53 protein-coding genes and 1 tRNA gene (2 of these 54 cut by a window edge) are annotated in these 57,509 nt (G+C 58.7%); 33 read left to right on the plus strand and 21 right to left on the minus strand.

Going from position 1 to position 57,509, the window contains the following annotated elements; translation table 11 throughout:
* Positions 1-228: the start of an aspartate/glutamate racemase family protein gene (locus EV561_RS21200; RefSeq protein WP_132524300.1), read on the minus strand. 492 nt of this gene lie to the left of the window's left edge; the window shows 228 of its 720 coding nt (coding positions 1-228); it begins with the start codon at positions 226-228; the stop codon falls past the left edge of the window.
* Positions 229-379: 151 nt separating this feature from the next.
* On the opposite strand from EV561_RS21200, the gene EV561_RS21205 reads away from it, so the two are divergent.
* The 5 genes from EV561_RS21205 (at position 380) to EV561_RS21225 (ending at position 3,696) form a co-directional block, all read left to right on the plus strand.
* Positions 380-844 (plus strand): Lrp/AsnC family transcriptional regulator, encoded by a 465-nt coding sequence (locus tag EV561_RS21205; protein WP_132524301.1) that lies wholly within the window; start codon positions 380-382, stop codon positions 842-844.
* Positions 845-1,163: 319 nt separating this feature from the next.
* Complete coding sequence (locus tag EV561_RS21210; protein ID WP_132524302.1) at positions 1,164-1,373, plus strand: cold-shock protein; 210 nt, start codon at positions 1,164-1,166, stop codon at positions 1,371-1,373.
* Between the two features lie 129 nt (positions 1,374-1,502).
* Positions 1,503-1,733, plus strand: coding sequence for a hypothetical protein (locus tag EV561_RS21215; protein ID WP_132524303.1), 231 nt, complete (start codon positions 1,503-1,505; stop codon positions 1,731-1,733).
* A gap of 32 nt (positions 1,734-1,765) precedes the next feature.
* On the plus strand, positions 1,766-2,146 hold the full coding sequence (locus EV561_RS21220) for a DUF6481 family protein (RefSeq protein ID WP_132524304.1): 381 nt from the start codon (positions 1,766-1,768) through the stop codon (positions 2,144-2,146).
* Between the two features lie 287 nt (positions 2,147-2,433).
* Positions 2,434-3,696: an NAD(P)/FAD-dependent oxidoreductase gene (locus EV561_RS21225; RefSeq protein ID WP_132524305.1), complete on the plus strand. Its 1,263-nt coding sequence runs from the start codon at positions 2,434-2,436 to the stop codon at positions 3,694-3,696.
* A 50-nt stretch (positions 3,697-3,746) separates the two neighbouring features.
* On the opposite strand, the gene EV561_RS21230 is transcribed toward EV561_RS21225, so the two are convergent.
* Positions 3,747-4,793: an NAD(P)-dependent alcohol dehydrogenase gene (locus tag EV561_RS21230; RefSeq protein WP_132524306.1), complete on the minus strand. Its 1,047-nt coding sequence runs from the start codon at positions 4,791-4,793 to the stop codon at positions 3,747-3,749.
* A gap of 156 nt (positions 4,794-4,949) precedes the next feature.
* On the minus strand, positions 4,950-5,999 hold the full coding sequence (locus EV561_RS21235) for an NAD(P)-dependent alcohol dehydrogenase (protein ID WP_132524307.1): 1,050 nt from the start codon (positions 5,997-5,999) through the stop codon (positions 4,950-4,952).
* Positions 6,000-6,190: 191 nt separating this feature from the next.
* On the opposite strand from EV561_RS21235, the gene EV561_RS21240 reads away from it, so the two are divergent.
* The 3 genes from EV561_RS21240 (at position 6,191) to ilvC (ending at position 8,920) form a co-directional block, all read left to right on the plus strand.
* Positions 6,191-7,099 (plus strand): AraC family transcriptional regulator, encoded by a 909-nt coding sequence (locus EV561_RS21240; protein WP_132524308.1) that lies wholly within the window; start codon positions 6,191-6,193, stop codon positions 7,097-7,099.
* Positions 7,100-7,208: 109 nt separating this feature from the next.
* Positions 7,209-7,859: a TetR/AcrR family transcriptional regulator gene (locus EV561_RS21245; protein WP_132524309.1), complete on the plus strand. Its 651-nt coding sequence runs from the start codon at positions 7,209-7,211 to the stop codon at positions 7,857-7,859.
* A gap of 41 nt (positions 7,860-7,900) precedes the next feature.
* Positions 7,901-8,920, plus strand: coding sequence for a ketol-acid reductoisomerase (gene ilvC / locus EV561_RS21250; protein WP_132524310.1), 1,020 nt, complete (start codon positions 7,901-7,903; stop codon positions 8,918-8,920).
* A gap of 109 nt (positions 8,921-9,029) precedes the next feature.
* Here ilvC and EV561_RS21255 read toward each other — a convergent pair whose 3' ends face one another.
* Positions 9,030-9,602, minus strand: a complete 573-nt coding sequence (locus EV561_RS21255; protein WP_132524311.1) for a TetR/AcrR family transcriptional regulator — start codon at positions 9,600-9,602, stop codon at positions 9,030-9,032.
* 170 nt (positions 9,603-9,772) lie between these two features.
* Here EV561_RS21255 and EV561_RS21260 point away from each other — a divergent pair, with 170 nt between their 5' ends.
* A complete protein-coding gene (locus EV561_RS21260; protein ID WP_132524312.1) occupies positions 9,773-10,336 on the plus strand; it encodes a DUF308 domain-containing protein in 564 nt (187 codons plus the stop codon).
* Positions 10,337-10,469: 133 nt separating this feature from the next.
* Here EV561_RS21260 and EV561_RS21265 read toward each other — a convergent pair whose 3' ends face one another.
* Positions 10,470-10,727 (minus strand): GlsB/YeaQ/YmgE family stress response membrane protein, encoded by a 258-nt coding sequence (locus EV561_RS21265; RefSeq protein WP_132524313.1) that lies wholly within the window; start codon positions 10,725-10,727, stop codon positions 10,470-10,472.
* Positions 10,728-10,880: 153 nt separating this feature from the next.
* Between EV561_RS21265 and EV561_RS21270 the strand changes: the two genes are divergently transcribed.
* The 5 genes from EV561_RS21270 (at position 10,881) to EV561_RS21290 (ending at position 15,274) form a co-directional block, all read left to right on the plus strand.
* Positions 10,881-11,351, plus strand: a complete 471-nt coding sequence (locus tag EV561_RS21270; RefSeq protein ID WP_132524390.1) for a YidB family protein — start codon at positions 10,881-10,883, stop codon at positions 11,349-11,351.
* A 245-nt stretch (positions 11,352-11,596) separates the two neighbouring features.
* The gene (locus tag EV561_RS21275) at positions 11,597-11,953 is read left to right on the plus strand and encodes a YciI family protein (protein WP_132524314.1); all 357 of its coding nucleotides are present in this window, start codon (positions 11,597-11,599) and stop codon (positions 11,951-11,953) included.
* Positions 11,954-11,971: 18 nt separating this feature from the next.
* A complete protein-coding gene (locus EV561_RS21280; RefSeq protein WP_132524391.1) occupies positions 11,972-13,213 on the plus strand; it encodes a DUF6596 domain-containing protein in 1,242 nt (413 codons plus the stop codon).
* Positions 13,214-13,414: 201 nt separating this feature from the next.
* Positions 13,415-14,638 carry a PLP-dependent aminotransferase family protein gene (locus tag EV561_RS21285; RefSeq protein ID WP_132524315.1) on the plus strand — a complete coding sequence of 408 codons (1,224 nt, stop codon included), beginning with the start codon at positions 13,415-13,417 and terminating at the stop codon, positions 14,636-14,638.
* A gap of 189 nt (positions 14,639-14,827) precedes the next feature.
* Positions 14,828-15,274 (plus strand): GNAT family N-acetyltransferase, encoded by a 447-nt coding sequence (locus EV561_RS21290; RefSeq protein WP_165927871.1) that lies wholly within the window; start codon positions 14,828-14,830, stop codon positions 15,272-15,274.
* A 44-nt stretch (positions 15,275-15,318) separates the two neighbouring features.
* On the opposite strand, the gene EV561_RS21295 is transcribed toward EV561_RS21290, so the two are convergent.
* Both EV561_RS21295 and EV561_RS21300 read right to left on the minus strand, forming a co-directional pair.
* A complete protein-coding gene (locus EV561_RS21295) occupies positions 15,319-15,699 on the minus strand; it encodes a cupin domain-containing protein (RefSeq protein WP_132524317.1) in 381 nt (126 codons plus the stop codon).
* A 295-nt stretch (positions 15,700-15,994) separates the two neighbouring features.
* Positions 15,995-17,053, minus strand: a complete 1,059-nt coding sequence (locus tag EV561_RS21300; RefSeq protein WP_132524318.1) for an aldo/keto reductase — start codon at positions 17,051-17,053, stop codon at positions 15,995-15,997.
* 185 nt (positions 17,054-17,238) lie between these two features.
* Between EV561_RS21300 and EV561_RS21305 the strand changes: the two genes are divergently transcribed.
* The 7 genes from EV561_RS21305 (at position 17,239) to EV561_RS21335 (ending at position 24,168) form a co-directional block, all read left to right on the plus strand.
* The gene (locus tag EV561_RS21305; RefSeq protein ID WP_132524319.1) at positions 17,239-18,222 is read left to right on the plus strand and encodes an ABC transporter substrate-binding protein; all 984 of its coding nucleotides are present in this window, start codon (positions 17,239-17,241) and stop codon (positions 18,220-18,222) included.
* 17 nt (positions 18,223-18,239) lie between these two features.
* Positions 18,240-19,934 carry an iron ABC transporter permease gene (locus EV561_RS21310; RefSeq protein ID WP_132524320.1) on the plus strand — a complete coding sequence of 565 codons (1,695 nt, stop codon included), beginning with the start codon at positions 18,240-18,242 and terminating at the stop codon, positions 19,932-19,934.
* Entirely contained in the window at positions 19,922-20,953 is a 1,032-nt protein-coding gene (locus tag EV561_RS21315) for an ABC transporter ATP-binding protein (protein ID WP_132524321.1), read from the plus strand. The genes EV561_RS21310 and EV561_RS21315 overlap by 13 nt, the downstream gene beginning before the upstream one ends.
* 177 nt (positions 20,954-21,130) lie before the next feature.
* The gene (locus tag EV561_RS21320) at positions 21,131-22,243 is read left to right on the plus strand and encodes an endonuclease/exonuclease/phosphatase family protein (protein ID WP_132524322.1); all 1,113 of its coding nucleotides are present in this window, start codon (positions 21,131-21,133) and stop codon (positions 22,241-22,243) included.
* A complete protein-coding gene (locus tag EV561_RS21325; RefSeq protein ID WP_132524323.1) occupies positions 22,240-22,980 on the plus strand; it encodes an NUDIX hydrolase in 741 nt (246 codons plus the stop codon). Before EV561_RS21320 ends, EV561_RS21325 begins: the two co-directional genes overlap by 4 nt.
* Positions 22,981-23,049: 69 nt before the next feature.
* Complete coding sequence (locus tag EV561_RS21330; RefSeq protein ID WP_132524324.1) at positions 23,050-23,967, plus strand: PhzF family phenazine biosynthesis protein; 918 nt, start codon at positions 23,050-23,052, stop codon at positions 23,965-23,967.
* Between the two features lie 125 nt (positions 23,968-24,092).
* Positions 24,093-24,168: transfer RNA gene (locus EV561_RS21335), tRNA-Lys, on the plus strand.
* Between the two features lie 285 nt (positions 24,169-24,453).
* Here EV561_RS21335 and EV561_RS21340 read toward each other — a convergent pair.
* From EV561_RS21340 to EV561_RS21365, 6 genes are all read right to left on the minus strand, one after another.
* Positions 24,454-25,701, minus strand: coding sequence for a polysaccharide biosynthesis/export family protein (locus tag EV561_RS21340; RefSeq protein ID WP_132524325.1), 1,248 nt, complete (start codon positions 25,699-25,701; stop codon positions 24,454-24,456).
* A 14-nt stretch (positions 25,702-25,715) separates the two neighbouring features.
* A complete protein-coding gene (locus tag EV561_RS21345) occupies positions 25,716-27,860 on the minus strand; it encodes a polysaccharide biosynthesis tyrosine autokinase (protein WP_132524326.1) in 2,145 nt (714 codons plus the stop codon).
* Positions 27,861-27,910: 50 nt separating this feature from the next.
* Positions 27,911-28,684 (minus strand): response regulator transcription factor, encoded by a 774-nt coding sequence (locus tag EV561_RS21350; RefSeq protein WP_132524327.1) that lies wholly within the window; start codon positions 28,682-28,684, stop codon positions 27,911-27,913.
* Between the two features lie 104 nt (positions 28,685-28,788).
* Complete coding sequence (locus tag EV561_RS21355; protein ID WP_165927872.1) at positions 28,789-29,442, minus strand: PIG-L deacetylase family protein; 654 nt, start codon at positions 29,440-29,442, stop codon at positions 28,789-28,791.
* On the minus strand, positions 29,439-30,242 hold the full coding sequence (locus EV561_RS21360) for a sugar phosphate nucleotidyltransferase (protein WP_132524328.1): 804 nt from the start codon (positions 30,240-30,242) through the stop codon (positions 29,439-29,441). Before EV561_RS21360 ends, EV561_RS21355 begins: the two co-directional genes overlap by 4 nt.
* Complete coding sequence (locus EV561_RS21365; RefSeq protein WP_132524329.1) at positions 30,239-31,534, minus strand: class I SAM-dependent methyltransferase; 1,296 nt, start codon at positions 31,532-31,534, stop codon at positions 30,239-30,241. Before EV561_RS21365 ends, EV561_RS21360 begins: the two co-directional genes overlap by 4 nt.
* A gap of 312 nt (positions 31,535-31,846) precedes the next feature.
* Here EV561_RS21365 and rfbC point away from each other — a divergent pair, with 312 nt between their 5' ends.
* The gene (rfbC, locus tag EV561_RS21370; RefSeq protein ID WP_132524330.1) at positions 31,847-32,389 is read left to right on the plus strand and encodes a dTDP-4-dehydrorhamnose 3,5-epimerase; all 543 of its coding nucleotides are present in this window, start codon (positions 31,847-31,849) and stop codon (positions 32,387-32,389) included.
* Here the strand turns inward: rfbC and EV561_RS21375 are convergent.
* From EV561_RS21375 to EV561_RS21390, 4 genes are all read right to left on the minus strand, one after another.
* Entirely contained in the window at positions 32,386-33,717 is a 1,332-nt protein-coding gene (locus tag EV561_RS21375) for a DUF4910 domain-containing protein (RefSeq protein ID WP_132524331.1), read from the minus strand. The genes rfbC and EV561_RS21375 overlap by 4 nt on opposite strands.
* A gap of 9 nt (positions 33,718-33,726) precedes the next feature.
* Complete coding sequence (locus EV561_RS21380; protein ID WP_132524332.1) at positions 33,727-34,776, minus strand: NAD(P)-dependent oxidoreductase; 1,050 nt, start codon at positions 34,774-34,776, stop codon at positions 33,727-33,729.
* Between the two features lie 99 nt (positions 34,777-34,875).
* Entirely contained in the window at positions 34,876-36,243 is a 1,368-nt protein-coding gene (locus EV561_RS21385; RefSeq protein ID WP_132524333.1) for a glutamate-1-semialdehyde 2,1-aminomutase, read from the minus strand.
* A 254-nt stretch (positions 36,244-36,497) separates the two neighbouring features.
* Entirely contained in the window at positions 36,498-37,169 is a 672-nt protein-coding gene (locus EV561_RS21390; RefSeq protein ID WP_132524334.1) for a response regulator transcription factor, read from the minus strand.
* 1,026 nt (positions 37,170-38,195) lie between these two features.
* Between EV561_RS21390 and EV561_RS21395 the strand changes: the two genes are divergently transcribed.
* Positions 38,196-39,395 (plus strand): glycosyltransferase family 4 protein, encoded by a 1,200-nt coding sequence (locus EV561_RS21395; RefSeq protein WP_132524335.1) that lies wholly within the window; start codon positions 38,196-38,198, stop codon positions 39,393-39,395.
* Between the two features lie 25 nt (positions 39,396-39,420).
* Here the strand turns inward: EV561_RS21395 and EV561_RS21400 are convergent, their stop codons facing one another.
* Positions 39,421-40,602, minus strand: a complete 1,182-nt coding sequence (locus EV561_RS21400; RefSeq protein ID WP_132524336.1) for an alpha-hydroxy acid oxidase — start codon at positions 40,600-40,602, stop codon at positions 39,421-39,423.
* 389 nt (positions 40,603-40,991) lie between these two features.
* On the opposite strand from EV561_RS21400, the gene EV561_RS21405 reads away from it, so the two are divergent.
* The 3 genes from EV561_RS21405 (at position 40,992) to EV561_RS21415 (ending at position 44,014) form a co-directional block, all read left to right on the plus strand.
* Positions 40,992-42,104, plus strand: coding sequence for an MraY family glycosyltransferase (locus tag EV561_RS21405; RefSeq protein ID WP_165927873.1), 1,113 nt, complete (start codon positions 40,992-40,994; stop codon positions 42,102-42,104).
* 127 nt (positions 42,105-42,231) lie between these two features.
* Positions 42,232-42,840, plus strand: a complete 609-nt coding sequence (locus EV561_RS21410) for a putative colanic acid biosynthesis acetyltransferase (RefSeq protein WP_132524338.1) — start codon at positions 42,232-42,234, stop codon at positions 42,838-42,840.
* 190 nt (positions 42,841-43,030) lie between these two features.
* Complete coding sequence (locus EV561_RS21415; protein ID WP_132524339.1) at positions 43,031-44,014, plus strand: phosphotransferase; 984 nt, start codon at positions 43,031-43,033, stop codon at positions 44,012-44,014.
* Between the two features lie 76 nt (positions 44,015-44,090).
* Here EV561_RS21415 and EV561_RS21420 read toward each other — a convergent pair whose 3' ends face one another.
* Entirely contained in the window at positions 44,091-45,359 is a 1,269-nt protein-coding gene (locus EV561_RS21420; RefSeq protein WP_132524340.1) for a glycosyltransferase family 4 protein, read from the minus strand.
* The gene (locus EV561_RS21425) at positions 45,356-46,612 is read right to left on the minus strand and encodes a glycosyltransferase family 4 protein (RefSeq protein WP_132524341.1); all 1,257 of its coding nucleotides are present in this window, start codon (positions 46,610-46,612) and stop codon (positions 45,356-45,358) included. The genes EV561_RS21420 and EV561_RS21425 overlap by 4 nt, the downstream gene beginning before the upstream one ends.
* 305 nt (positions 46,613-46,917) lie before the next feature.
* Between EV561_RS21425 and gmd the strand changes: the two genes are divergently transcribed.
* The 5 genes from gmd to EV561_RS21450 all read left to right on the plus strand — a co-directional run bounded on the left by gmd (position 46,918) and on the right by EV561_RS21450 (position 54,304).
* Positions 46,918-47,988: a GDP-mannose 4,6-dehydratase gene (gene gmd / locus EV561_RS21430; RefSeq protein WP_132524342.1), complete on the plus strand. Its 1,071-nt coding sequence runs from the start codon at positions 46,918-46,920 to the stop codon at positions 47,986-47,988.
* Entirely contained in the window at positions 47,972-48,937 is a 966-nt protein-coding gene (locus tag EV561_RS21435) for a GDP-L-fucose synthase (RefSeq protein WP_132524343.1), read from the plus strand. Before gmd ends, EV561_RS21435 begins: the two co-directional genes overlap by 17 nt.
* Positions 48,938-49,096: 159 nt before the next feature.
* The gene (locus EV561_RS21440) at positions 49,097-51,565 is read left to right on the plus strand and encodes a glycosyl hydrolase family 28-related protein (protein ID WP_245512794.1); all 2,469 of its coding nucleotides are present in this window, start codon (positions 49,097-49,099) and stop codon (positions 51,563-51,565) included.
* A 283-nt stretch (positions 51,566-51,848) separates the two neighbouring features.
* Positions 51,849-53,318 carry an oligosaccharide flippase family protein gene (locus EV561_RS21445; protein WP_132524344.1) on the plus strand — a complete coding sequence of 490 codons (1,470 nt, stop codon included), beginning with the start codon at positions 51,849-51,851 and terminating at the stop codon, positions 53,316-53,318.
* A gap of 14 nt (positions 53,319-53,332) precedes the next feature.
* Entirely contained in the window at positions 53,333-54,304 is a 972-nt protein-coding gene (locus tag EV561_RS21450) for a glycosyltransferase (protein ID WP_245512796.1), read from the plus strand.
* On the opposite strand, the gene EV561_RS21455 is transcribed toward EV561_RS21450, so the two are convergent.
* Complete coding sequence (locus tag EV561_RS21455; RefSeq protein ID WP_132524346.1) at positions 54,287-55,540, minus strand: polysaccharide pyruvyl transferase family protein; 1,254 nt, start codon at positions 55,538-55,540, stop codon at positions 54,287-54,289. The two genes, EV561_RS21450 and EV561_RS21455, sit on opposite strands and share 18 nt — an antisense overlap.
* 325 nt (positions 55,541-55,865) lie before the next feature.
* Here EV561_RS21455 and EV561_RS21460 point away from each other — a divergent pair, with 325 nt between their 5' ends.
* Together EV561_RS21460 and EV561_RS21465 are read left to right on the plus strand one after the other, a co-directional pair.
* A complete protein-coding gene (locus EV561_RS21460) occupies positions 55,866-57,221 on the plus strand; it encodes a DUF4038 domain-containing protein (RefSeq protein ID WP_132524347.1) in 1,356 nt (451 codons plus the stop codon).
* 148 nt (positions 57,222-57,369) lie between these two features.
* On the plus strand, positions 57,370-57,509 hold the 5' portion of the coding sequence (locus EV561_RS21465; RefSeq protein WP_132524348.1) for a glycosyltransferase. Its footprint extends 1,018 nt past the window's final position; 140 of the gene's 1,158 nt are visible here — the first part of the coding sequence; the start codon lies at positions 57,370-57,372; its stop codon lies beyond the right edge, outside the window.

Below are 57,509 nucleotides of genomic sequence, written 5' to 3' on the forward strand. Positions count from 1 at the left end.
GGCGCCGCCGATCTGCAGGCGAATGGCAGCATCGCCCAAGCGCGCGGCGGCGTCGCTCCAGCGCCCGGCCTTCTGCAGCGCGACCATATCGGCGAAGTTGACCGAATGCATCAGCAGTTCAGCGGAGGCGAGGCCTCCCAGGCGCTCGCGGACCATCTCGTTGACGAGCCGATAGTAGACCGCCGAACTTTCGAAGCTCATGCCGCCGATAAAGCCGATTGTGCGCATTCCGGTATTTCTCCTCCTTGGACTTGAGTGACCGTATCATGTCGCAATTCACTTGCGCAGTGTTTGCATTTTTTGTGTATGCTTATGAGAAATGCGCAAAATTTTGCGCTGTCTTTTATTTGTACGCAAATTCTCGGCGCGAGGTGATGCCATGCTTGATGATCGCGATCGCAAGATTCTCGACTTTTTGCAGAACGATGCGGGCATTTCGGTGACCGACCTTGCAGATCGGGTCGCCCTTTCCGTTTCAGCCTGTTCCCGGCGCATCCAGCGGCTGGAAGAGAGCGGCCATATCGCGCGGCGGATCGTCGTACTTGACCGCGAGAGAATGGGCGTTCCGACGACAGTCTATGCGCTGATCAAGACGGCGCACCATTCCGATGACTGGATCGAGGACTTTCGGCGGGCGATCAGCGACATTCCCGAAATCGTCGAAGCGCATAGGTTGACGGGCAATTACGACTATATCCTGAAAATCGTGCTGCCGCGGGTCGAGCAATATGACGTTATCTACAAGACGATCGTGCGGCGGGTGGAATTGTTCGATGTCGCCGCCTCCATCTCGATGGAGGAACTTAAGAGCGGGATTGCCATTCCCGTCAGCTATGCGAGTTGAGCTTCGGAATATCGGAGCAACAGCCGCCAAGATGGGCAGGGGTGAAAGACGGTGTCTACATGCGGTGCCACGGTTCTTTTTCGATTGTGAAATGCCCGGATACAACCGATTAACGAATCCATATTTTTGTCGTAACTTTTGGTTGACTTTGAGGTGAGGCGAGACTATATGTACGGTATCGAGTTTTGCTTGCTGAGCTTTGGTTACCGCGCGACTAGCACCGCGCCTTGAACGAACCTTCCCTTTCAAAAATCGCTATCTCCATCTGCAGCGCTTTGGTGCCGCGGATTCCTTCAATATTGCTATGAAAGGGTTCATCATGACCACTGGCACAGTTAAATGGTTCAATTCCACCAAGGGCTTCGGCTTTATTCAGCCCGATAACGGCGGCGAAGACGCCTTCGTTCATATTTCTGCCGTCGAGCGCGCTGGTATGCGTGAAATCGTCGAAGGTCAGAAAATCGGGTACGAGCTTGAGCGCGATCAGAAGTCGGGCAAGATGTCCGCCTGCAAGCTTCAGGCCGCTTAATTGATATCTGCTTTCCTTTGACCACGGATGTACTGGCACTGCTGAGAGCACGATATCGACCAAGGTCAGGCTGAAACCGCCTGACCTTTTTTATTGCCGCCGTTTGGCGGTCTATCTGTCAGGATAAACATGACACAAACACAAAGCAGATCTCGCCAGCAGGCCGAGGTAGCCTTTGCCGAAGCGCAATCGGAGTTCTTCGCGCGGGGCCGCGCGGTCGACGAACTCGATTCTATCGCGCAGGCCCGCGAGGAAAAGACGTTGCGGTTGCGGACCCTCCGCCTTGCCAAGGAAGAGGAAGCACAGAAACGGGCCACCGCTGCCCTGATTTCCAAACGCAAACCCAAACCCAAGATTTGACCATCTGGTCGACTTCCAGCAAAGCGAATGATTTGAAAAACTCTAGAAGCAACGATCTTTCGGACCGCCTTGGCGCATCTGCCCAGGCAAAAGCTGCACTTCTTCAAGCCCATCGTTCTGCCAAAGAAGCCGCGGAGCCAACGCGTACGGAGAGGCAGGCGGAGCGGCTTGCAGTCGCCGCTGCCAGAGACGAGCGACGCGCAGACCGAGAGCGGCAGAAAATAGCCGAGCGGACACGTCTCGAGGTAGAGGCCGCAGAGCATCAGGCCGCCATAAATGCGGCTGCCAAGGCCGAAATTGACGCACGCAAGGCGGCTGAGGAAGGCCGTATCTCCCGGGTGATCGAGGACGAGGCTGCCCGAAAGGCCGAACGTGATCGGCGTTATGCCAATCGGAAGGCCAGACAAGCCTGACTTCCGTTCGAGCACGGACGCGGCCGGCAACAAATTCGATGGGAACCCGAATGTTGTCTCTCAGATTCCGCTGAAGTCGATTATTCTTATCTGATCCAAAATGACTGTTGCCGGCGCAATCCTGCCTCCGCCGCCTTCCGGTCGATGCTATGTTAGCCAGGTTCAGAATTTGAAAATCGGAGACCGAGACCGCCATCAAGCTTGCAGAGTAGCCATGCGCAAATACAGGTTGATTGCTGTGGCAGCCTGCTTACCTTGTTTGCGGGGGGACAACACGAGGAATTTCCATGCAGGAACATCATGTTGTCGTAGTCGGTGGCGGTTTTGCCGGATTGCAGCTTGTCAACGATCTGAAGGGGGCCCCGGTACGAATCACTCTCGTCGATCGTCGCAACCATCATCTGTTTCAGCCGCTGCTCTATCAGGTCGCCACGACCTTGCTTTCGACCTCGGAAATCGCCTGGCCGATCAGGAGCCTGTACGGCGACCGCCCCGAGGTGACAACGTTGCTCGCCGAGGTCGTCGGTGTCGATCGCGAGGCGCGCACGATCAAACTCAAGAACGGTCAGACCATCTCCTACGACACGCTGGTGCTGGCGACCGGCGCGACGCATGCCTATTTCGGCCATGACGAATGGGAGCCCGTCGCGCCAGGACTGAAGACACTCGAGGATGCGACCACGATCCGCCGCCGCGTGCTGATCGCCTTCGAGCAGGCGGAGCTGGAAACCGACCCCGCCGTTCGCGACGCTCTGTTGACCTTTGTGATCGTGGGTGCCGGTCCGACGGGTGTCGAGCTCGCAGGCATCATCGCAGAACTGGCGCACGTCACCCTGCCGAAGGAATTCCGCAGGATCGATACCAGGAAGGCGAAGATTATCCTTGTCGAAGCCGGTCCGCGGGTTCTGCCGAGCTTCGTCGAAGACCTGTCGGCCTATGCGCAGCGGACGCTGGAGACGCTTGGCGTGGAGGTCCGCCTCGGTCATGCCGTCACCAACTGCACTGCGGAAGGCGTGACAATGGGCGAAAGCTTTGTGCCGTCGAGGACGATCGTCTGGGCAGCGGGGGTGCAGGCCTCGCCTGCCGCACATTGGCTCGGCGTTCCCGCCGACCGCGCCGGCCGCGTCATCGTCGACGCGCAACTGAGGCCTCCCGGTGCGGACAATATCTTCGTCACGGGAGATACGGCACTCGTCATGTGGGATGGCAACAAGCCGGTACCGGGCATTGCGCCCGCGGCCAAGCAGCAGGGCGCCTATGTCGCCAAGGTCATTCGTGCCCGCCTTGCGGGGCAGGCCGAGCCCGGCGCCTTCCGCTATCATCATCAGGGGAGCCTTGCGACGATCGGCAAAAGCTCGGCGATCATCGATTTCGGCTGGATCAAGCTCAGGGGCTGGATCGCCTGGTGGATATGGGGCATTGCCCATATCTACTTCCTCATCGGCACGCGTTCGCGCTTTGCGGTCGCATGGAGCTGGCTCTGGATCTATCTCAGCCGCCAGCACAGCGCGCGGCTGATCACGCAGAAGGAAACGATGCGCGAGAATTAAAAAAGGGCGGCTCGCAAGGGCCGCCCTTTCCGCATTCGATATAGTGACGATCAAGCTGCCAGCGAGGCGATGTCGATGACGAAGCGGTAGCGGACGTCGCTCTTCAGGACACGCTCATAGGCTTCGTTGATCTCCTGCATGTTGATCTTCTCGATCTCGGCAACGATGTTGTGCTTGCTGCAGAAGTCGAGCATTTCCTGGGTTTCCTTGATCGAGCCGATGCCTGAGCCGGTCAGGGCCTTGCGGCCGCCGATGACGGAGAAGGCGTGGACCGGCACCGGATGTTCGGGAACGCCGACCAGGACCATCGTGCCGTCGATCTTCAACATGCCCAGATAGGCATTCCAGTCGATGACAGTGCCGACCGTGCAGATGATCAGGTCGAAAGTGCCCGCGAGCTTCTTGAAGGTTTCGGCATCGCTCGTTGCATAATATTCCTTGGCGCCGAGCTTCAGACCGTCTTCCTTCTTCGACAGCGACTGAGAAAGAACGGTGATGTCGGCACCCATGGCAGCGCCGATCTTGACGCCCATATGGCCGAGGCCGCCCATGCCGACGATTGCGACCTTCTTGCCGGGACCTGCCTTCCAGTGAGCGAGCGGCGAATAGAGCGTGATGCCGGCGCAGAGAAGCGGAGCACCGGCGTCGAGCGGGATATTGTCCGGGAAGGAGAGGACATAGCCTTCCTTGACGACGATCGAGTCGGAATAGCCGCCATAGGTCGGCGTTACGCCGTCAGCCTCGAAATCGTTGTAGGTCTGGATGCAGCCCGGCAGGTACTGCTCGATGTCGACATTGCGCTCAGGCATGCCGACGCAGGAATTGACAAAGCAGCCGACGCCGACATGGTCGCCAACTTTGAACTTAGTGACCTTGGAGCCGACGGCGGAAACCACGCCGGCGACTTCATGGCCCGGCACCATCGGATATTTGGAATTGCCCCATTCGTTGCGGGCCTGGTGAATGTCCGAATGGCAGAGGCCGCAATATTTGACCGAGATGACGACGTCGTCATCGTTCGGTTCGCGGCGCTCGAAGGTGAAGGGTGTCAACGGCTTGGATGCGTCCGTCGCAGCATAGCCTTTTGCAATAGCCATCTGAATCTTCCTTTGAGTTGGGGGATTGGACAGATGGAGTATGCACGAGACGGAGTGGAGACGTTAGCGCGATCCTCCTAGCTTCTTGTCCGATCCTGCAAAAATGCAGAAAGGCGGCCCTAGGGCCGCCTTCCATTGTCGTTTCTGCCGATTTTCTCAGGCTGCCAGCGAGGCAATGTCGATGACGAAGCGGTAGCGCACGTCGCTCTTCAGGACGCGTTCGTAGGCTTCGTTGACGTCCTGGATGTTGATCTTCTCGATCTCGGAGACGATGTTGTGCTTGCCGCAGAAATCCAGCATTTCCTGGGTTTCCTTGATCGAGCCGATCATCGAGCCGGAGATGCTCTTGCGGCCTGGGATCAGCGAGAAGGCATGGACCGGGATCGGATGTTCCGGTGCGCCGACGATGACCATCGAGCCGTTGACCTTGAGGAGGCCGAGATAGGCGTTCCAGTCGATCGCAACGCCGGCCGTGCAGATGATCAGGTCAAAGGTGCCTGCGAGCTTCTTGAAGGTCTCTTCATCGCTCGTTGCATAATATTCCTTGGCGCCGAGCTTCAGACCGTCTTCCTTCTTCGACAGCGACTGAGAAAGAACGGTGATGTCGGCACCCATGGCAGCGCCGATCTTGACGCCCATATGGCCGAGGCCACCCATGCCGACGATGGCGACCTTCTTGCCGGGGCCGGCCTTCCAGTAGTGCAGCGGCGAATAGAGCGTGATGCCGGCGCAGAGCAGGGGAGCAGCGGCATCGAGCGGCAGATTGTCCGGGATCGACAGGACATAACCTTCCTTGACGACGATATGGTCGGAATAGCCGCCCTGGGTGCGCGTCTTACCGTCGATTTCGAACTCGTTATAGGTGCCGACAAGACCGGGCATATATTGCTCATTGTCGACGTCGCGGGTGGCGCAGCCGACGCAGCTGTCGACGAAGCAGCCAACGCCGACGCGGTCGCCGACCTTGAATTTCGTGACCTTGGAGCCGACGGCGGTCACAATGCCGGCGATTTCATGGCCGGGGACGATCGGGTAGACGGCGTTGTGCCACTCGTTGCGAACGGTATGGATGTCGGAATGGCAGATGCCGGCAAACTTGATGTCGATGACGACGTCGTCTTCCTTCGGGTCGCGGCGCTCGAAGGTGAACGGGGTCAGCGGCTTCGAGGCGTCAGTTGCGGCATAGCCTTTTGCGATGGTTGGCATGCGTAGTTTCCTTCTTGGCAGGAGGGTGGAAGGGACGGCGGACTATATGCCCCGACTTGCCGAACATGTGGTATAGCGATCCTGCAAGCTTCTTGTACGATCCTGCAAATCTCCTTGCGCGGACCTCTCATTCGCGTGATGATGACCCCAAGTTTACATCGCCTAACATCAAGAAAACAAATGGTAATGTTATGACGTTACATATCGGTCCATTCGATGAAATGATATCGCTCGTTGCCCGTTTCGCCGAGAGGGACGGGGATTCCGCCACCGCGATCGAGAACCTGCACGTCTTCAAGGGCAGCTGCCCGACGCGCCTTCAACATATGGCCTACAAGCCTGGATTTTCGCTGATCCTGCAGGGCAGCAAGCGGCTGATGGTCGGCTCCGATGTTCATATGTATGGCGCCGGCGAGTATGTTCTGACCTCCCTCGACCTGCCTGTGGCGTCGCATGTAACCGAAGCGACGCCAGATATTCCCTATCTCTGCTTCACCCTTTTCATCGACAGCGAGAAGCTGAACGAACTGCTGCCTCGGACCAGCATTACGCGCCTGGCCACCCCGGCGGATGACACCCGTGGCCTTGTGGTCAACATTGCCCCGCCGGACCTTCTCGATGCATCGACCCGACTTTTGCGCCTGCTGGACAAGCCGGAGGATATTCCGGTCATGGCGCCGTTGATAGAGCGGGAGATATCCTACCGGCTGCTGACCGGTCCCGATGGTCCACGCCTTCTCAACATGATGCTGTCCGAAAGCCAGAGCCACAAGGTCCTGCGCGCCGTCTCATGGCTGCGCACGAACTTTGTCCAGTCGCTGCGCATCGAAGAGCTGGCCGAGCATGTGAGCATGAGCGTTTCGTCGCTGCACCATCACTTCAAGGCGGTGACGGCGATGACCCCGATGCAGTATCAGAAACAGCTCCGCCTGCACGAGGCGCGCCGGCTGCTGCTGACCGAACGTCTTGATGTCGGGACTGCCGGCTATCGCGTCGGATACCAGAGCCCGTCGCAGTTCAGCCGCGAATACAGCCGGCTCTACGGCCTGCCGCCGCTGAAGGATATTGAAGCCATGCGCGGACAGATCGCCGCCGAATAGCTCTCCTTTTGATGCGCCGCAGCATCGAATTCTGCTTGACGCAGAATATCGACTGAGCGATAACGCGCCACGAACCGTACCGTACGGTACGTATTTGGGAGTGGCGATCGTGCCAAGTGATGCAGGACAGGTAGGCGAATTTTCGCCTCGACAGAACGCGGTTCTGGAGCAGGCATTGCGCCTGCTCGTCGACGGCGGCGAGAAGGCGCTGACGACATCAGGCGTGGCGCGCGCGGCCAATTGCTCAAAGGAAAGCCTCTACAAGTGGTTCGGCGATCGCGACGGGCTGCTGTCGGCGATGATCGCCTATCAGGCGAGCAAGGTCAGGACCTTCGAGCGCAATGGCGAGCGGCTGACCGTCACCAGCCTTCACGATCACCTGGCGATTTTTGCGCGTGACCTGCTCGAGGTGCTGGCGGGCGATGTTTCACTCGCCTTGAACCGGCTGGCGATCGGTCAGTCGCATCGCGACGGCTCCAAGCTCGGCAAGCTTCTTCTGGAGCGCGGCCGCAGGCAGATCGATCGGCGGGCGATGGCGCTGATCGATGCCGGAAAGCGGGCAGGGCTCTTGCGTTTTACGAATGCCGACGAGGCCTATCACACGCTCTACGGCCTCGTGGTTTCGGATCTGCATGTGCGCATGCTGCTGGGCGAACCAGGTCTAAAAGATACCGCAATGCAGGCGGAGAGAGCGGTGAGCGCTTTTCTCCGGCTCTATGGCTCCGAAAAGGTTTTGGCGGAAGCGACCGCGACCGTCTGATCATCTGAACTAAACAGACAAGCGAAGGGAAGGAACTTCAAATGCGCGTCTATTACGATCGTGATGCCGATCTCAACCTCATCAAGGCAAAGAAAGTCGCCATCATCGGCTATGGTTCGCAGGGCCGCGCCCATGCGCTGAACCTCAAGGATAGCGGCGCACAGAACGTTGCGATCGCGCTGAAGGCCGGTTCTGCCACCGCCAAGAAGGCTGAAGCCGACGGCTTCAAGGTCATGACCGTTGCCGAAGCTGCTGCCTGGGCCGACCTGATGATGATGGCAACCCCGGACGAACTGCAGGCCGACATCTACAAGAGCGAGATCGCCGGCAACATCCGTGACGGCGCTGCTATCGCCTTCGCACACGGCCTGAACATCCATTTCGGCCTCATCGAGCCGAAGGCTTCGGTCGACGTCGTCATGATCGCTCCGAAGGGCCCGGGCCACACGGTTCGCGGCGAATACCAGAAGGGTGGCGGCGTTCCCTGCCTCGTTGCCGTTCACCAGAACGCTTCCGGCAACGCGCTTGAACTCGCGCTCTCCTACGCTTGCGGCGTTGGCGGCGGCCGTTCGGGCATCATCGAAACCAACTTCCGCGAAGAGTGCGAAACCGACCTCTTCGGCGAACAGGTCGTTCTCTGCGGCGGTCTCGTCGAGCTGATCCGCGCCGGTTTCGAGACGCTGACCGAAGCCGGCTACGCTCCGGAAATGGCCTATTTCGAATGCCTGCACGAAGTGAAGCTGATCGTCGACCTGATCTATGAAGGCGGCATCGCCAACATGAACTACTCGATCTCGAACACGGCTGAATGGGGCGAATACGTCTCCGGTCCGCGCATCATCACGGCTGAAACCAAGGCTGAAATGAAGCGCGTCCTGAAGGACATCCAGACCGGCAAGTTCACCTCGGACTGGATGCAGGAATACCGCGCCGGCGGCTCGCGCTTCAAGGGCATCCGCCGCTTGAACGACAGCCACCAGATCGAAGAAGTCGGTGCCAAGCTGCGCGGCATGATGCCCTGGATCGGTAAGAACAAGCTGGTCGACAAGGCTGTCAACTAAGCGATTTCAATCCATGCGATTGCAGAAGGGCCGGGGCGCAAGCTCCGGCCTTTTCAATTGTGAACGCGATGCGCTTTCTCGATAACGTTGACCGTCATCTTCCGCGATTTCACGCCCGTAGTCTGGCGATCTGTGGCTCGACGACCGCTGGGAAGAGTTCGGGATTGGCAAGAGCCCGCGCGGACAGCATCGCTCCATGGACCGAGGCCATCAGAATTTGCGCTTCTTCTTCCGATGACCGGTCCAGCCGAAACTGGCCCTCTGCGACGCCGGCCTCCAACACCGAGACTAGCCATTCCGTCAGATGCCGGAAATGCGCACGCACGCCTGATGCCACATCCTCCGGCAACATCTGCATCTCCGCTGCGAGCATCGCACAGATGCAAAACGGCTCAGCAGAATCGCGGATACATGCCTGCCAATAGTTCAGATAGGCCTGCAGCTGTTCGAGGGGGCTCATTCCACTTTCGCGGAGCGAGCTCAAGCCGGCTCTAGCGCGTTGCGCATATTGCTCCACTAATACGGCGACCAATTCCGACTTCGTCGGAAAATGATGGTGTATGCTGGCCTTTCTAATGCCGATGGCATCCGAAATATCGGCATAGCTGAAACCATTGTAGCCGCCAGCTCCAACGAGAAGCTGGGCGACGTCCAATATTTTCTGTGATGTCGTGGGTTCCATAAAACGCGCCCTACCTTCTAGTAGAATTGCTGTCAAGGCCGAACGTCCATCAACTCCTTCACTAATATTTGCGCTCGCGAGCCCGGATTCTCCTCCGGAGAGTTGCTGCGATCGATTGACAGAAATTGATGATCTACCTACTAGTAGGATGACAAACCAAGGAGACTAACATGCAAGGTCAATCTTCCAATCCATCCCAATGGCTGCGATCCTATTATTTCGCCCGTGCCATATTTTCGATCGCGTGGGTCGCTGCCGCCGTGGCATTGGCCGGTCAGTCGGCTATCGCATCCGTATTGCTCGTCATCTACCCGGCATGGGATGCGGCGGCTAATCTTGTCGATGCTCGGGTGAATGGTGGTCTGAAGGCAAACCCTTCCCAGACGCTGAATGTGGTTGCCAGCACCATAGTGACGGTCATCGTTATCCTGGCTGTCATGAAGGATACTTACGCCGTTCTGGCGGTCTTTGGCGTTTGGGCCATTTTGTCGGGCATTCTGCAGCTCTACACGGGCGTCCGCCGCTGGCGTTCTTATGGAGCGCAGTGGGCGATGATCCTGAGCGGGGCGCAGTCAGCTCTGGCCGGTGGCTTCATGATCAAGCAGTCTTTCGGCATCGTCCCGCCGACGATCCTCGACGTCGCTCCCTATGCGGGTTTTGGCGCGTTCTATTTCCTGCTCTCGGCGGTCTGGCTGACGGTCGCAGCCAATCGCAAGACGAGTGCAAGAGCCTGAAAAGCGGCTCGCCCCGCCGGGCGAGATCGATGTAATTTGTCAGTACCTTATGTCCGCTCCAGGCGGACATAAGGTTTATAAGGTCGCAGGTCCCAGGGTCTTCCAGACGAGACGCCTTGGTGCTTGGCAGTTCTCAAATCGACCGCCGCCCTGCCACTGCATGGTAGAGCCACAGCACCACGACCGCTCCGATGACTGCGACTACCAGGCTATAGATATTGAAGCCGGTGACGCCGGCTGCGCCGAAGAAGCTGAAGATGAGACCGCCGACGATCGCTCCGACGATGCCGAGCACGATGTCCATCAGCATTCCCGAGCCACTCTTGTTGACGATCTTGCTGCCGATAAACCCGGCGATCAGACCAAGAATTATCCACCCGATTACAGACATTTGGCATTCCCCTCCTTGATTGCCCGGGCATTCGAGCCATTTCACTTTATGCTAAATAAAGAAACTATGAAATCACTGTTGCGGTGGTTTCATTCGGTCGTCTCACTTCTGTTCCGCCAATTGATTTTGGGGAAAATACGAGAGGAGAATGGCATGGGTATCTTTGACGACGCCGTCCCGGGCGGCAGCATCTCGAAACCGATCATGATCGCGCTCGGCGCGCTCCTCGTCGGCAAGCTCATGAGCGGCAGGGGCAATCCGGATCCTGCTGCAGACCCTCGGCAGCAAGCCCCGCAAGCCAATGACGGCGGATTGATGGGCGGTCTTGGCGGTGTCTTGGGTGGCGGCCTTGGTGGTTTGCTCGGCAAGTTGACCGAGGCGGGGCAGGGCTCTGTTGTGGATTCCTGGGTGAAGCCCGGGCCCAACCAGCCGATCGCTCCCGGCAATCTCGAAAATGCGCTCGGTTCACAAACGATCAGCGATCTGGCCCGCCAGGCCGGTGTGAGCGAACAGGAACTCCTTCGTCAACTCTCCACCGTGCTGCCGGGCGTGGTAGATAAACTGACACCGCAGGGGCAGATCCCGGATCAGGGTCGGATCGCCGCGCTGCTGCAGCAGTACTGACACTGCGATATCTAGCCTTGCGACAAGAGAGGCCCTGCTGCCGGTTCGGGAGCGGGGCCTTTTTTTGACTGTTACCAGCGATTTACCCTGCTGTTGCCCGCGGTAGATCCCCGGAGATTTGCGGCCCTGTTGCCGCCTACACCGCGCTTCGCTAGATTTTTTCCGACTGTTGTCGAAATCCTGCCCGTTCGGACGACATTGGTTCAGCGGCGCATCGAGGCCGCTCTCAACAGAGGAGACCTTTCATGCAATATATGATGCTTATCCATGCGAACGAAGCGGGTTTTGCGGCCCTGCCGAAGGATCAAGTCGAGCAAGCGCTCGGCGCTTACACCGCCTATACGGAAGCGCTGAGAAAGGCTGGCGCCCTGGTCGATAGCAATCGTTTGCAGCCGACCGCTGCGTCCACAACGGTGCGCGTCGCCGATGGCAAGACGCAGGTTCTCAACGGCCCCTATGCCGAGACCAGAGAGCAGCTTGGCGGTTATTATCTGATCGAAGCGCCAGATCTCGACGCGGCGATTTCCTGGGCAGCGCGCTGCCCTGGCGCTTCGCATGGCACGATGGAGATTCGGCCTGTCTGGGCGATGTATTCTGCTTAAGCGCGTGTTAAGCGCGTGATAGCGGATCACGACAATCAGGCGCATGAGGCGGCCGCGGCTGCGGCGCGCCGCAGCTATGGCCGCCTCGTCGCCTTCCTGAGCGCTCGTACGCGCGACGTCGCGGGAGCCGAGGACGCTTTGTCCGATGCTTTCGTTGCGGCACTCGCCGATTGGCCGAAAAACGGTGTGCCGCGCAATCCGGAAGCCTGGCTGCTTGCTACGGCGCGGCGGCGCTCGATTGATGCCGCACGGCGACGGCAAACCGCAGCCAAGGGCAGTGGCCAGGTCCAGTTTCTGGCCGAAGAGATGGCGGCGATGGCCGAGGAATCGGCATCGATTCCGGACGAGCGCCTGAGCCTGATGTTTGCCTGCGCCCATCCGGCGATCGAGGCTTCGATCCGCGCGCCACTGATCCTGCAGACCGTCCTCGGCTTCGACGCTGCGACCATTGCCTCCGCCTTTTTGGTGGCGCCGGCGACCATGGGGCAAAGGCTCGCTCGAGCCAAGGCCAAGATCAGGCTCGCGGGCATTCCGTTCCGTATGCCCGAACGCGAGGATATTGCGGAGCGCCTGGACGCCGTGCTCGCCGCGATCTACGCGGCTTTCACCGAGGGGTGGAGCGATCCGGCCGGCGCTGAAGCAAAACGGCGCAATCTCGCCGAGGAGGCCATCTGGCTCGGCCGGCTCGTTGTCGAACTGCTGCCGAACGAGCCGGAAGCGCTCGGCCTGCTGGCGTTGATGATCTATTCCGCATCGCGGTGGCCGGCGCGCCGTGATGCGGACCGCGAATTTGTGCCGCTCGGCGAGCAGGACCCGGCGCACTGGGACGACCGCCTGATCGGGGAAGCGGAGGCCCTGCTGACCCGCGCGCACCGGCTTAACGCGGCCGGCCGCTATCAGCTGGAGGCCGCGCTGCAATCGGCGCATGTCGCGCGGCGGCTCGGCCGCGGCGTCGATTGGCCGGCCATCGTCACGCTTTATGACGCGCTCTGCAGCCTGACCGGCTCGCCCGTCGCCGCGATCAATCGCGCCGTGGCGCTGGCGGAAACGCAGGGTGCCTTTATCGGTCTCGCCGCCCTTGACGCTATCGCTATGGACGAGCGGCTGGCAGAGTATCAGCCCTATTGGGCAGCGCGCGCCGATCTGCTGGCGCGAACCGGCGAACGCATTGCGGCGCAACAAGCCTATGATCAGGCGATCGGCCTTGAGGTCGATCCGGCAGTGCGGCGGTTTTTGCAGCGGCGGCGGGCGGCAGTCTGATATTGTAACGTGCAGCGCCGCTGCCTCAAACGCGCCCGAGACTGAAGTGCTGCGGCACCTCTTTTCCCATCGCTCCGACAGGTCCTTTCCGTTAAAGTCCCGGCATCCTTTGTCACTTCAAATAAAATAGGTCAGCATCGTTGACTTATTGTTTATTGCGTGATTTGGTCTTCTAAAGACAAAAAATTACGAGGAAGCCCCATGTTGAATTGGGATAATATCTTTGCGACGCGTTCCACCCGTATGCGCGCCTCCGAAATCCGTGAGCTGCTGAAGCTTTTGGAGCGGCCGGACATCATCTCTTTTGCCGGCGGCATTCCCGATCCCGCGCTGTTTCCGGATGCGGCTTTCAAGGAAGCCTATAACGAGATCTTTTCCAGCACGGCCGTCAACGCGGCGCTGCAATATTCCGTCAGCGAAGGCTACAAGCCGCTGCGCGAATGGCTGGTTGGCGAAATGGCAAAGCTCGGCGTTCCCTGCGAACTCGAAAACGTCTTCATCGTCTCCGGTTCGCAGCAGGGCCTGGATTACCTCGGCAAGCTGTTCCTCTCGCCGAACGATACGGCGCTCGTCACTGCGCCGACCTATCTCGGTGCGCTGCAGGCTTTCAATGCCTATGAGCCGACCTATGACCAGCTGACGCCGAACGGCAACCGCACGCCGGAAGCCTATCGCGCGACTGCGGAACAGGCTGGCGGCCGCGTCAAGTTTGCATATCTCTCGGCCGACTTTGCCAATCCGACGGGCGAGACGATCGATCTTGCCTCCCGCGAGAAGCTGATCGATCTCGCCGACGAGCTCGACATCGCCATCATCGAGGATGCCGCCTATCAGTCGCTGCGCTATGACGGCGAGGGGATCCCGCCGATCCTGGCGCTCGAAATCGCCCGCAAGGGCAACATCAACGATACGCGCACGATCTACTGCGGCAGCTTCTCGAAGACGCTCGCTCCGGGCCTTCGCGTCGGCTTCATCGTCGGCAATGCGCCCGTTATCCGCAAGCTGGTGCTGATGAAGCAGGCGGCCGACCTGCATTCCTCGACCATCAACCAGATCGCCATCGAACATGTCGCGCGTCGCGGCTTCGACGAACAGGTCGCCAAGGTCCGCAAGACCTACAGCCATCGTCGCGATTGCATGCTGGCAGCACTTGCCAAGTACATGCCCGAGGGCACCAGCTGGACGAAGCCGGAGGGCGGCATGTTCGTCTGGATCACCCTGCCAAAGGGCATGGACGGCGCCAAGCTGCTTGCCCGTTCGCTGGAAACCGCAAAGGTCGCTTTCGTTCCGGGCCAGGCCTTCTTTGCCGACGGCTCCGGCCCGAACACCTTCCGTGTCAGCTTCTCCTGCGCCAACGATCAGATGATCGACGAGGGGATCTCGCGGCTGGGCAAGCTGATCGCCAGCGAGATAGCTGCGCTCTAAGGGCTGGCATAGCGAACAGCTTTCGCTTACCGCTCAAGCTGTTCGCTGCCTTGCTCCTCACGCGCCCTTTATCTGCACATTGAAGATTTTGTGCGACTAAAGCGACCGAGCCTCTTTCCGAGCGCCCGGTTGCATCGACTCAGCCCGCGTTGCATGGTCCCGCCGGTTTGGAAGGTTAAGGGAAAGACCATGAGCGGGATCAAAGTCAGGGCAGCAACCCCATTGGATGTCGACGAGCTCGCGCGGCTGATGGCCGAGCTTGGCTATCCGACAACGTCGGAGAAAATGGCCGCCCGACTTGAGCGGGTGAGCGACCGCCAGGACTACGCTACATTTGTTGCCGATGAAGACGGTGCAATTGCGGGAATGATCGGCTTGTTTGTCTCTCCAACTCTCTATCGAGACGATCTTGACGGTGTCATCTCGGCCCTTGTCGTTTCTTCGGACTTCCGAGGTAGGGGCATCGCCGGACTATTGATCGATCACGGCGAGCGCTGGCTCTATGACCGTGGCGCCCGCCTCGTGTCAGTGAAACCCAGCACCCGCCGCGAAGACGCGCACCGCCTCTATAAGCGCTGTGGATATGAACATACCGGCTTGAGATTTACGAAGGTGCTTGAAGAGGTCGACGGATAACGGTTCGCGATGCTTTCAAAGCACCTGTTTTAGATCTGAACGGCTCAGATCCAGACGTCGTTCTGAGCCGTACTCTCGCCGCCTTCTTCGCCGGTATTTAGCGTGCCACGCGGCTCGATCAGCATCATCTGGACTTCATGTGCCGCATAAGGCTTATGTCGTACACCTTTGGGAACGACATATATTTCGCCCTTGCGCAGCAGGACGGCGCCATCCTCGAAGTCAATGCGCAGCTCGCCCTCTATGATGAGAAAAGCTTCATCGGTCTCCGGGTGATCATGCCAGAGGAAATCACCCTCGATCTTCACGACCTTGAACTGATAGTCGTTCATCTCGGCGATGACGCGCTGCTGCCATTGGTCGGAGAAGAGGGAGAGCTTTTCGGCGAGATTGATCGGCTTGTAGGTTTGGGGGGCGTTCGGCATCGGGGTCACCATTTGTTTTGATGGCGAGGGGATACCGGCTGCTAACGTTGTCGTCTTGAACGATTGTGCAGGCGGTTGCCGCGAGTCCCTTCGCCCCAGCGGGGAGAAGGTGGCCCGAAGGGGCGGATGAGGGGGCGGCACGGCAGGACGAAATTTGTTTCGCGCCTTGCCGCTTAACCCGTTCTTCCGTTGTGCCGCGTGGCCCCCTCATCCGGCTGCCGCCACCTTCTCCCCGGGGGAGAAGGGGATTCGCGGCGCCGTCCCGATCCCCTGAGACGGAGGAGAAGCGGTGCCGCTATTTCTGCAAATACGGCCCCAGCAGGCTCAAATCAGCCTCTCCCAACCGGTCGCTCGCGGTGTTGCGCTGGTGCCAGTAGGGATATTGCAGCCAGGGCAGGCTGACGTCGTCGAGGCGCTTGCGTTCCTCGGCGTTGAGCTTCAGATCCGCGGAAGCGAGGTTATCCCTGAACTGCGCTTCCGTGCGCCCACCGATGATGACCGATGTCACTCCCTTGCGACCGATGAGCCAGGAAAGCGCGACCTGTGCTGCCGAGACGCCGCGGCTTTCGCCGATTTCGACCAGCGCGTCGACGATGTTCCAGAGACGGTCTTCGTCGCGGATCGGCGGCTCGGTCCAGCCGGCGAACTGGCGGGTGCCTTCCGGTGCGGCCTGGTTGCGGCGATGCTTACCGGACAGCAGGCCGCCGGCGATGGGGCTCCAGACGAGGATGCCGAGGCCCTGGTCGATGCTGACGGGGATGAGTTCGTTTTCGGCATCGCGGGTTTCCAGCGTGTAGTGGATCTGCTGGCTGACGAAGCGCTCGCGCTTGTCCTTCTCGCTGACGCCAAGCGCCTTCATGATGTGCCAGGCGGAGAAATTCGAACAGCCGATATAGCGCACCTTGCCCTGGCGGATGAGCGTGTCGAGTGCTTCCATCGTCTCTTCGAGGGGCGTCTGTCCGTCCCATTCGTGGATCTGGTAGAGATCGATGACATCGGTCTTCATGCGCCGCAGACTCGCCTCACAGGCTTCGATCAGATGGTAGCGGGAGTTGCCGGCATCGTTTGGGCCGCTGCCCATCGGGAAGCGCGCCTTGGTCGCGACCATGACACCCTTCTTGCGCGGGCCGCCGATGATCTCGCCGAGGATTTCCTCCGATGCGCCCGAGGAATAGACGTCTGCCGTGTCGATGAAGTTCACGCCCGCATCGAGGCACATGTCGACGAGCTTGCGCGCTTCGGCAACGCCGACGGCGCCGACGGTCTTCGCCCAACCAACACCGCCGAAGGTCATCGTGCCCATCGTGATTGTCGATATCTTGAGGCCCGAACGGCCAAGCAAACGATATTCCATGTGTTTTCCTCCAGAAAATGGATTGTGGATTGGTCTGAAAATGGATGGTTTTAGCAAATAGAGGTCATACCGGAGCGTCAAGGGCAGAAGCCGGCTAAGACGGTGTCATAATCCGTTAGCTGCCTGTCACATTCATGTTAATCAGCCTGTCTAAGGAACCTCTCGAACCAGATGAGGATGCCATCATGAAAACGCTCGTTTCCACCGTCGCCGGCCTGCTCGCAGCCGGCTTCCTCTCCGTGTCGGCCCAGGCTGCCGACCTCGTGCTCTATACCAGCCAGCCGAACGAAGACGCCCAGGCGACCGTCGACGGTTTCATGGCCGCCAATCCCGGCATCAAGGTCGATTGGGTCCGCGACGGCACGCCGCAGATCATCGCAAAGCTGCAGGCCGAGATGCAGGCGGGCAACCCGGTGGCCGACGTTCTCCTCATTGCCGACACGGTCACGCTGGAGCGCCTCAAGGAAGCCGGCAAGCTGATGGCCTACAAGTCGCCGGAAGCCGCAAACTACGATGCAGCGCTCTATGATGCCGACGGCTACTACTATTCCACCAAGCTGATCACGACCGGTATCGTCTACAACACGGCCGCCGCGATGAAGCCGACGAGCTGGCAGGACCTGACCAAGCCGGAAGCCAAGGGCCTCGTCATCATGCCGAGCCCGCTTGCTTCGGGTGCAGCGCTCATCCACGCGCAGACGCTTGCCGGCGTCGACAACCTCGGCGGCTGGGACTACTACAAGAACCTCGCTGCCAACGGCGCGATTGCTGCCGGTGCCAACGGCGGCGTGCTGAAGTCGGTCGCATCGGGCGAGAAGGCCTACGGCATGATCGTTGACTACCTGCCGATCCGCGCCAAGGCCAAGGGTTCGCCGGTCGAGTTCGTCTTCCCGAAGGAAGGCGTATCGGCTGTGACCGAACCGGTCGCGATCCTTGCCGGCACCAAGCATGAGGACGCTGCCAAGAAGTTCGTCGACTACGCTCTGTCCGAAAAGGGCCAGGAAGGCTTCCTGAAGCTCGGCTACATCCCGGCTCGCAACGGCATGAAGCTGCCGGACGGTTTCCCGGCGCGTGACAGCATCAAGGTTTTGCCTGTAAATGCTGCTTCCGCCCTGAAGAACACCGATCAGGACCTCAAGACCTTCACCTCCTACTTCGGATCCAAGTGATCCCAGCCGGCCTCTAAATGTACGGATATATTCGAGGAGGAAACAGCCAGCCAGCCTGGCTGTTTCCTTTTGTCGTTATCGTCGTGATTATCCTGAGCGTGCTGCCGCTGGCGCGGCTGGCAGAGGTCGGCATTTCAGTGCTGCTGCGCGGCGGCGCCTATGAGCTGCTCACCGATCCGGCGTTGTGGCGATCTGCCTGGTACACGGTCGAAACGTCGATCCTGGGCATGGTCATCTCGGTCTTGCTCGGCTGCCTTTTCGCTTTCCTGCTGACGCTTACCGACTTGCCCGGCCGCGGCGTGCTCAGCTTTCTCTTCGTGTTGCCGATGATGATCCCGCCGCAGGTGACGGCGCTTGCCTGGGTGCAGATGTCGGGACCCTCGAGCCCCCTCCTGAAGGCGCTGCATATCGCGCCGCCGCTCGGCTCGCCGCAGCCGCTCTATTCGATCGGCGGCATCGCGCTTCTCTATGGGGTGCAGCATGCGCCGCTGGTCTACCTAGCGCTCAGGGCCGGGCTGATGGCGCTGCCGCGCGACGGTATCGAAGCGGCAAGGTTGTCAGGTGCTGGCAGTTTCCGTGTCTTTCGCGATATCGTCTTTCCGCTATCACTGCCTGGCGTCATTGCCGGGGCGGCGATCGCCTTCGTCTCCTCGGTCGGCAATTTCGGCATTCCGGCGATCCTCGGCATTCCGGCCTCGATCTTCACGCTGTCGACGCTGATCTTCACGAAATTCGCCTCCTTCGGGCCGCGGACGTTCGGCGATGTCGGGGTGTTGTCGACGGTTATCGCCGTGATTTCGATCGCAGGCCTTGCCGTGCAGGGCAGGGCGCTGCGTGGCCGCGATTATCGCGTCATCGGCCTTTCGGGCGCTTCCGCCGCCTTCCAGCTCGGTCGCTGGCGCTTTATGGCCATTCCGTTGCTCTGGGCGATCCTGTTCATCATGCTTGTCGCACCCTTCTTTGCGCTGGTCGCAGGCGCCCTGGTGCCGGCCTATGGCGTTCCGCTGACGTTGAAGACCGCATCCTGGCACGCCTTCGACGAGATCCTGTTTCACCAGACGGTGACGCGGGTGGCGTTTTCCAACTCGCTGTTCCTCGCGAGCATGACGGCGATCGGCCTGCTCGTCGTTGCCGTGCTCGCCGCCTATACGCTGACGAAACGCAGGGATCTCATGAGCCGCATCGTGGCGACGGCGATCGAGATACCCTATTCGCTGCCGGGCATTATCGTCGCCGTCTGCTTCATCCTCGTCTTTGCCGCTCCGCTGCCGGTGCTCAATGTAACGCTCTACGGCACGATCTGGATCATCTTGCTTGCCTATTTCTCCGCCTATTTTGCCGTCAGCCTCAAGCCGGTCATGAGCGCTTTCCTGCAGCTCGATCCGGCATTGGAGGAGGCGGCGCGGCTTTCGGGCGCAGGCTTTTTCCGCAGGCTTGCGGATATCATCGTGCCGCTGATCGCGCCGGCCGCGGGCGCCTCGGTGATCCTGGTGTTTCTGATCGCCTGCAACGAGCTCACCGTGTCCGCCTTGCTCTGGGCTGCGGGCACGCAGACGCTCGGCGTGGTGATCTACAATCTCGACGATGGCGGCAGCGCCGATCTTGCGTCGGCCATGTCGGTTCTTGTTGTCTGCATGGTCGTCGCGATGATGCTGCTTCTCGAGCTTCTGGCAAAGCGGCTGCCTAAGGGAGTGGTGCCTTGGCGAAACTGATCCTGAACCACCTCAGCAAGGATTTCGGCACGGGGCGCGCGGCTGTGAGCGCGCTCTCGCTGGATGTCCGCGAAGGCGGGTTCCTTGCGCTTCTCGGGCCGTCTGGCTGCGGCAAGACGACGGTGCTTAGAATGATTGCCGGCTTCGAACAGCCGACCGACGGTTCCATCCATCTCGGCGAACGGCTGCTGGCGGACGCGGAAAAGCAATTGCCGCCGGAGTGGCGCAATATGGCGATGGTGTTCCAGTCCTATGCGCTCTGGCCGCATATGAACGTTGCCGACAATGCCGGCTATCCCCTGAAGGTGCGCGGCATCTCCGGCGAGCGCTACCGCGAGAAGGTGCATGAGGCTCTGTCGACGGTGCGGCTTGCCGACTATGCGAGCCGCCGTCCGGCCGATCTCTCCGGCGGCCAGCGCCAGCGCGTGGCACTGGCTCGCTGCCTGGTGACATCGCCCGATGTGGTGCTGCTCGATGAGCCGCTCGCCAATCTCGACCGCCATCTCAAGAAGGAGATGGAGGAGACGTTTCGCGAGTTCCACCAGCGTTCCGGCGCGACCATGGTCTACGTTACGCATGACCAGAGCGAGGCGATGGCGCTTGCGACGGATGTGGCCGTCATGTCGGAGGGACGGTTGCTGCAGGTGGCCGCACCGGCGGAGATCTATGCTCGACCGGAGGGCCGTCTGGTCGGCAGCCTGATCGGGCAGGGGGCGATCCTGTCACTGCCGGGACCTGCAGATACGAAATCGCGTTCGTTCGCTTGGCCGGCGCTGAGGGCGATGATGGCTGCCGATAGCGCCGCCGCGACCTCCGTCGACGTTCTCGTGCGGCCGGAAGACGTGGTTGCGGATGGTGACGGCTTTGTCTGCCGGGTTGAATCGGTCCTCTACGAAGGAGAGCGCTATGCGCTTCGCCTTGTGCTGCCCGACGGCCAGACGCTGCGCGCCTATAGCCGTGATGCGGTCAGATCAGGTGAAACATTCAGCGTTGCCATTCGTTCGGCATGGCGGCTTTGATCGGGGACGGGCGTGGACGGGGGACAGAAGGCGGTTGTTCCTGCTGCCTGCCTGTGCTTGATTTGGGCGCGTGCCGTAGGAATCGCCTGCATCCCGATCCGATATCCCGCTTGCGGGAACGCCTGAAAAAATGAAGAGGCCGAAATCGGCTGATCCATTCGCCAAGTGGAATGCTTAATGTCGTTGCGTCTTGCCACCTTCAACATCGAAAATCTGATGGCCCGGTTCGACTTCACCGGTTTTCGCAATCAGCTGAAGCAGGACCGCGTGCTGCAGCTCTTCAATGTACCGACCGAGGCTGTCTATCAGCAGTTGGAGCAGGCACGCGTGGTGGCCGCGACCGACGACACCCGGCAGATGACGGCGCTTGCCGTTGCCGACGCCGACGCGGATATCATCTGCCTGCAGGAGGTCGATAATCTGGCCGCGCTGCACGCCTTCGAATACGGTTATCTCTTCCGCATGATGGGCAACGGCTACCGGCAAAAATACCTCGTCGAGGGCAATGACAGCCGTGGTATCGATGTTGCCGTCATGATGCGCGAGCAGACACGTGACGGACAGAACATCGAGCTCAAGGAAATCACCAGTCACGCCATGGTGACTTACGGCGATTTCGGTCTGTTCACCGACGAATTGGCCGCTCTCGGCTATCACCCTCACGACAAGATCTTCAAGCGCGATTGCCTCGAGCTCGATCTCAGGATCGGCGGCGTGCCGTTTACGCTCTATGTCGTGCATCTGAAATCGATGGGAGGCCCGCGCGAGGGTGTCGACGGGCGTCATGTGACCATGCCGCTGCGCCGCGCCGAGACGCTGGCCGTGCGGCGGATCATCGAAGACCGTTTCGGCCGCGGCAAAACCGCCACCAAGAATTTCGCTATCTGCGGCGACATGAACGACTATCAGGAGCGCGTCGACGTCATCGGATCGCGGCGCAGCGGGTATCGCTTCGAATATCACAAGGAGCAGACGAGCGCGCTCGATGTCTTCAGCGAGGACGGCTTTGCGGAGAATGTGCTGCGGCGCCGGGACGAGATGGAGCGTTGGACGCTTTATCATGCACGCGGGCCGCAGGAGCAGTGGCTCTGCCAGCTCGACTATATCTGGCTCTCGCCGGCAATGGCGGCAAGAAACGCCAAGGCGGTGCCCGAAATCATCCGCGCCGGGCAACCCTATCGAACTGTCTTTCCTCCCGGTCAGGAGGTCGAGCGTTATCCCCGCACCGGCTGGGACCGCCCGAAGGCTTCCGACCATTGTCCCGTTGTCATCACACTGGATTTGATATGAGCGTTTTGTTGAGTGAAGACACAACGGGCTGGCCGCCGGAAAAGATCGTATTTCCGGTCGGTCGCATTGAACTGCGCGTGCTGGATGGAGATCATCCCTACCATGTCGAACATGCGGCCGCCGCCAGGGACAATTGGAACAGGGAACTGGCCGCCAACCCCGCATTTTACGACGGGCGTATGCTTTTCCAGCATCGGCTGTCGGTCAGCGAAGAGGCGATCACCGGCGAATCCTATGTCAGCCCCTTTTCCACCTTCATGTATTGGCGCGGGCAGCGAGAGCGCGCCGGCGGCTTTCACGTCTTCGCCTTCGGCATGGTCGTGTCTTCGGATGGCGCCCTGATCGCGATCCGCATGGGCCAGCACACCGCCAATCCGGGGCAGGTCTATTGCCCGGCCGGGTCGATGGATGAAAACGACATCGTCGACGGCTATTGCGATGTCGAGGGCAATATGCGCCGCGAGGTTCTGGAAGAGACGGGCCTCGATCTCCGGGATGGCGTTGCCGATCCCGGCTATTTCGCGACTCATTCCGATCGCAGCGTCACGCTTCTTCGCGTCTATCGATTCCCCCTTACGGCAGACGAAATGCTGGCGAGTATCCGGCAACACATGCTGGTAGACGAGGAGAAGGAGATAGATGGCGCTCTCGCCATCAGGTCCGCCGATCCGACGGCGCATCACTATAGCGCGGCCATGCCGGCTATTCTTGCGTGGTTTTTCGGGGAAGCGAAGTGAGTATATCGCCTTGCGCTTAAATGCGCGGTCGGGCAGGTTGGCAATTTGTGGTCAAAGCAGGAGGCAGGGTTGGCTCGAAGCTACAGCGTCTATGATGTGTTCACCGACAGCAAACTCGCGGGAAATCCGCTGGCGGTTGTTTTCGACGGGGAAGGCCTGAGCGACGAGGCGATGCAGGCAATTACGCGGGAATTGAATCTCTCGGAGACCGTTTTCGTACGCACTTCGCCCAATCCGGCGCATACGGCCAGCCTTCGCATCTTTACGCCCGGCCGGGAACTTCCCTTTGCCGGGCATCCCACCGTCGGTGCGGCCATCGCGCTTGCGGAGCGGGCTCATGCCCACCATGGCGGCGATCTCGATCTTGTCTCCGTGCTCGAAGAAAGGGTGGGGCCGGTGCGCTGCGCCGTGCGCCTGCGGCAGCAGCAGGCAAGCTTTGCCGAATTCGACCTGCCGCGCAAATCGCAGCAGATCAACCTGTCGCTCGACAAGCTTGGAATCGCCAATGCATTGGGCTTGAGAACGACGGATATCGGCTTCGAGAATCACGTGCCTTCGATCTGGAGCGCCGGCGTGCCGTTTCTCTTGGTGCCTGTGCATGATGTCGGCGTTGCCGAGCGAATCGAGTTCGATCCGCAGCTTTGGGAAAAGACGGTTCCCTTCGTCGACGGTGCGCTTGCCTCGGCCTACATCTACTGTCGCGGCGCGGTCAATCATACGGCGAAGTTTCATGCGCGCATGTTTGCAGCCGGCATGGGCATCGTCGAGGACCCTGCGACGGGATCCGCCGTGGCGGCGCTGTCAGGGGCCATCCATCATTTCGATCAGCTTCCTGACGGTCACCGTCCTGTCATCGTCGAGCAGGGTGTCGAGATGGGCCGACCCTCGTTCATTCACCTGCATATCGACGTCGATGGAGGGGAGATATCGAACGCACGGATTGGCGGTCAGGCAGTGCGCGTGGCAACCGGAATGCTGGATCTTTGATTTTCAACGGTTTTTTGCGTCGTTCGAATTTTTTTTGACAATTAACCAAAGAAAATTCATCTGGCCGCTGGACAACGAAACCGATCCTATTTATATGCCCGGTCACACCGCGAGCAAGCGGTTACGGGTGATTAGCTCAGTTGGTAGAGCAGCTGACTCTTAATCAGCGGGTCGTAGGTTCGAGCCCTACATCACCCACCATTTTCTCTCAATGAGATCAGAATATTACGCTGATTTGCTTAGGCGGCGACAGAAAAAATGTGTTCTCGCCGGATCGCTGTAAGATCAAGCGGGTAAATAGCTGAATTCGGCTGATTTCTTTACCTTGTGCCAACAGAATCGAAAATGAGTCGGCGCCGCGAAGGTCGCGGCCGGAATCGAACCGGTTCATGCGAGTAAACGCGCATCCGATGCCGTTGTCGCGGCTGGGTGGAACACTCGAGGGCAGGGTTCCTATCGGCAAGCCGGAGAGCCTGCCACTGCGACTTATTTGGCGCTTCCTACAGTTATCGTGGGGTCCGGTCCCACCAGGCGCACGCGGATCAGGTCGCCGGGCTGAACCTGCGTATGTTCGTCGATCGTCGTCTCTTCATACTGGCCGTCCGTGAGCCGCACGACGGAGAATTCCGTCTGGATGATCTTTGATCGGTCGGTGACGCGCCGCGCAGCTGCGCTGATCTCAGCCATGACTTGCACGTTGTATTCCATTTTTTTCCGGATGCGCAGCATGTCGAGATTGACCTGGCGCAACTCGGTGACAGCGTCGCCCTTTCGCTTGCTGTCCAGATCCTGAAGTCGGCGTTCGACTTCATTTTTGCTCTGCTTGGCTCGAGCGAGGTAGGAACCGAATTCCAGCAATTGCTGGTTCATCTGCAGCAGTTCTCTCTTTCGTTCCCGCAGCACTGTTTCTGAAGCTGCGCCTCGCGTAACCAGCCCCTGCGAGGCATCGACGTCCAGCTTGAGAAGGTCGAACTGCTGGTTGCGCAGATCGGTGCTCTTATTGAGCATGTCGATTTCTTCGGCGAAATTCTGCCGCTGGTCCTGAAGATTGGTTCGGTCGCTTTGCATGACCGTCAGGCGCTGCTGATAGAGGTTGCGCTCCGAATCCACGATGCTTTGCAGCGTGGCCGGATCACGCAGCGCGCCCTGGTTCGTGATCGGGTAGTCGAACGGCTTGTCGTTGAATTCCGCTTCCAGGCGTACGCGCTTGACGTCCAGCGAGAGCAGTTGGAGGGTCAGATCCTCGTATTCCTGTTGAACGTTGATCAGCTGAACGCCGGAAGTATCAGTCTGGACCGTGGGCTCGCGCAGACCGCCACCGAGCGCGAAGAGCTCAAGTGCGATCATGCCCGGCCTGAATTCGAATTTGCCGGGTTTCTGGACGTCGCCCATTATGAATACGGGCGCATATTCCTTGATTGCCACCGCCGCCGAGAGATTGGGGATGTGGGGCTTCAGGCCGTTGTTGATCTGGTTGCTGATCTCATCGAGCGTATGCCCCTCCACCGGGATGTTGCCGAGGATGGGATAGCCAATGGTCCCTCCCGGGCCGACGGGAAATACCCCGCTCAAGCCCGCGTCCCCGTAGACCGTGATAGACAGCGTGTCGCCCTCCGCGACCTTGTAGGATTCCTCCTGCGCCGACGATTGCTGTGGCAGCGGGAGAAGAAAACAGGTGGAGATGGCGGTGCCGAGAATAAACGTCTTCACCCGTCGAGAATGATGCTTCAGCATGAACATGGTCCACCTCAACTCTGCACGGTCACAGGCCGGGCAGGCTTGTATTTACGTCCGCGTTTCGATTTTCCTGCCGATGAGAACAGCCAACCGAAGAGCGGCGACCGGTGCCGCTTGCGCCTGATGCCGTTGAGAACGATCCCGCTGATCGGCCGATTCGTCAGCCTCAGCTTCTTGATCGATGCTTCGACTTCGGTGATCTTGGCGATGTCAGGATTGATGACGAAAGCGACGGTGTCGGAGAAGGACGCCACACGAAGCAGATCGAAACCATCCGCGGCCGTGGGTCCGTCAATGAGGACAAGGTCGTATCGGCGCTTCATTTCCTCCATCAGCGTCGCGAAGCGGCGGCTGCCAAGGATGAATTCCGGCGGTACGTCACATTCCTCAGCGAAGACGATATCGACATCCGATCCTGGATCGTGCTGGATCAGCTCATCCGCCGATATTTCCTCGGTCACGAATTGAGCGAGATGCCTCGACGTTTGTAGCGCAAATTCCTTCGAAAGCGTCGGGTTTCGCAGGTTGCACTCCAGTACGGCAGTCTTCACGCCGGTTGCTGCGAGTGAGCGAGCGAGATTCCCGATAATGAATGTCTTGCCTTCGCCGTTTATGGACGAGGTCAGCACGACGACGCGGGCGCGTTCCGTAGAGAGCCGAAGATAGGTCTGTAGATCCGCAATCGCTGCCCGGAAATCCGGTGCACTGCGGTTGATATCAGCAGCCAGGACAACTTCCTTGCGTGAGAGGCGCGGTATTCGCCCGATGATGGCCAATCCGAGCTTCGCTTCGAGTTTGTTTGGCGAGCGGACCGACTTGTCGGTGAAGTTCAAGAGAAGCGCGAGTGCGATACCTCCCAGTATGCCGAAGACGAGGCCGGCAATTGCCCATAGTTTGGCATCGGGGCTGGTTGGATGCGGACTTGGCATGGCGCGAGAGATCAGCCGCGCTTCGGCCGTGGCGATGCCATCCTGTTCGATTGTCTGCTTGTATCGTGACAGGTAGCTTTCATAGAGAACGCGGTTGGCTGCTGCTTCGCGGTCGAGCTGGCTCAACTGGACCTGAGCCTGGCTGGTTTTCGACATCGCCGTCTGGATGTCTTTCAAATTGGCTTCAAGGGCTTCCTGCTGCTTGTCGTTGACGACAATTTCGCTTCGAAGACCATTGACGACCTGCGTCACCTCGTTGGCAACCTGCTGTTTCAACGATGCGCGCTGGGACAAGAGTTGCGGCAGTTGCGAGTTCATCAGGGCGCCGCTCTTGTCGATGTCGGCGATGGCACGTTCAACCCTTGCCTGCTCGGCTCGGAGCGCCTGAACGCTGGGGGAGGAGAGAACCTCGTACAATCCGAGGATATCGCCTTCCTTTTGCATTTGTTCCGCTGTCTCAAGCCGCGCGACGGAGCCGGCCATTTTCGTCTGCAGCGAGGTCAATTCGTCGTTCATCCGGGAAATCTGCTGGGATTGCAGCGGTGCGCCACCCGTATCGACAAGCCCCGCCTGCGTACGGAAATCATTGGCTGCCCGTTCGGACTCTTCGAGTTTGGTCCTGAGGCTCACCAGGCGCTCGCCAAGCCACTCACTGACGCGTCTCGTCGCCGATGTCTGCTGATCGATCTGGTAGTCGATATAGGCTTCCCCGTAGGCATTGGCGACTTGCGCCGCGTAAACCGAATCGGTGGCGTAATAGTCGATGTAAATCGTGTAGGAGCGTCCGTCGTTGATGACACGGACGTCATCCATCATCTTGTCCAGCTTAATTTTCTTCTCACGCGGGTCCAGGGTCGTCTGCTCTGGCTGAGGTCCCGGACCGTTGGCGCGTCTTTCGGCGGCAATATCCTGTTTGCTCAGCTTATCGAGCACGCGTTCGGCCATCGATCTCGATCCGATGATGTCGAGTTCGGTGCGCAAAACGGGGCTGTCCTGGGGCAATGGGGAGATGACGGATTCCGTCGGCAGGACCTGAAGCTTGCGGGCGTCCAGCGCCAATATCGCCTCTGCCTTGTAGCGTGCCGGTGTCGCGAAGTAGGAGACCGCGGCTCCGATCAAACCTAGAATGAGACACTGGAATACGACATACCGTCTTTCCCAGAGGATCGAAAGGAAGCGGGGCCCTGTCTCTTGATCCTGTGCCTGCGGACTCTGCGATACTATCATCAAACAATTCCCGTACTTGGATGACAAACACTCGGTCGGGTTTTGGCCGATCAGCAGGCCCGATCCTTCATCGCTATATCTCCGATCTTGCAGGCCACCTCCGTTCGGTTGGTCGCTCCAAGCTTCTTCATGATATTGCGAATGTGGACTTTGATGGTGCTTTCACAGAGGTTCAGCTCGGAGGCGATCACCTTGTTTGCCTTGCCGCAACGAAGGGCCTGCGCCACAGCCGACTGCCGGCTCGTGAACGTGGAAGCAGAGGCGGGTCGGGCCATTTTGGAAATGCCAAGGGACTCGCGCATGTTGAGCAGGCTGCTTGCCGGGACAAAGCGTCCGCCGGCTATGGCAAGGCCGATCGCCTGGATGCAGACGTCGATGCTGACGGAGCTTGGAATATAGCCGCGCACGCCGAGCTGGATGATATGCAGAACCTCGGGGAGTTCCTGGCTGTTCGACAGAACGATAACCGGGGTAGGCGCCATCGCTGTCACGAGCGTCTTGATTTCCTCGCTCAGGCTCTCGTCATTGATGTCGGTGTTGCCGGCATTGAAGAGAATGGCACGCGGCAGACCCAGATCCCTCTTCGTGTCGCCCCATTCCTCCAAGTCGCTGCAGGCGACGACCTTCATGCCGATGTTATGAATGGCAAGGCCATGGGCCAGGCATTCCCGCTCCAGCGCACGCCTGTCGATCAGCGCGAGATACCCAGTGGTTCGCAGTTGCGGCGATGGCTGCACCTGAGTGAGGCCGTTATCGATCGTCCTCACGCTCCCGGGATGAACGGTGATGTCCTTCGTACCAAAGTCGAGACGCTCCGTGCTCATCTTCAACCCCTCTCCTCAACTGAATATTGATCCGCTTGGGTTTCTCTTTGTGGTTCTTGGTGTTCCTTTTGTTCGGGCGCCTTGCCATGTTCGCGCCGATATCGTCATGCCAGTAGAAGTTTCCTCGCCGTGAACGCCTCCGCAAAACGCGCCGGCGCGCGGCATTCCATCCCGCGCAGTCGCGCCAGGCTGCGGAACGTATCCGCATCGAACCAGTCCTTCGACCGCTGCGTTCCGAAATTCTTCAGAAGCAACTCGACCTTGGCCTCCATGATGGCCTCGGCTATCGGCACGTAGGTGTTGCGCCGCATCAGATCGCCGTCCCATTTCGGAATTTCGTATTCCAGGATGAAGTGGTCGCGGAACACGTTGGTGGTCAGCATGTTGATCTCGCGATGGTCCTGATGTTCATCCTCCCGGCTGTGCGTGAAGATGACATCCGGACTGACGCGACTGCGAAGCTCAATCAGCCATGCCTTGATCTCTCGGCTCTGGCTCGGGAAATAGCTGTCCTCGAAATTGCCGAGCTCGATCTTGCAGCTCTCGGTTTCGCTGAGGAAAGCTTCAGCCGATCTGCGCGCCTCGGTCTCGCGTTCGCCTGAAGCGCTGAAGACGCACCAGTGGACGTCAAGGATGACGCCGCGTGAAAGCATGCTCAGTATCGTGCCGCCGACGCCGATTTCGATATCGTCCGAATGTGCACCGAGGCACAGGACCGACAGGCGTTCACCACGCGATGCGAGCGCAATGTTTCTCATGGGCGCAGCGCTGCTCCGCTTCGCACCGCTCCGGTCTCGCGGATCCACGGCATATCACCGCGTTCGACCATTGCTTCCAGCGTCTGCCAGTCGCGCAGCGTGTCCATCGAGCGCCAGAAGCCGGTGTGCTTGTAGGCCATGAGCTTGTCTTCGGCGATCAGACGGGAGAAGGGCTCCAGCACAAGCTCCTCACCTTCGCGCATATAGTCGAAAATCTCGCCGCGCATCAGGAAGTAGCCGCCATTGATCCAGATATCTGACCTGTCCGACGACCTGAATTCGCGCACTCGACCGTCGTCTTCGATATCGGCGAGATGATAGGTGAGGGGCGGGCGCACCGCGAGGAAGCAGGCAAGCTTGTCGCTCGCCTCGAAGCGGGCGATCATGTCGTCAAGGTCGACATTCGTCAGCCCGTCGCTGTAGTTCGCCAGGAAGATCTTCTCGTTCTTGACGTGATCGCGCACGGCCCAGAGCCGCTCGCCGATATTGCGCCAGATGCCGGTATCGATCAGCGAAACGCGCCATTCCTTCCGCATCTCGCCCAGCAACTCGACCTGGCCCGAACCCGACACGACGCAATCCGAAAAAGCGTGGGGTTTGCTGTTCAGGAAGAAGTCTTTGATGACATTGGCTTTGTAGCCGAGGCAAAGAATGAACTCGTCGTGCCCGTAATCCGAATAATATTGCATGACGTGACGCATGATCGGCTGCGAGCCTAGCGGGATAAGAGGCTTCGGCACGCTCTCGGAATATTCGCGGATCCGGGTTCCCATGCCACCGCAGAAAAGGACGACTTTCATGGCTGGCTCTCCGTTGGATCGATGACGGCTACATGAGGGATTGGAACGATAAACTTCCCACCCCAGTCGCCGATGTGCTTCATCTGCTTGACGATCTCGCCTTTGAGATTCCAGGGCAGGATGAGGACGTAGTCTGGCTTGTGCATGTCGATTTCGTTGACCGGCCGGATCGGTATGTGCATGCCGGGCGTGAACCGGCCGTGCTTGTACGGATTGCGGTCGACGGTGAAGTCGAGGAAATCGGTGCCGATTGCGCAATAGTTGAGAAGCGTATTGCCCTTGCCAGGCGCGCCGTAGCCGCAAATGGTCTTGCCTGCGTTCTTCAGCTGGATGAGGTAGGAAAGCAGATTGCGTTTCGTCGTGCGCACTGCTTCGCCGAAAGAAGTATAGGTTTCGACGAGGTCCAGGCCGGCCTTGAATTCAGCCATGCGCAGCGCGTCGACCCGCTCTTCGCGATGGATGTTTTCATCCCTGTGGCAAAGGTAGATGCGCAGCGAGCCGCCGTGCGTCGGCAACTCTTCGACATCGAAGACCTTGAGGTCGTGAAGTCGCGCCATCTTCTCGATCGTCATCAGGGAGAAGTAGGAGAAGTGCTCGTGGTAGATCGTGTCGAACTGGCTTTCCGCAATCAGCGTGGCGATATGGGGAAATTCGAGCGTGATCACGCCTTGCGGCTTGAGGAGCAGCTTCATTCCGGCGACGAAGTCGTTGAGATCGGGAACCTGTGCCAGGACATTGTTGCCGACAATCAGGTCGGCCATCTTGCCTTCAGCGACCATTTCGCCGGCAAGTGACGTTCCGAAGAAGCGCGTGACCGTGGGCACGCCTTTTTCGACGGCGACCTTTGCCACGTTGATGGCCGGCTCAATGCCGATGACAGGTATGGCCTTCTTCACGAAGTGCTGCAGGAGATAGCCGTCGTTGCTGGCAAGCTCGACGACAAGGCTTTCCGAATTCAGGCCGAAGCGATCGGCCGCCATGTCGCAATAACGACGGGCATGCTCGACCCAACTGTCCGAATAGGAGGAGAAATATGCGTATTCCTCGAATATATGCTGCGGACTGATATGCTCTTCGAGCTGAACCAGAAGGCACTCGCGGCAGACAAAGGCATGGAGCGGGTAGTAGGCCTCCATGTTGCCGATCTCCGCCGCGGGTACGAAACTTTCGCATGGCGGTGACATTCCCAGATCTACGAAAGTATCTTGCAGAGCTGCCCCGCAGAGCCGGCAAAGCCGAGCATTCTGAATGGCAGCCGTCATCGATAAGCTCTGACCGGCCTGAAGATTCATGCCCCCGTCCCCTATATGATTCAAGATGACCTGATCGCGGACCTGATAAGCCCGTCGTTGATGTTGGCAAAGTATCTCCGGGGGGCGTTGAAAACGATACCGCAATACGAACACCGATATCGTCCAAAAGCCGTATGAATTCTGTCTTGTTTTTGAACAATAATTCGATAGTCGACTATCGTTATTCTGAATATCACCTTAAGTACTTGTTCTCATTTGCCTTGTATTGGGGTAATATCTTATCAATAGCTTGCAGTGTTGGTGTTTTGCCCATTGGTGGTAAGACTTTTGAGACTATTGCTGGGGGATCGGATGCGCTTCAACAGGACGAGAATTGAGGATCTCTGGATCGTCGAACCCATACCGTCGGTCGACAGTCGCGGTTCGTTTGCGCGAACCTTCTGCAAGGAGGAGTTCGCCCAACACGGGCTCATTCAGGACTTTGTCCAGCACAGCTACTCTCATTCGCGCCAGAAACACACGATCCGCGGCCTACATTTCCAGAAGCCCCCACATGGGGAAGACAAACTGGTCTCCTGCATGCAGGGCGCAATATGGGACGTCGCCGTGGACCTGAGGCCAGAATCTCCAACCTACCTCGAATGGGCAGGGGCCGTGCTCTCCAGCGAGAACCGGGCGCAGTTCTATATTCCGAAAGGCTTTGCCCACGGCTTTCAATCACTCAGTGACGATGCCGTGGTGTCCTACCTGATATCGACTCCATACGAGCCCACTGCCGCCAGCGGCATACGCTTCGACGACCCGGCCGTCGGCGTCAGTTGGCCTGCGGATCCCGCCGTCATGTCCGACAAGGATAAGAGCTGGCCGCTGCTGCGCGTCAGCGATCCCGTCTAGTTTTCGGCGGGGCTGATGTCTGCAAGCAAACCTGCATCCCTCAGTCTCCCAGCTGCTTCCGCGATTTCCGAAAACACCATGTCGGCCCGCTCGGCGATATCAAGAAGCGAATGATTACCGTCGGCCAAATTCAATACCCATAGGTAAGCCATTGTTTTCGTACTGTTGGTCTTGTGACCGCCAACGGGCGAAAACAGCCCGCGCTTGCCAAGCTGCGGTTCGCCCTTGGGGGAGAGGTTGAGGGGCGTCCAATTGCCCTCGAGCGCATCGATCACATCGGTGAGCATCCGGAATGACGAGGCAAGATGTTCAGGGCGTATGAAATCGAGATTGTCCGCTGACGTGTGGTATTCCGCAAAGGTCCCGAAAGCGCTTCTTTGCAATAGCCCAACCGACATATTGAAGCCGGGCGAACAGAACTGCCTTTCGTCATAGCCGTAAGGACTGAAGTTCTGGACGGTCATCGGCGTTTCGTTGCAGGAAATGCGTGCCATCAAACGATCTATGATCGCATTGCCCCGACGGCTTTTCTTGTAGATCGGTCCGCCTTCATCGCCGACGCAGGACACGACCAGGCCGTGGTCGATGTTGCCGAGGCGATCCTCGTTCCGGGAAAGCCAGGTGAGCGATCCGATCGTGCCCGGAGCGAAGAGAAAGCGGTAGCTGTAGCGCGTCTTCCGGCCCCGCAGCAGCTGAGCAAGGCTGGTCAGCACTGCAAGTCCCGAGCAATTGTCGTTGGCAAGCGATGGATGGCAAATATGCGCCGATAGCAGGACCTCCCTGCCGCTCGTTCCCCGATGGAGGTATTCCCCATAGGACAGGTGTCCATCCGATTTCGTGGAGTCGATGACGACTTCGTAATCGCCATCCTGCAGCTCCAGGAGCTGGCTATGCGACAGGCAAAAGGCCCAGTCGTCGATATAGTAGGCGGTCTTATAGGGGATGAGGTCAGGTTGCGCCGGCAGCGTATAGATATGGCTCTTCAGCTCACTCAGCGGCATGACTTGCCGAACGTTCCGGCTATAGCTCATGACATGAAGGTTCGAACGAGCGAAATCGACGATTTTTCGGCCGGCGGCATCCTTGATGTATGCGTCCCTGATGTTCCATTCCGGCGGAATGACCCAGTCGAAGACCTGGGTTCCGGTCGCGACCTGGTGGAGTTCGAGGTCGATATGTTCGCGCAGAATGTTGATGGTCTCGCGAACACCATTGCCCGTAATGCTGCGGCAGATCGGAAAAAGGCGGCTGGCGAGAGCATAGATCGCCGGACCTATGCTCTCGCTGTTCTCTGCTAGGTTGGGTCGGGGTGGCAGAGCAGAGTCCATGCGACAGGCCTATTCTGCCGCGGCGGCTGGAGCGGACGAGCGCAGATTTTCGTCAAGCTCATGACTGGCAAGGAGTTGTTTGAGCTGCGCAATCCGCTGATAGCGGGGGCCTTCAAACTCGGCGAGCGTCAGGCCGGCGCTAGTATAGGCATTGTAGAGCTGAGCAGCACCAGCGGCTGCATCCCAGGTCGGCTTGAATGCCGGCAGAAGGCGGCCGATCTTGCTGAAATCGACTCGATAGGAGCGCGTATCCGGGCTTGCATCGGCGGCGAATGCCAGATGGCAGTCGGGCACGGTCTTGGCGACGATTTCGGCGATCTCCCTGATCTGGTAATTGTGCGCCGCCTGGCCGACATTGAAGGCCTGGTTGTGAACCGCAGCAACGGGAGCCTCGAGGGCGGCAAGAAATGCCCTGGAAATATCTTCGATATGAACGATCGGCCGCCAGGGCGTACCGTCGGATTTGAGCAGGATCTGGCCTTCGGTTACGGCCCACGCAACCAGATTGTTGAGTACGATGTCGAAACGCAGCATCGGCGAGAGGCCATAGGCGGTTGCCGGGCGCATATAGGTCGGGCAGAAATCGTTGTCCGCGAGCTGGGCAATGTCGCGTTCCGCGAAAACTTTCGATGTTCCGTAGGCGGAAACCGGTTTGAGTTCGGCGGTTTCGTCGACGAGGCCTTCTCCTGCCGCACCGTAATTGCTGCAGGACGAGGCGAAGAGAAAGCGCTTCACCCCTGCCTGTTTGGCCGCTTTGGCTACGCGCACGCTGCCGCGATGATTGATTTCATAGGTGATTTCCGGATTAAGGTTGCTCAGCGGGTCGTTCGAGAGAGCCGCGAGATGGATGACGGCGTCGAAGCCCCTCAGATCCGCCGCCGATATATCCCGCACATCCTTCTTCACACCGGGCACGGTGGGCAGATCGCCGCCGGGTGCATAGTGGCAACGATGATATAACTCGCAATCGTAGCCATGAACCTCGTGGCCTGCCTTGCGCAGGATCGTAATCATGACGGATCCGATGTAGCCGCGATGTCCGGTGATCAATACCTTCATTGTCATTGCCTCTCTGGAATTGAGCCCTGTGCCCGGCACATCGGCGTTTCGTCTTGGTGGCACTTATCGTGCTCATCGGCATCGGCCACTGCGATCCGATCAGGCGAGACGCGCGATCGGTCGCTGCTCACTCGGCGGCGGATTGTTGAAGCGGCGGAAGACGACCTGCGACGGACGACCGACGAGATATTTCCCGACGCCGTTTTCAAGGGCGAGCTTGTAGACGCGAAGGGCGCCATCGAACGCGTCGATCGTGCGCGCGATGTCTTCGTCTGAATGGGTGTAACTGACCACCAGGGAGGGAGCGAGAATCCCGCGCCGAATAATCTCCTGCAGGAACAGCGTGCGGAATGCCTGCGACGGTTTTCCATCGTCGTCGCGGGTGGTGAAGCTGAGGCAGGCGGGATGACCGACCACGGAGAAGAAGTCCTGGAGCCCGTGCGCAGCAATAAGCCCGTCAATGCCGCTCTGGAGCGCTTTGCCCTGCCGCACCAGGTGCTCGATCACAGGCTCCGTTCGATAGACATGCATCGTGGCGATTGAGGCCGCCATCGCATGCGTCTCCGCGCCATGTGTCGTCGACAGGAGAAATACGCGGGGCAGAAATGCCTGGTCGATGCCGCCCTGTTCCATGAATTCCCGCTTGCCGGCAAGCGCGGAGACCGAGAAACCGTTGCCGAGTGCCTTGCCGAAGCAGGACAGGTCGGGTGTGACGCCAAAGAGTTTCTGTGCTCCGCCGACATGCCACCGAAAGCCGGTGATCATTTCGTCAAAGATCAGGAGCGCCCCGTTTTCGTGGCAGAGCTGCTGCAGCCGCTGCAAAAAATTGTCTTTCGGATTTTCGCCGCGCGTCGGCTCCAGCATGAAGGCGGCGATCTTGCCGGGATGGGCCTGAAACAGCCTGCGTGCGCTTTCGAGATCGTTGTATTTGAAGCCAAGGGTCAGTTCGCGAACGACAGCCGGAATACCGGCATTCATCTCGGTCGCACCGATGAACCAGTCGTCGGTAGAGAAGAACGGATGGTCTTCGCAGCGCGCGATGAGGTCACGGCCGGTGACGGCGCGGGCGAGCCGCATGGCGCCTGACGTGGTGTCTGATCCGTCCTTGCAAAATTTGACCATGTCGGCGGTGGCGATGGTTTCAAGAAAGGCGGCCGCGCATTCGGCCTCGATCTTCGACGGACGGGTGAAATTGCAGCCGAATTCAAGTTCGCGCCTTACTGCGTCGAGCACAGGCTTGTAGGCATGCCCGAGCCCGACGGCGCGATTGCCCATGCCATATTCGATATATTCATTGCCATCGACATCCCACACATGGCAGCCGCTGCCCCTGGCAATAAAACCGGGGGAAAGGATGGGATATTGATCGTCACCTTTCGCATAGGTATGGGCACCGCCCGGAATAAGCGCCTTGGCGCGTTTGCGAAGCTGGTCGGATTTCTCAAAATTCTCAATGAAGCCGTTCACCTTGCGCCCTCGGTCCGCTCAATTGACGTCAGGCAAGTATGGCAAGATCGATGGAAGGGATCATTCCCGCCGTTCGGCGTCTCGGGCTAGCCGAAAGACTTAGAAGGCGAAATCAAGGGTCTTGAAAATTGCGGATCGTATTACCCTGCATGGAGGCCGTGCTTTGCCCTTCGGTTCGTCCTTTGCTGGGAGTGGACGATTGGAAGGGCAAGCCCGTCCGGCCGCCATGCTATCCAGGCAGTCATTATCAGCAATCAGTTGAAGAGGTCGCCCAGCTTGAACATGACCTCGGTCCGGTTGCTGGCATTCAGCTTTTTCATGATGTTACGGACATGAACCTTGACAGTGCTTTCGCGCAGATTGAGCTCATAGGCGATGATCTTGTTGGGTTTGCCTCGGCTAAGTGCGTCGATTACGTCCTCTTCGCGAGGTGTGAAGAGTTCGGCGCGTTGACGCTCCTTGTGCTCGGCACTCGCAACAAGCTTATGCAGATCGGTCAGGCTTTCCGCTGAGATAAATACCCCTCCCGCCAAAGCGAGCCCGATCGCCTCGACGCAAACAGACAGCCCGATTGCCGATGGTATATAGCCTTTGACACCGGCTTCCAGCGCCACAAGCACCTGTCTCAGATCGTGATTTTCCGACAGGATGACGACCGGGATATTTGGAAACTGGTCGACCAGTTGCCTGATCTCGTCGACCATCTTTTTTTCGGAGAATTCGCGGTGGCCCGTGTTGATCAAGATGCCGGCGAAGTCGTGCTCCGGCAATTTGATCCAATCGCCGATCGAGGCAAAGAGCCTTATGTCCAAATCGAGCCCGTGCGCGATCAGACTCTGGGCCAGGCATTCCCGGTCCAGCGCGCGATCGTCGATTATCGCGAGTGTGTTCGCGTTATGGGTCTCCGCCGTCAGCGATTTTTTCATTGTGTTCGATACGACGTGAAACCGGCCAGTTTTATGTAGCTGCGATGTATTGTTCCCGTTGACCATGACAGACATTGGCATCCCCTATACTTTCTACACGCCGCCCTCGATTGATGAAACGCTTCCCATGCTTCCGACGCGCAGTTGCCGATGCGATCGGTCAGGCAATAACGGGTTCCGTAGTCGGTAATCTGTACAGCCGCATGGCTTCGTCAGGGAGCCATTTCCGGATTTCCGTTGCGATGCCTACACTTATCCTCAGTTGTGGACCTTTTTGGCGTTTCCTACAGTGAGGTTGTATTCCTATAGCATCATTCTATAGAGAAATTGAATATAAAATTTAATATAGATACCGGATATGTTGGAAAATAGATCGAAAATCCGGAAATCATCACATGATATTGGAGTTAATCTGTTTTTCGGCGGTGTTATTCTGATTATTAAAACGAATTAAATCGTTTGGGTAAGCCATCGCCAACCCCTTTGACATAAATCAGTGAAACAATTCTGATTTCTTATCAGTATTGATCCGATATTGGATATATTATCGCGAATAACTCATCATTCAAGGCTATAAAATTAAGTAAAACGCATCTCTTCTGGCTTTTAATGGCACCCAATTCAACGCGGTGCGCATACCGATCCGTTCCCCTGTCGCTGCATTCGCCGGAATTGGACCCGTCAATAACCCGGCAGTAATAGGGCAATCAAATGATCGTGAAGTATAGCGCGAACCTGCATTGAAGGCTCATGGAAGAATGGGCCATCAATCTTGCCCCGGGGAGGCGCCAAATCCAAGCCAACAGCACTCAACACGGCATGGCAGACCATCACAGACAAAGAGGGAAGGTAGCCTTTGGTATAATTGTCTAGTCCGAATGGCAGCCAGCCGCATTTGGCTTCCATCGAAGGGCGACAACTGTCCGCCAACCATTCATCTATTGCCCAGAGATGAAGCAGCTATTGTTCCCGTTATCGCTAACGATTGCGCCATGTACGATGCGCGATTTTTCGAAAGAGAATGCGGTGAGATTTGCATATTTCGCTCTGCCGCACATCGGCGGCACATACTCCGTCTTCAAGCAACTGAGGCATGGGTTGGCCGATTTCGACATCGATGTCCGTTGGCTGGCGCAAGGCACCGGGCACCAGACTGTGACGCCTGACTTGCGCGACGAGATGGCGTTCGGAACGCTTCTCAACATGCCCGATACGCTCGATGAGCGGACCTGTGCTCGATGCCTCGCTGCCGCGATCGAAAGCCGGGGCTATGACGGTGTGTTCATCAACGTCCTCGGGGATCGCATGCAGATGAATATCGCGCGTTATCTGCGCGAGGATATTCTGCGCATCATGATCGTGCATAACATTACTCCCGGCACGTATGCGGCTGCCACTTCCATTCGGGATTATGTGCACGCGACAGTCGGCGTTTCAGAGCGCTGCCGCAGCGACCTCGTTGCTCGCCACGGCTTTTCACCCGACTCGACATTCGCAATTCCGAACGCGCTCGACAGGATGAAATTCGCTGAAGTTGAGCGCAAGCCGTCCCCGCAATCGCCTTTGCGCCTGCTCTTCCTCGGCAGGGTCGAAGACGCTTCCAAGGGGGTGCTGTGGCTTCCGCCCATTCTCGAGGGCCTGCCGAACACCGTCATGCTGACCATAGCCGGTGACGGACCGGATCTTTCAAGATTGAAGGCAAGGTTCAGTGCTCCGCACAACGCGCGCGTTTTCTACGAGGGAGCCGTCAGTCCGCACAAGGTTCCGGAACTGGTCGCGCACCATGACGTGCTCATTATGCCCTCGCGTTTCGAGGGATTCGGGATGACCCTGATTGAGGCGATGGCGGCCGGATGCGTCCCAGTCGTATCGAATATTCGCGGGGTTACGGATACAATCGTCGATGACGGTCAGGACGGCCTGCTTTTCCCCGTCGGCAACTACGGGCAAGCGGTTCGGCTCATTGCCGGCCTTGAGCGTGATCGTAACCTGCTGGCTCAGATGTCAGCAGCAGCGATCCGAAAGGTCGCCGAGAGGTTTTCATCCGATGAGATGGCGCGCCGATACCACGAGGTCATCGGGTCGATAAAGGCTGACAGCCTGGATCTTTCGCCGCCTCTCGATCTCAACGGCTGGTCCATGCCGCCGGGCCTGCGCCCCGGGTTGAGGACCTATATTCCGGGGCCATTGAAGAACTGGCTGCGCGTCATGCGCGAGAGGCTGTAGGCCATCCCGCTGCGGCCCTCCTCAGCTAGATATGCTCAAGGAAATCCGGCGACAGTTCATCGAAGCCGGTGATGCCCAGCAACGCCATGTCGCGGCGTACCTGTTCGCCGAGTATCGATGCGGCCTTTATCACGCCCGCATAGCCGCCGACCGCCGCAGCGTAGAGAAAGGGACGGCCGACGAAGACGAATTCGGCTCCGAGCGCCAGTGCCTTCAAAACGTCGGTACCGCGGCGGATGCCACCGTCGACCATGACTGTCATCCTGTCGCCGACCGCTTCGGCAATCCTCGGCAAGGCGCGCAGAGGTGACAGCGTACCATCCAGCTGACGCCCTCCGTGATTGGAAACGATAATGCCGTCGACGCCGGCCAGCGCTGCCGCCGCGGCATCGTCCTCGCGCATGATGCCTTTGACCACGAGCCGTCCCTTCCAGCGACTTCTGATCTGCTTCAGATGTTCCCAGTTGAGATGATCGCGCTTTCCGAAATCGCGCGTGACGGAGCGTGCGATGATCGGCACGCCGCGGGTTGCGTAGGAATTTTCGAAATGTGGGATGCCGTGGCTCATAATCGTTCGCCCGAACGTACCGATCGACCAGGCGGGATGGCTGATGCCCTGCCATGCCAGCCGCAAGCTCGGCCGAAGCGGTGTCGAGAAGCCGGCGCGGATATTGTTTTCCCGGCTAGGCAGGATGGCCACATCAACAGTCAGGACCAATGTCTTGAAGCCGGCGGCGGCAACGCGATCAATAAGCGCGTCAATGCGATCCGGTTCGCCGGGCAAATATGCCTGGAACCATGACCCCGGCGCGACCTCGGCGACCTCTTCCAGACGAATGAGGGAGGAGCCGCTCATGATCATCGGAATGTTGCTTTGCGTTGCGGCTGCGGCGAGGACGATATCACCCCGATAGGCCATCAATGCGCTGATACCCATCGGAGCGATGCCGAAAGGTGCGTCGTATTCCGTGTCGAAAATCTTTTTTCTGGATGACCGGGAAGAGACGTCCCGCAGCACATGCGGCCGAAAGTAGTATTCCCCGAAGGCCCTGCGATTGTCGGTCAACGACTGGTTGGTTTCGCTGCCGCCGACAATATAGGCAAAGAGCGGGATCGGCAGATGCCGCCGGGCCAGAGTTTCGAAATCATCGAGTGATAGCGCATTGCGAATTCGGCGGGACGCACCTGCCTGGTTTGGAATTTTCAATCGTCAGTTCCTCCCCGAACCGATGCTCGACATACCAATAATCCCGCGATCGGAGCATTGTGCATCATCTGACAGGAACTGATGCTTGTGTCTATCGACCCAATGGTGGGAGAGGCATGCTCGCCATTCCCCGATGGAGTTAGGCGTGAGCCTCCCAGCCGGCCAAACGTCTCCACGGCCCCTGTCTCTGCGCTGACGACGGAGCGGAGGGTTCTCTTCACCTTAAGCATGAGCCAGCTAAGCCTAAACCTAACTCCTCACCAATAAGGTGAAGGTTGGAGATCGATTTTGCGAATATGCCGCTCCCGAGGCCCTCTTATACTGTCGTCAAAGCATTGTGCACCGTCCAAGTGCCTTGGGCGTGGTTCGGCGTGGCCAAGGGGGCTGATATGGAAGTCGTGATAAGCAATATCTCAATCTTCGTATTGTGCGTTGCCCTTATCGTCGTCCTGCGCAAAGCTTCCGTCGCCCTTGCTCTCGTGGATCATCCCGATGCCCGCAAACAGCATGTCGGTGCGGTTCCATTGTGCGGTGGTCTTGCGATCTTTACGACCTTTGCCCTGGTAAACTTCGTTAGCGGTCACATGAGCGCATTCGGTCTGAATTTCTGGGTCGGGCTGTTTGTCGTCGTCGCGGTCGGCACTCTTGACGATCGTCACCCGCTGCCGGCCTCGCTGCGCCTCATCATGCAGTTTCTCGTGGCGGCGATTTTGATCGGAGGATTGAATATCGGGCAGATTTCTTCGGCTGAATTCGCACCTGGTGTCGCAGCCTCGGCCGGGGCTCTGATCGTCGTCGTCGGGCTCTGCTTCATCGCCGGCCTCATGAATTCGTGGAACATGATAGATGGCGTCGACGGACTGGCGGGCGGAGCGGCGGTGGTCGCGCTGGTCTGGCTGATGCTGGTCGCCGAAATAAAGGACATGGGCGAACTGATACTGCCGTTCGAGCTTCTGCTGACCGGTCTTTGCGGTTTCCTGATCTTCAACATGCGCAGCCCGTGGCGAATTCGCGCGAGCATCTTTCTCGGTGACGCCGGCAGCATGGCGCTCGGGGCGACGATTGCCTATGGCATTCTCCTGCTCGCATCCGACAAGTCTCCGGCTCCTTTCATGGCGCTCCTGTGGATCGTCATCATTCCGGTGACGGATACGCTGAGCCTGATGATCCGGCGCGTCCTGGCGGGCCGCAGCCCGATGTCGGCCGATCGCTGGCACCTGCATCATCTCCTTCTCGACGCCGGCTTCATGCCGATGGCGACCACCAACATCATACTGGTGGCTTCGGCTGTCTGCGGAGGCATCGGCTATCTCGGAATTCGCAACGATGTGCCTGAGGTCGTCATGGCGGCCGGACTGCTGATCCCGGTCGGGATTCATACGCTCTTCGTTATGGCCGCCAGCGGCTCGATCGCCAAACTGCGAATTGCGCTGGCAAAGAGCCGTCGTTCGGTCGGGGTCGCTGCAACGGGCATGTCCGGCAAGACAAATCTCAAGATTTGAAGTTGCGGGTGTTCCATTGATCGGTCCGTCGTATTCGCGTTGACCGCCATAGCGTTCCGGCTGCTTGCGGCGACAGGGCATGAAAGATTTGGAGACAGCTGCTTCCGCCGAGCCAAGGGAACCCGCCATGCAGTCGCGTTATGAAGACCCGACATTCGACCAGCGGTCGACTCCTCTGCCGCGCTTCGGAGGAGCAACGTTTGCCCTGCGTTTCAGGATAATGCAGCTCGTCTGGAGAATTACGTGGACGCTGCTCGCCTCCTGGACGCCGCCGCCCTTCCGGAGATGGCGGAATTTTCTGCTCTGCTGCTTTGGGGCACAGCTGGATCCGACCGCAATTATCAGCGCAAGCGTCAAGATCTGGTGGCCGGGGCACCTTGTCATGGGAAAGCACACATCCCTTGGGCCCGGCGCGATCTGCTACAACGTCGCGACCGTCACGCTCAAGGATTTCTCCATCGTCTCGCAACGAGCGCATCTTTGTACCGGGTCGCACGATATCCAGGACAGTCAGTTTCCACTGATTTCCCGACCGATCGTGATCGAGCCGAATGCCTGGATCGCTGCGGAGGCCTTCGTCGGGCCGGGCGTGGTTGTCGGGGAGGGGGCCGTGCTTGGCGCCCGAGGCGTTGCCGCAAAGTCGCTACAGCCCTGGACCATCTATGTCGGCAATCCCGCCAAGGCGGTCGGCAAACGCAACCAGTCCGCTGCCGCCAGCTATGCGCTTGTGTCTTGAGTGGCTAGAAAGCGTTCCTTTAGGGGCCGCCGGCTAATTCGGAATTCCGCGGCAAAGGCCACCACTGTTGTGATGTCCACAGTGGCAACTATGCGCCAATTGCGATCGTCAACGGATCGACGCTTGACTTTCGTACAGCCCTGGCAATCCTCCGGCTCGAATACTTATGACGCAGCCAGAGGCATCGATCATGCTCGACTTCCGTCCGCTATATTCAACACCGCAGCCTGACGCGGTTGCGGAGTTTATTGAGAAAAACTACGCGATCGAAGGGCCAATTTCCTGCCGAATGCTCCAGCGTGGCCTGAATGACGTTTATCTCGTAGTAGGGAAAAATGCGGAGCGCTACGTATTTCGACTTTCGCAGCATAGGGCACGCGGTCCCGCTGATGTGAAAAGCGAGACGGCATTCCTGACACACCTTTCCCAATCGCGCGTCCCGGTCGCTGCTCCCATTCCAACGCTGGATCGTGCGTTCTCCCTACAGGCGCAGGCACCGGAAGGTTTGCGCTCCGGAGTGCTCTTTCAGGCACTCGACGGTCGCGAACCTCACGCGAGCGACCTTGGCGATGCCAGAGCCAATGGGAAAACCCTCGCAATGCTGCACAATGCAGCGGAGGTATTCCCTCACGATGGAGCGCTTTATCGACTTGACCTTGAGTACCTGCTGTGGCGACCCCTCGCACGAATAGGAGAGAGCGGCATTGTTGAGGACGCGGAGGTGTATGCCGATCTCGAGCGTATAGCTGGAGATACGGGGAAAGCGATTGAAGCTTTCGGCAATCTGACATGGACCTACTGTCACGGGGACTGCCATGGTTTCAATTCGCGCATCAACGAGGTTGGTGAAGCAGTATTCTTCGACTTTGACGACAGCGGCCCAGGTTACCTTGCTTATGACTTGTCGGTTTTTCTATGGGCGAATGTATCTTTTGGCAGGAACTCGACACGCAGATGGGGTGCGTTCATCGAAGGATATCGAGCCGTCCGACCCATAACTGCGGCCGATTTCGAAGCCGCTCTGCACTTCGTAATTGTCCGCCATTTTTGGCTTATGGGAGAGTACGCAGCGCGCGCCAACGAGTGGGGAAGCAACACCGTCGGTTGGATTGCGAGGGAGACCAACTTTCTTAAGATGTGGGAGACCGAGCAACTCCTCGACCGTCTGCTCTAGCTACCTCAGTCTCATCAGAATGCGATGATCGCAAAGGACAAACTGCTGCCATGGTAGCCTCCGCGCTGACCTGCGATCAGCTGCCGATGCACGCTATCGTCCTCACCCCAGCATTATGCCGTTCTGCCGGCAGGACCGATAATGCTGCGACAAGTCGCTTGCCATATTCGTTCACCGTGAACTCGGACGCCCTTCGTGTCGCATTGAGTGACATTGCCGCTCTGAGTTCGTCATCGGCAACAAAACGATCGATGGCCGAGGCGATCGCCTCGGGATCGCCGACAGGCACGATGAATCCCTCGATGCCGTCACGAACCACGGTACCGGTATTTTCCGTCGTCACGACCGGCAAGCCTGAAGCAAGCGCCTCATAGACAACGGTTGCGGAACCCTCGCAGACCGACGGCAGCAGAAAGATATCCGCCCAGCGAAATTCGGCCGCCATTTCGGCGCGTGGCACAACGCCCTTGAGTTCGACCTTCGTGGAAAGTTCCTGTCTAGGCCCGTCTGCCAGATTGAGCCGCCCGACCATACGGAAGTTTGTAGCGCCGCCGAGAATCTCTGCCGCAGCGGCGACGTAAGGCGATCCCTTCCGCAGCCCGACCTCACCAGCGGTCAGCACGCGCAGAGGGCCAGGGCGCCTTGCTTTTCGCTCCGGCGAGAATTTCGGATCGACACCATAGGGAAGGAGAACGCAACGTTCCGCCGGTCCGCCGCAGGCGATCACATGCCGGCGGACGAATTCGGATGGACATAGGATGAGATCGGCAAGCGACCATTCCGCCCTTTCCCGGTCCGCGAAGGACCTGGCGAAAGGGTTCTGCTTCGGCAGCCCCATCCATTCCGGAAACCGCGTCATTTCTCGAGAGACGAGTTCTTCCAAGACATCTCTTGGGGCGACCATCTGCTCGACAACGGTCCACATTCCTTGCTGCTTGGCAGCCTCCATCTGTTCCAGAGCATCGCCGCTGAAAGCGTAGAGCCCTGACGCGCCATGAAAGCCGCTTTTGGCCACCAAGGTCGAAAAGCGGGAGCCGGCCCACACGGCATGAGAGGTTTCATCGGCGATATTACCGATACGCGAACGTCGGATAGCCGAAAGTGCGCCAAAGCTTGCAAAGGTGGTCGTCAATGCGTTGGGGACACCCTTCGGCGCCCGGCCGGCGAGCCGCCTGATGGCCGAAGGCAGAATTTTTGTCGGAAGGACTTTTACGATGCCCGGCCAGCCCTTGGTTGCCGTAATGTCCGTATAGAAATGCGCAAGCTGCCCATGGTTCACGAAAATCCGGGGAACAGCGTAGTGCATGCGTGCCCCCAGCTGGCTGACAACAACTTTTCCATTCATGGAGATACCCGTTGTTCGATATGAGGCACCCGGTCACCGGAGCGGTCTAGTCGGTCGAGAAGGGCGCACCATTTGTCGATGGCCTGATCGTAGGAATAGTCGTTTGTCAGGACACGGCGGGCGATCTGACCCATCTCCAGGCGTCGCGCGGTGTCGTCTCGTAATTCGCGAATGGCAGCGGCAAGCCTTTGTCCTTCGCCAATCGCGATGTTTTTGCCGCAGCCATAGGCATCGATGACTCGGGCGACTTCGCCGTTGAGGTCACCGATGAAGATTGTCGGCCGGCCGGCGGCGAGAATTCCATAGAACTTGCTCGGAATGATGCAGTGCTCAAGCTGCGGTAGCAGGGACACCAGATGGACGTCTGCTGTACAAAGGCTCTTTGCCAGATTTTCAGCCGGCTGCAGCGGTTTGAAGATCATGTTGTCGAGGCCGAGTTTTTTCGCGGCGTCGACCACGCGTGCATGTTGATGGCCGTTGCCGATCATGAGGAAGCGAATGTCGGGCTGATCCCTCAGCAGGGCGGCGGCATTCAAAATCGTATCGAATTCGTGCGCGCGTCCGAAGTTGCCGGAATAGCCGATAACCAGTTTATCGTCCAAGCCCCATTCAGTTCGCAGCTCGTTGTCGGCTGCGGCGATCGGGTAGATCTCCTTTCCATCCGACCATTGGCGCAACAGGCTGATGGGGCAACGCGGCGACAACTCGTCGCGCAGATAATCCGCCATCGTTGTTGTCGGGCAGGCAATCGCTGCCGATGTTCCGATCGACCAGTTTCTCAGGCTGCGTGCGAGCCTGCCGACGATTGGCGAGCGCTTGAACAGGCCCAGTTCGATTGCGGTTTCCGGGAACAGATCCATGACCCAGTTCACCGAGGACGCTCCACGAAGGCGCAGTGCAACGGCTGTTGTCACCGACAGAAAGGGCGGATCAGTGCAAACTACGGCGATATCGTCGCGCGATGCATGGCGGACAAGCCAGGTGAAGGCGGAGAGATGGAAGAAGAAATAGTCAATCGCGCGCCCGAACGTTTTGAGCCTGCCGAAATGGGACGTCGTCAGCCGCACCACCTTGATGCCGGAAATGACTTCGTTCGGGGGAAGAACGGTCTGATCCTCGTTATGGAGATGGCGACTTGCCACCGCGACGACTTCATAGCCGCGCTGGGCCAAGGCGGATGCAATCGATGTTATCATTCGACTGGTCGCGGACTGATCGGGGGAGACGTAGCGATTGACGAAGATGACTTTCATTCGATGATCCCTGAGATCGCCGGCGCTGGATCGCTTGACCAGGTCTCAAATCCCATCATCGTGGCGCGTCGCGCGCTCACAAGTTGACCAAAGGCGATAATTTCCGCCAAAGAGGTGGCGCGCCCCCTACCTCATAAGAAGTGATGTTTCCCCATTCGAATAATCCGGCACACCGGTTTGGCGGGTATCGGGTGCCCGCATTCTCCCTATTGGCAAGGTGTCGATGGACGACCGGCACCTATACTGCCTTCATCGGCAGCCATGAGTGGACGCCGGCCCTGTGGACAACATGGAGAAGCTGGCGCATGCCCGACAAAGTCGCATTGATTATCGGCGTTACCGGACAGGATGGCGCCTACCTCAGCGAGCTTTTGCTTTCGAAAGGCTATGTGGTTCACGGCCTGAAAAGACGCTCGTCTTCCTTCAACACCGGGCGCATTGACCATCTCTATCAAGATCCACACGATGAGCCGGTCCGCTTTCGCCTTCACTTCGGCGATCTGACCGATGCCACCAATCTCTGCCGCGTCATTCAGGACGTCCAGCCCGACGAGATCTACAATCTCGGTGCGCAAAGCCATGTGCAAGTCAGCTTCGAGACCCCTGAATATACCGCGAATACCGACGCGCTTGGAACGCTTCGTGTGCTCGAGGCGATCCGCATCCTCAAGCTCGAGAAAAAGTGCCGCTTCTACCAGGCCTCCACTTCCGAACTCTTCGGCGGCATGAGCGAGATTGCGCAGCACGAGCAGACGCCCTTTTATCCCCGAAGCCCCTATGCCGCAGCGAAGCTCTACGCCTACTGGATGGCGGTGAACTATCGCGAGTCTTACGGCTTCCATGCATCCAACGGCATCCTGTTCAATCACGAAAGTCCGCTGCGCGGCGAAACGTTCGTGACGCGAAAGATCAGCCGTGGCGTGGCGGCAATCGAGCGCGGACTGACGCAGAAGCTTAGGCTCGGCAACCTGAACGCCAAGCGGGATTGGGGCCACGCTCGCGATTATGTCGAGGGCATGTGGCGGATTCTGCAGCAGGACGAACCGGACGATTACGTTCTCGCCACAGGCGAGACGCACACCGTGCGCGAATTCGTGGAGCGGGCATTCCGCGTGGTCGACAAGGCCATCGAATGGGAAGGCGACGGTGTGGACGAGGTCGGCTTCGATAGGAAGACCGGCAATCGGATCATCGAGATCGATCCGCGATATTTTCGGCCGGCGGAGGTCGACACTCTCCTCGGCGATCCGAGCAAGGCCAGACGGAAGCTCAACTGGCAGCATTCGACCTCATTCGGGGCTCTCGTCTCGGAAATGGTCGAAAGCGATCTACGCACGATCATGCGCGAAGAGGGCAGAAATGACTTTTATGGCTAAGATCAACGAGAAGTTCGATTTGACCGGAAAGCGTGTCTGGGTCGCCGGTCACAATGGTTTGGTCGGTTCGGCGATCGTTCGGCGCCTTCAAAGTGAAGATTGCGAAATCGTCACCGTTTCCCATCGTGAGCTCGATCTGACGCGTCAGGCCGATACGGAAGAGTGGATGCGGCAGATGCGTCCGCAAGTCATCTTCGTTGCGGCGGCGCGGGTCGGCGGTATCGTTGCGAACGCGACCTATCCGGTGGATTTTCTCTACGTCAACACCATGATCGCAATGAACATCATGAAGGCGGCTGCCGATCTCGGAGCAGAGAAGCTGCTCTGGCTCGGCTCCAGTTGCGTCTATCCGAAATTTGCGTCGCAGCCGATCGACGAGCACTCGTTGCTAACAGGGCCGCTCGAGCCGACAAACGAGGCCTATGCGATTGCGAAGATCGCAGGAATCAAGCTCGCTCAGGCCTATTCAAAGCAATATGGCGTAAGGTCTATCTCGGCGATGCCGACCAATCTTTACGGCCCGAATGACAATTTCGATCTGGAGACATCGCATGTCCTCCCGGCTTTGATCAGGAAGATCCACGAGGCAAAGATTGCTGGCACTGACGCGGTCGTATGGGGCACGGGCAACGGACTGCGTGAGTTCCTGCACGCGGACGATCTCGCCGATGCCTGCGTCTATCTGATGAAGAACTATTCCGACAGCCATCTGATCAATGTCGGTTCCGGACGGGAGATATCCATTCGCGATCTCGCCTACCTGATTGCCGATATCGTCGGCTTCAGGGGAAGGATCGTTTTCGACGTTACGAAGCCCGACGGAACTCCGAGAAAGCTTGTAAACAGCGACCGCCTGCGGGCCCTGGGCTGGACAGCCAGGACGGAATTGCGAAGCGGGATAGAACAGGTCTATCTGCATTGGCTCGATAAGGTGGCGATGCTAGCGTAGTATCAACGGAGTTGGACCGCGCCTCAATTACGCTTTGAAAAACTCAAAGCGCTTCAGCCTTTTGGGCGCGGGTGCGCCTCACGCTTGTGGCCTCAAACGCAAGTGACTTTCTGCTTCTCCCGTTTAGGGAAGCAAATCAGCTCGCGGGAGGGGGCGATCATGAAAGTATTGGCGTCGATCTTGGTTGCATCACTTGTCGCTCTGACGTTGATCGGAGCGGCCGTTGCCCAGCGTGGAACCGGTGATACGGTCGCTTTCCTCGACGCGGCTTTGCGCGGCGCGTTCCAGGCGGAGGAAGCCAAGGGACCGGCTGACTTCGGGATGCCGGTTCCAACTCCTGAACCATCCTTGCCTGAGGGGGCGGATGCCTTCAATCCTCCATTGCTCCGCGTCAGCAAATCGCCCCCGGCGGTCGCCGAGTTTTCGAGGACCGCAGACCGAGATGAGATCGTCTCGATGACGGGCATCAAGCTGGATCACTCGGCAGAGTTCGAAATCTTCTCCCAGGCTCCATCCGCCGCAAAAGGAAATGTCACCGCGGTCAATTCCCTGCGCGCTGACAAGACGGCGGCGACGGTCCTGTTGCCCGCCGCTTTGCCAGAATGGTCGATGTATCTCATGTGGCCTAACAGGAACGGCTACCGCGGCCAACCTATCGCCATCAATCGCACTGAAGCGTGGTGGCTTGGGCCGAACAAGGGAACGGCCGGCACAGTTATCTCGGTCTATGGGCGCAACCTTGCCCGCAGCAACGGGACGTCGCTATCCTATCTCTATATCAAGCCGCCCGGTGCCAGTGGCAGCTATGTCAAACCCAGCGCGGTCAACCCTTTCAAGGTGGACTTCGCGATCCCTGACATGCCGGCTGGCAACTATGAGGTCTGGGTGCATAACACCCATGGCGGTCGCTTCGGCTGGAGCGGTCCGTTGAGGCTTGATGTTCTCGCCCGGTCTCCATGGGCGGACCAGAAAAACAATCTGCTGGATGTGAAACGTTTCGGCGCCGTGGGAGACGGGACAGCCGACGATACGGCGGCATTGCAGCGCGCCCTGGAGGCGGCAAAGAATGCCGCGCCCGCGACCATTCACTTTCCCGCGGGAACCTACCGTATAACCTCTTTTCTGACAGCGCCCGCCAATGTCGGATGGGTCGGCGATGGCATGAATACGACGGAGATCCGTCTTGATCGCAGCATTGACCACAGCATGATTGAGATTGCTGGCGAAAACGTTCAGTTCGAAGGGCTCGCGCTGAACGCAAATCGCAATACCGGCAAGCAGGTCCTGATGCAGGTATCTTCGGCCGAGAATCTCCGGATAGCCTCTGCCAAGCTCAATGCGTGGGGTGTCGCCGCACTCCAGGCCAACGGCGCTTCGGGTCTCTCCATCAGCGACTCTGAATTGGTGGAAAACGGGTCGTTCTATGGAAGCAGCAGGCAGGTCTTCTTATCAGGCAACAAGTTCCGGATGACGGGCTATGGGGAGTCCGTCGCGGCTCTGTGGGGAGGTCGCGATTTTTCCATGGTCGGCAACGAGCTTTCAAATGCCGATGAGAGCCGGGACGACGGCCACGGTATCGGCCGGTTCTTTGTCGGCCAGGCGCAGTTTGGCAGCATAAGCAATCTCTATTGGGGCAACAACACGTCGCTGAATGCAGCCCCGCATGATTGCGACAAGGTCGATTGTAACAAGGGCGAACAGATCTGCTTTGAAATGGTCGGCAGCAAAATCAAAAGCGATTTTGTGAAGGCAACCGCAGACACGGTGTCCTTCAAAACTCTCTCGGATTTGGGTGATGTGACGCCCGGTGGCCAGGACCTCGTCATCGTCGGGGGCAGGGGAGCCGGCCAGCATCGGCATATCGTTTCCTCCGCCGATTCAACCGTAACGCTCGATGCTCCGTGGAATGTCATTCCCGATCGTACCAGCCGTTTTGCGCTGGCGGCAACCGCGTCGAAGGTCGCGATCTACAACAACAAATTCGACGGGCGCTCGAGCTACAGCCAACACGATTCCGATTCCACAAGCGTTCTGCTCTATGGGAACGTCTATGACGCCGTCGTCGATAGCAACCGCATCTCCAGGATGCGGCATGGAATGATGACTATCGCGCTGGATTCGACGCGGGGCCTTGCTCCTTACTTCCTGCAATATTCAAACAATACCGTCAGCGACAGCAACAGCGGTCTCTATGTAGGAACGACGTTCGCGGAGTCCGGCAAGCCCGGTATCTGGGGCGGTCTCGGCAATATCTATCGCAACAACCGCTTTGAAAACCTTGCTCATATAGGCGTCGAATACGAAACCTGGACGCATGACGGCTCGGATTACAACGGCACCGTATTCGAGCGAAACAGCTTCAAGAACGTCCCTTATGGCTTCATCGAAGCCTACCAGCTGATGTGGACCTATGATGGCCGGTTCAAGGCTGCGCCCGGCAGTCATTCGATGAAGGTGAATACCATTCTTCATAAGAACGATTTTGATCGGGGCTCTGCCACTGATGACGGGAGTGTCGGCTTCGTCACGCTCCACCCTTCGAACAGCTGGCTGAATATCGGCTCAACATGGACGGATTTTGCCTCGGGCAATGACGGACCTGTCGCCCCCAAGGCTCTTCCCAATTGATGCAGCGAAGTTTTGCAGGACTGCTAGGACGGGGCAGGGTCATCCTTAATAGTCTGTTCGGTTGAAGCTGTGCCCCTACTACGTCAAAGGGCTAAATTGTCGTCCAATCCGAATACCACATAATACGCGTCGTGATTGGTGAGGGCGGCAATCTCGGCACATTGCCGAGGATTTCGGCATGGAGTTCCCGCCATAGACAGACTTAACCCCGGCGACGCATACCCACGATGCGAGCGTTCGTTGTCGGACAAGAATCCTGCAACAAAATCAAGGATCTGGTTCCATGGGGACTGTTCGCCGAGCCTTCTTTATGGCGACGCTGGATCAATACTCTCAAATTGTCATCAGCATGGTATTGATCGCGGTTCTCTCGCGATTGCTCGACTCCACCGACATTGGTGTCGCCGCGATCGGCCTGAGCATCGGGACCATCGCATTCACGGTGCGGGAATTTGCGACATCGGAATTCCTGATCCAGCGCGAAGAGCTCCATGCGACCGATATCAGGACCGGGACGACGCTGGTTTTCGGCCTGTCGGCCATCATCGCGGTCGGGCTTGTTCTTCTTTCGCCCTACATCGCATCGTTCTACAATCTTGCCTCCCTGCAAACGTTCATCTGCCTGGTGGCGATCTCAGGCGTGATAGACGGGCTGGTCAGTCCCCACACCGCGTTGCTGCGTCGGGAAATCGAATTCGGTTCGCTGACGCGCATCAATGTTGCCGGGGCGGTCGCGAACGCCGTCACGGCACTGGTTGCGGCATGGCAGGGTTACGGCTTCATGAGCCTAGCGATCGCGGTGATTGCGGCGGCAGCCGTCCGGGCTGTCCTGACATTCCAAGCCAAGCCGGAGATATGGATGTTCCGGCCCTGCTTGGTCGGCAGCAGGTCCATTTTCAGCTTCGGCGGATACAAGGGCGCTTCCTCGGTTCTGGACCGGGTCTATGAATCGCTCCCCCAGCTTGTCCTGGGGCGCATCATGCCCCTGTCGGCCGTGGGTATCTTCAATCGTGCCAATCTTGTCTGCGGTCTGCCTGACAAGCTGATGTTGTCGGCGGCCTTCTCAGTCGCGTTTCCTGCCTTCGCCGCCGAAGTGAGAGCCAAGCGCGCCATCAAGGAATCCTATCTGAGGATGGTGAGCTATATCTCCGTTCTCTTCTGGCCCTCGTCTCTGATGCTGGCGATCCTCGCCGATCCCATCGTCAATATCGTTTTGGGAAACGGTTGGCTGCCCGTCGTGCCGATCCTGAGGATATTGTGCTGCGCAACCATATTCTCCTTCGCCAATATCCTGACCTATCCAGTGCTCGTTGCCTTCGGAGCGAACAGGGACGCGTTCACGGCGAATTTCGTTGGACGGGGCGTTTCGACAGTCATCATTTGCGTTGCAAGCTTTCAGGGGCTCGTGGCCCTGGCCCTCAGCCAGTTCATCTCGCTGCCGTTCCAGATGTACGTCTCCTTTCACTACATCCGGCGGCGCGTACACTTCGAGTGGAAGGAATTGCTCGGCGTTCTCGCCAAAAGCGGCGTAGTCACCGTGATGGCGATTGCGGGTCCCCTCGCAATCGTCGCGCTGAACGGGTTCGACTTCGATCTTTCGCTCGCGGAGACCGCGGTTTGCATTCTTCTGGCGGCAGCCGGATGGATGGCCGGCCTTATTGTCTTTCGACATCCTCTGCTGGATGAGCTGCCTGCGATCCTGGAAAGACTATTCGGGCGCTGGGTTCGAAAATCCACCGCAGCGGCAGAATGAGGGGGAGGAGTGTCATGCCCAGCCTTGATGTCGCCATCCCGAACTACAATTACGGCCACTACCTCGAAGGCTGCGTCAAGAGCATACTTCGGCAGAATGTCGAGACGCTGCGCGTATTGATCATCGACAACGCATCCACTGATGACAGCGCCCGGATCGCGCGGAAGCTTGCGACGTCGGATCCGCGGATAGAGCTTCGGCTGCGCTCTCAAAATCTCGGCCCTCATGCATCCTTCAATGAAGGCATCGATTGGGCGCAATCGGATTATTTTCTCATCCTATGTTCCGACGATCTACTGACGCCGCATGCATTGGCAGACGCGGTGAGCGTCATGGAAGAACATCCTCAGGTCAACCTGACCTATGGCGAGGCTCTCTTCCTTAAGCCGGAGGATGTCGAGACACGCGTGATCGATCCGCAGCCAGCGACATGGTCCGTCGAAGGAGGGACCGCGCTGATTGAAAGACTGTGCAGGAGTGGCCGCAACCCGATCAGTGGCCCCACGGTCGTGGTTCGGACCGCGATCCAGAAAGCGGTCGGCCACTACAATCCAGAGCTTACCCACACGGACGATCTGGAAATGTGGTTGCGCATAGCGGCCAGAGGCCAGGTGGCGCACACGAACAGCCACCAGGCGATCGCCAGGGTGCATTCCTTCAATCAGTCCTCATCCGTCAAGAACATTCACCAGTGGAACCTGCAGTTCGAAGCCGCCTATCGCTCCTTCTTTCGGGGCGACGGTGCCTCCCTGCAGAATGCTTCGGAGATGTTGAGGATGGTGAAACGGGCGCTGAGCGATAGATCCTACAGTTCCGCCCTTTCCAGCCTGAGCCGTGGCGATCTGGGTTCCGCTCAGCTCCTGCTGAACGCGATCCGGCTGCGTCCGGCCGCTGCCGTTTTTCCTCCGGTGGGCTATCTGGCGGCCAAGATGCTGCAGGATCGGGCGCTTAGGAAGCACGCCGGGCTATCAGCCAAGAGCTCGTGAATCGCCACCGATCGGGCTTGCAAGTTTTCTTCTTGCATTGCGCGGCGCAAGCAGGCGTTCCGTCAGAAGGTCGTCTTGCTCGGCAAGGCTTTTCTGGACCCTGTCGTTGCCGTCAGCAATCTGTTTCCGGATATCATCGAAATTGGCCAGTATCTGCTCAAGCTGCAGCCGGAGCATATCGAGATCGAACGTCTCGATGTGCTGGCAATATTGCGACTGCGAGAATTCCGCCAGAAGGTTGTCGTTCTTTTGCGCGTATCCGAGCGAAATGATCGGTCGGCCGAGTTTCAGTGAGCAGACGACGTTGTGGTAGCGCGAGACGATCACGACGTCGGTTTTGTCAATTTCGCGCATCAGGTCGTGCAGGGTTTCGCCAAGCCCGACAGCAACATGGTCAAGCGCGCTCTGTGCATCCATGTCCTTGATTTTCTCCATCAAGTCGTGGACGGCAATCTGGTCGCGCAGATCGCCCGTCAGCAGGCGGATGTCATAACCTTCGCCGGCGAGCCAGGTGACGAACTCTGCAAGCTTGCCGATATAGGTCTGGTAAATCTCCTTGCCATTAAGGCTCGATTTGGCCCAGCCACGATAATGCATGACGCCGACGCCGACAGTGCGGCGCGGCCCGGAGGCGACCCTGGATAGCTTCGGCATCGGCAACCGGAACGCAATATCCGGAAACCGGAAATCCTGCTCTACATTCATACCGATATCTTGAAGATACCGGCGGGAGAAGTCGTCGCGATAAGATCGGTATTTTGCGGTTTGTGCGGCGGTTTTCAGGAAGAAGCGGCTCAGCGGATGCGAGATCGGGCCGGCGCCGATGCTGACGAAGGCGACGGGAACGTTGCGCAGCCTGGCCGCCATGCACCATCTGAAGATGACGAACGGCCATCCCCAGGGCGTCTCCTGATAGTCATCAAGGATTCCCGTTCCGGGTATGATGATGAGATCGAGGCCCTTGAGTTGCTTGAAAAGGGAGCTGATACGCGCGAGTCGGTGCGGCATGTTTCCCAACATGCGGTTCAACCTGTCCGCCCGCGGACCGCCTGATATCGTGCCGTTGAGGCTGACGGAGAGAATCCCGTATTTTTTCCTGACGAGATCCGGATTGGAGCAGATGCAAAGGAGCTCCGCCTCGGGGCAACGCTCGCGCAGCAAATTCAACATTGCTTCCAGGGAACCGTCATTGCCGCTGTTTCCACTGCCGAACTGGCCGAATAATCCGATTTTCATGGAAGCTCCTGCATTACTAGCCAACGAAAAACGTGCGCGGGCGACAGGGCGGCGGCCGCACATGTTACTCTCACAACTATGGAAAAGGCCTGCCGGTTGCCACTTGGCCGTTGGAGGGTTTTGATGGATCAAAAGACTTAGCCTTTGGAGCTTCCGGCACCAAAATGCTGGCAATGATGCCGCCATGAGGCACTTCGGCCAAATCCGGCCCTTGATTTATGATCTGCTCGCGGTTGCGGGAATGATCGGCACTGTACCGCAGAGTTCGCAAGATGCGCGCATACCCTCGGCGCCCGGATCTTTTGAGTAGAACGGAACCAAGCAAGTGACGCGCAGAACATCGACGACATCAGGCCTCATGCCCCCCTCCTGGGCTTTTTTCTGTCTCCTCGCAATGCTGATATCCTGCGCCGGTTCTGCCGGTGCGCAGGACGTCGTTTTTCCGCTGCATGTCGCCGGAGACCGACGGCATCTCGAGGACGCATCCGGCCGTCCCTTCCTGATGACCGGCGACGCCGCGTGGTCGATGATTGCCGAACTCTCGCGCGAAGACGCCGAGGCCTATCTCGACGACAGGAAGAAGCGAGGTTTCAACACGCTGCTTGTCTCGCTCATCGAGCATCGCTTCGGCCGCAACGCGCCCAAGAACATTTACGGAGCGGCGCCGTTCCTGGGCGGCAAGGATTTCGCCGCGCCGAACGAAGCCTATTTCGGGCATGCGGAATGGATCCTGCGCCGCGCCCGGGAGAAGGGATTCCTGGTGCTGCTCGCGCCAGCCTATCTTGGTTCGGGAGGCGGTGAGCAGGGCTGGTATCAGTCGATGAAGGCTGCCGGTCCTGACGTGCTCCGCTCCTATGGCGAATATGTCGGCAAGCGCTTCGGCGGGCTTGGCAATATCGTGTGGATCGAGGGCGGCGACTACGATCCAGAGGACAGGAGCTTGGTCCAGGCCTTGGCCGAGGGCGTGAGGCAAGCGGCTCCCGGCAGCCTGCAGAGTTTTCATGGCAATCCGGCCTCGGCCCCGCGCAGCTTCTGGGGCGATCCTGACTGGCTGGGGATCGATTCGCTCTACACCTATGGCGATATCGCAGCTGCCTCGCTCGATCGCTATCGGCGGCAGCCTGCGATGCCCTTCTTCCTGATCGAGAGCCGCTACGAAGGCGAGGGGGCTAATGAATTCGATGTCCGACGCAGCGCTTACAGCACGCTATTGTCAGGCGCCAGCGGACAGATATTCGGCAATAATCCGATATGGCATTTTTCCGCGCCGGGGCTCTATCCGAGCCCTGTCACATGGCAGGAAGCGCTTTCCAGCCGAGGGGCGGAGAGCATGTCGCATCTGCGCACCCTGTTTGACCAGGTCGAATGGTGGAATTTGAAACCCGACCTGACTGGAGTACTCGCGGATCGATCTTCAAGCAAGGGTGGCGTCGTTGCGGCGAGCGCGGCCGATGGCTCGTTTGCGCTCGCCTATGTGTGGGACGCTCCTGATATTTCGCTTAATCTGAATAAGCTCGCGCCTTCAGCGCGGAGGGTTCGATGGTTCGATCCTTCGTCCGGCACATTCTATGATGCTTCAGGTGAGGAAACGGCGGCGGGGACATCGCTGTTTCGGGTGCCGAAGGCGAGCAACGCTTCCGGCTTCAGCGATTGGGTACTTCTGATCTCTCGGCAGCAATGATTGCTGTCCATGAGGTTGCGGGAAGCTCGATCCGGGGTAGGGCTCCCCGTTCACCCCTTAGTGCTTTTGTGTAGCTTGTCTGTGCCCAAGCACCTGCGAGAATTGCGGTAACGGCAGCAACCATCGGCTTACCCAACGGGATGAGATCGTGAAAATCGTTCATGTTATTGCGTCGATAGACCCGAAATTCGGTGGCCCGCAGGCCGTCGCACAGCGGATTGCAGCCGCTCAATCGGCGCTCGGCCACGATGTGCATGTCGTCAGCTACGGCAGCGCCGATGCCCAAAG

Source organism: Rhizobium sp. BK376 (assembly GCF_004341625.1).
Classification (GTDB): domain Bacteria; phylum Pseudomonadota; class Alphaproteobacteria; order Rhizobiales; family Rhizobiaceae; genus Rhizobium.

Excerpts from the sequence above, each read along its gene's own strand:
- EV561_RS21310 (WP_132524320.1), top strand. The coding sequence starts at position 18,240 with ATGTACGGATATATTCGAGGAGGAAACAGCCAGCCAGCCTGGCTGTTT.
- EV561_RS21305 (WP_132524319.1), top strand. The coding sequence starts at position 17,239 with ATGAAAACGCTCGTTTCCACCGTCGCCGGCCTGCTCGCAGCCGGCTTC.
- EV561_RS21265 (WP_132524313.1), bottom strand. The coding sequence starts at position 10,727 with ATGTCTGTAATCGGGTGGATAATTCTTGGTCTGATCGCCGGGTTTATC.
- EV561_RS21415 (WP_132524339.1), top strand. The coding sequence starts at position 43,031 with ATGCTCGACTTCCGTCCGCTATATTCAACACCGCAGCCTGACGCGGTT.
- EV561_RS21360 (WP_132524328.1), bottom strand. The coding sequence starts at position 30,242 with ATGAAAGTCGTCCTTTTCTGCGGTGGCATGGGAACCCGGATCCGCGAA.
- EV561_RS21240 (WP_132524308.1), top strand. The coding sequence starts at position 6,191 with ATGACGTTACATATCGGTCCATTCGATGAAATGATATCGCTCGTTGCC.
- EV561_RS21390 (WP_132524334.1), bottom strand. The coding sequence starts at position 37,169 with ATGAAAAAATCGCTGACGGCGGAGACCCATAACGCGAACACACTCGCG.
- EV561_RS21295 (WP_132524317.1), bottom strand. The coding sequence starts at position 15,699 with ATGCCGAACGCCCCCCAAACCTACAAGCCGATCAATCTCGCCGAAAAG.
- EV561_RS21420 (WP_132524340.1), bottom strand. The coding sequence starts at position 45,359 with ATGAATGGAAAAGTTGTTGTCAGCCAGCTGGGGGCACGCATGCACTAC.
- EV561_RS21405 (WP_165927873.1), top strand. The coding sequence starts at position 40,992 with ATGGAAGTCGTGATAAGCAATATCTCAATCTTCGTATTGTGCGTTGCC.
- EV561_RS21285 (WP_132524315.1), top strand. The coding sequence starts at position 13,415 with ATGTTGAATTGGGATAATATCTTTGCGACGCGTTCCACCCGTATGCGC.
- EV561_RS21425 (WP_132524341.1), bottom strand. The coding sequence starts at position 46,612 with ATGAAAGTCATCTTCGTCAATCGCTACGTCTCCCCCGATCAGTCCGCG.
- EV561_RS21275 (WP_132524314.1), top strand. The coding sequence starts at position 11,597 with ATGCAATATATGATGCTTATCCATGCGAACGAAGCGGGTTTTGCGGCC.
- rfbC (WP_132524330.1), top strand. The coding sequence starts at position 31,847 with ATGCGCTTCAACAGGACGAGAATTGAGGATCTCTGGATCGTCGAACCC.
- EV561_RS21440 (WP_245512794.1), top strand. The coding sequence starts at position 49,097 with ATGAAAGTATTGGCGTCGATCTTGGTTGCATCACTTGTCGCTCTGACG.
- EV561_RS21235 (WP_132524307.1), bottom strand. The coding sequence starts at position 5,999 with ATGCCAACCATCGCAAAAGGCTATGCCGCAACTGACGCCTCGAAGCCG.
- EV561_RS21290 (WP_165927871.1), top strand. The coding sequence starts at position 14,828 with ATGAGCGGGATCAAAGTCAGGGCAGCAACCCCATTGGATGTCGACGAG.
- EV561_RS21260 (WP_132524312.1), top strand. The coding sequence starts at position 9,773 with ATGCAAGGTCAATCTTCCAATCCATCCCAATGGCTGCGATCCTATTAT.
- EV561_RS21300 (WP_132524318.1), bottom strand. The coding sequence starts at position 17,053 with ATGGAATATCGTTTGCTTGGCCGTTCGGGCCTCAAGATATCGACAATC.
- EV561_RS21230 (WP_132524306.1), bottom strand. The coding sequence starts at position 4,793 with ATGGCTATTGCAAAAGGCTATGCTGCGACGGACGCATCCAAGCCGTTG.
- EV561_RS21205 (WP_132524301.1), top strand. The coding sequence starts at position 380 with ATGCTTGATGATCGCGATCGCAAGATTCTCGACTTTTTGCAGAACGAT.
- EV561_RS21350 (WP_132524327.1), bottom strand. The coding sequence starts at position 28,684 with ATGAGCACGGAGCGTCTCGACTTTGGTACGAAGGACATCACCGTTCAT.
- EV561_RS21410 (WP_132524338.1), top strand. The coding sequence starts at position 42,232 with ATGCAGTCGCGTTATGAAGACCCGACATTCGACCAGCGGTCGACTCCT.
- EV561_RS21210 (WP_132524302.1), top strand. The coding sequence starts at position 1,164 with ATGACCACTGGCACAGTTAAATGGTTCAATTCCACCAAGGGCTTCGGC.
- EV561_RS21455 (WP_132524346.1), bottom strand. The coding sequence starts at position 55,540 with ATGAAAATCGGATTATTCGGCCAGTTCGGCAGTGGAAACAGCGGCAAT.
- EV561_RS21215 (WP_132524303.1), top strand. The coding sequence starts at position 1,503 with ATGACACAAACACAAAGCAGATCTCGCCAGCAGGCCGAGGTAGCCTTT.
- EV561_RS21450 (WP_245512796.1), top strand. The coding sequence starts at position 53,333 with ATGCCCAGCCTTGATGTCGCCATCCCGAACTACAATTACGGCCACTAC.
- EV561_RS21225 (WP_132524305.1), top strand. The coding sequence starts at position 2,434 with ATGCAGGAACATCATGTTGTCGTAGTCGGTGGCGGTTTTGCCGGATTG.
- EV561_RS21325 (WP_132524323.1), top strand. The coding sequence starts at position 22,240 with ATGAGCGTTTTGTTGAGTGAAGACACAACGGGCTGGCCGCCGGAAAAG.
- EV561_RS21255 (WP_132524311.1), bottom strand. The coding sequence starts at position 9,602 with ATGGAACCCACGACATCACAGAAAATATTGGACGTCGCCCAGCTTCTC.
- EV561_RS21365 (WP_132524329.1), bottom strand. The coding sequence starts at position 31,534 with ATGAATCTTCAGGCCGGTCAGAGCTTATCGATGACGGCTGCCATTCAG.
- EV561_RS21375 (WP_132524331.1), bottom strand. The coding sequence starts at position 33,717 with ATGGACTCTGCTCTGCCACCCCGACCCAACCTAGCAGAGAACAGCGAG.
- EV561_RS21435 (WP_132524343.1), top strand. The coding sequence starts at position 47,972 with ATGACTTTTATGGCTAAGATCAACGAGAAGTTCGATTTGACCGGAAAG.
- EV561_RS21320 (WP_132524322.1), top strand. The coding sequence starts at position 21,131 with ATGTCGTTGCGTCTTGCCACCTTCAACATCGAAAATCTGATGGCCCGG.
- EV561_RS21270 (WP_132524390.1), top strand. The coding sequence starts at position 10,881 with ATGGGTATCTTTGACGACGCCGTCCCGGGCGGCAGCATCTCGAAACCG.
- EV561_RS21345 (WP_132524326.1), bottom strand. The coding sequence starts at position 27,860 with ATGATAGTATCGCAGAGTCCGCAGGCACAGGATCAAGAGACAGGGCCC.
- EV561_RS21355 (WP_165927872.1), bottom strand. The coding sequence starts at position 29,442 with ATGAGAAACATTGCGCTCGCATCGCGTGGTGAACGCCTGTCGGTCCTG.
- gmd (WP_132524342.1), top strand. The coding sequence starts at position 46,918 with ATGCCCGACAAAGTCGCATTGATTATCGGCGTTACCGGACAGGATGGC.
- EV561_RS21445 (WP_132524344.1), top strand. The coding sequence starts at position 51,849 with ATGGGGACTGTTCGCCGAGCCTTCTTTATGGCGACGCTGGATCAATAC.
- EV561_RS21340 (WP_132524325.1), bottom strand. The coding sequence starts at position 25,701 with ATGCTGAAGCATCATTCTCGACGGGTGAAGACGTTTATTCTCGGCACC.
- EV561_RS21380 (WP_132524332.1), bottom strand. The coding sequence starts at position 34,776 with ATGAAGGTATTGATCACCGGACATCGCGGCTACATCGGATCCGTCATG.
- ilvC (WP_132524310.1), top strand. The coding sequence starts at position 7,901 with ATGCGCGTCTATTACGATCGTGATGCCGATCTCAACCTCATCAAGGCA.